At 61.1% G+C, this 57,121-nt stretch carries 51 protein-coding genes and 1 pseudogene (2 of these 52 cut by a window edge); 19 read left to right on the top strand and 33 right to left on the bottom strand.

From position 1 onward, the window contains the following. Positions 1-1,071, top strand: the 3' portion of a protein-coding gene (locus tag JOH52_RS20465; protein WP_014530302.1) for an SfnB family sulfur acquisition oxidoreductase. The gene continues 141 nt to the left of window position 1, outside the view; the window shows 1,071 of its 1,212 coding nt (coding positions 142-1,212); the start codon falls outside the window, past its left edge; the stop codon is at positions 1,069-1,071. A 268-nt stretch (positions 1,072-1,339) separates the two neighbouring features. On the opposite strand, the gene JOH52_RS20470 is transcribed toward JOH52_RS20465, so the two are convergent. The 4 genes from JOH52_RS20470 to JOH52_RS20485 form a co-directional block, all read right to left on the bottom strand. Next, complete coding sequence (locus JOH52_RS20470) at positions 1,340-1,795, bottom strand: RrF2 family transcriptional regulator (RefSeq protein ID WP_015242948.1); 456 nt, start codon at positions 1,793-1,795, stop codon at positions 1,340-1,342. Positions 1,796-2,117: 322 nt separating this feature from the next. Further along, complete coding sequence (gene der / locus JOH52_RS20475) at positions 2,118-3,548, bottom strand: ribosome biogenesis GTPase Der (RefSeq protein WP_013850541.1); 1,431 nt, start codon at positions 3,546-3,548, stop codon at positions 2,118-2,120. 123 nt (positions 3,549-3,671) lie between these two features. Then, positions 3,672-4,340: a tetratricopeptide repeat protein gene (locus JOH52_RS20480; protein WP_013850540.1), complete on the bottom strand. Its 669-nt coding sequence runs from the start codon at positions 4,338-4,340 to the stop codon at positions 3,672-3,674. An 85-nt stretch (positions 4,341-4,425) separates the two neighbouring features. Further along, positions 4,426-5,010 carry an NnrU family protein gene (locus tag JOH52_RS20485; RefSeq protein WP_013850539.1) on the bottom strand — a complete coding sequence of 195 codons (585 nt, stop codon included), beginning with the start codon at positions 5,008-5,010 and terminating at the stop codon, positions 4,426-4,428. Positions 5,011-5,169: 159 nt separating this feature from the next. Here JOH52_RS20485 and JOH52_RS20490 point away from each other — a divergent pair, with 159 nt between their 5' ends. Continuing rightward, positions 5,170-6,174, top strand: a complete 1,005-nt coding sequence (locus JOH52_RS20490; protein ID WP_014530300.1) for a polysaccharide deacetylase family protein — start codon at positions 5,170-5,172, stop codon at positions 6,172-6,174. A gap of 8 nt (positions 6,175-6,182) precedes the next feature. Here JOH52_RS20490 and bacA read toward each other — a convergent pair whose 3' ends face one another. The 11 genes from bacA to glpK all read right to left on the bottom strand — a co-directional run bounded on the left by bacA (position 6,183) and on the right by glpK (position 16,040). After that, the gene (gene bacA, locus JOH52_RS20495) at positions 6,183-7,445 is read right to left on the bottom strand and encodes a bacteroid development protein BacA (RefSeq protein ID WP_010975957.1); all 1,263 of its coding nucleotides are present in this window, start codon (positions 7,443-7,445) and stop codon (positions 6,183-6,185) included. Positions 7,446-7,596: 151 nt separating this feature from the next. Next, positions 7,597-8,865: an MFS transporter gene (locus JOH52_RS20500; RefSeq protein WP_014530299.1), complete on the bottom strand. Its 1,269-nt coding sequence runs from the start codon at positions 8,863-8,865 to the stop codon at positions 7,597-7,599. Between the two features lie 148 nt (positions 8,866-9,013). After that, positions 9,014-10,090 carry an ISAs1-like element ISRm21 family transposase gene (locus JOH52_RS20505; RefSeq protein WP_014530298.1) on the bottom strand — a complete coding sequence of 359 codons (1,077 nt, stop codon included), beginning with the start codon at positions 10,088-10,090 and terminating at the stop codon, positions 9,014-9,016. Between the two features lie 260 nt (positions 10,091-10,350). Next, positions 10,351-11,100 carry a type I methionyl aminopeptidase gene (gene map / locus JOH52_RS20510; protein ID WP_013850534.1) on the bottom strand — a complete coding sequence of 250 codons (750 nt, stop codon included), beginning with the start codon at positions 11,098-11,100 and terminating at the stop codon, positions 10,351-10,353. A gap of 72 nt (positions 11,101-11,172) precedes the next feature. Next, positions 11,173-12,216: an LLM class flavin-dependent oxidoreductase gene (locus JOH52_RS20515; protein WP_014530296.1), complete on the bottom strand. Its 1,044-nt coding sequence runs from the start codon at positions 12,214-12,216 to the stop codon at positions 11,173-11,175. 108 nt (positions 12,217-12,324) lie between these two features. Next, a complete protein-coding gene (locus JOH52_RS20520; RefSeq protein ID WP_013850532.1) occupies positions 12,325-12,762 on the bottom strand; it encodes a DUF1801 domain-containing protein in 438 nt (145 codons plus the stop codon). Between the two features lie 30 nt (positions 12,763-12,792). Beyond that, on the bottom strand, positions 12,793-13,260 hold the full coding sequence (locus tag JOH52_RS20525) for a DUF1801 domain-containing protein (protein ID WP_013850531.1): 468 nt from the start codon (positions 13,258-13,260) through the stop codon (positions 12,793-12,795). 9 nt (positions 13,261-13,269) lie between these two features. Then, positions 13,270-13,491, bottom strand: a complete 222-nt coding sequence (locus tag JOH52_RS20530) for a hypothetical protein (RefSeq protein ID WP_014530294.1) — start codon at positions 13,489-13,491, stop codon at positions 13,270-13,272. Positions 13,492-13,549: 58 nt separating this feature from the next. Then, entirely contained in the window at positions 13,550-13,969 is a 420-nt protein-coding gene (locus JOH52_RS20535; RefSeq protein ID WP_013850529.1) for an SRPBCC family protein, read from the bottom strand. Next, positions 13,966-14,289 (bottom strand): ArsR/SmtB family transcription factor, encoded by a 324-nt coding sequence (locus tag JOH52_RS20540; protein ID WP_003528544.1) that lies wholly within the window; start codon positions 14,287-14,289, stop codon positions 13,966-13,968. The genes JOH52_RS20535 and JOH52_RS20540 overlap by 4 nt, the downstream gene beginning before the upstream one ends. A 257-nt stretch (positions 14,290-14,546) precedes the next feature. Beyond that, positions 14,547-16,040, bottom strand: coding sequence for a glycerol kinase GlpK (gene glpK / locus JOH52_RS20545; protein WP_013850528.1), 1,494 nt, complete (start codon positions 16,038-16,040; stop codon positions 14,547-14,549). Positions 16,041-16,339: 299 nt separating this feature from the next. Here glpK and JOH52_RS20550 point away from each other — a divergent pair, with 299 nt between their 5' ends. From JOH52_RS20550 to xdhB, 3 genes are all read left to right on the top strand, one after another. Next, positions 16,340-17,116, top strand: coding sequence for a 3-hydroxybutyrate dehydrogenase (locus tag JOH52_RS20550; RefSeq protein ID WP_014530292.1), 777 nt, complete (start codon positions 16,340-16,342; stop codon positions 17,114-17,116). A 43-nt stretch (positions 17,117-17,159) separates the two neighbouring features. Beyond that, a complete protein-coding gene (gene xdhA, locus JOH52_RS20555; protein WP_014530291.1) occupies positions 17,160-18,647 on the top strand; it encodes a xanthine dehydrogenase small subunit in 1,488 nt (495 codons plus the stop codon). 210 nt (positions 18,648-18,857) lie between these two features. Then, complete coding sequence (gene xdhB, locus JOH52_RS20560) at positions 18,858-21,191, top strand: xanthine dehydrogenase molybdopterin binding subunit (protein ID WP_014530290.1); 2,334 nt, start codon at positions 18,858-18,860, stop codon at positions 21,189-21,191. A gap of 266 nt (positions 21,192-21,457) precedes the next feature. Here xdhB and JOH52_RS20565 read toward each other — a convergent pair whose 3' ends face one another. Further along, positions 21,458-21,613 (bottom strand): hypothetical protein, encoded by a 156-nt coding sequence (locus tag JOH52_RS20565; protein ID WP_017264260.1) that lies wholly within the window; start codon positions 21,611-21,613, stop codon positions 21,458-21,460. Between the two features lie 150 nt (positions 21,614-21,763). Between JOH52_RS20565 and JOH52_RS20570 the strand changes: the two genes are divergently transcribed. The 4 genes from JOH52_RS20570 to JOH52_RS20585 all read left to right on the top strand — a co-directional run bounded on the left by JOH52_RS20570 (position 21,764) and on the right by JOH52_RS20585 (position 26,548). Next, on the top strand, positions 21,764-22,663 hold the full coding sequence (locus tag JOH52_RS20570; RefSeq protein WP_010975972.1) for a LysR substrate-binding domain-containing protein: 900 nt from the start codon (positions 21,764-21,766) through the stop codon (positions 22,661-22,663). 88 nt (positions 22,664-22,751) lie between these two features. Then, positions 22,752-23,984 carry a urate hydroxylase PuuD gene (locus tag JOH52_RS20575; RefSeq protein ID WP_013850523.1) on the top strand — a complete coding sequence of 411 codons (1,233 nt, stop codon included), beginning with the start codon at positions 22,752-22,754 and terminating at the stop codon, positions 23,982-23,984. After that, entirely contained in the window at positions 23,981-25,297 is a 1,317-nt protein-coding gene (guaD, locus tag JOH52_RS20580) for a guanine deaminase (protein ID WP_013850522.1), read from the top strand. Before JOH52_RS20575 ends, guaD begins: the two co-directional genes overlap by 4 nt. A 114-nt stretch (positions 25,298-25,411) precedes the next feature. Next, complete coding sequence (locus JOH52_RS20585; RefSeq protein ID WP_013850521.1) at positions 25,412-26,548, top strand: alpha-hydroxy acid oxidase; 1,137 nt, start codon at positions 25,412-25,414, stop codon at positions 26,546-26,548. A 245-nt stretch (positions 26,549-26,793) separates the two neighbouring features. Here JOH52_RS20585 and JOH52_RS20590 read toward each other — a convergent pair whose 3' ends face one another. The 6 genes from JOH52_RS20590 to JOH52_RS20615 form a co-directional block, all read right to left on the bottom strand. Beyond that, the gene (locus tag JOH52_RS20590) at positions 26,794-27,774 is read right to left on the bottom strand and encodes a sugar-binding transcriptional regulator (RefSeq protein ID WP_010975976.1); all 981 of its coding nucleotides are present in this window, start codon (positions 27,772-27,774) and stop codon (positions 26,794-26,796) included. Further along, positions 27,771-29,300 carry an FGGY-family carbohydrate kinase gene (locus JOH52_RS20595; RefSeq protein WP_014530287.1) on the bottom strand — a complete coding sequence of 510 codons (1,530 nt, stop codon included), beginning with the start codon at positions 29,298-29,300 and terminating at the stop codon, positions 27,771-27,773. Before JOH52_RS20595 ends, JOH52_RS20590 begins: the two co-directional genes overlap by 4 nt. Positions 29,301-29,342: 42 nt before the next feature. Beyond that, positions 29,343-30,362: a galactitol-1-phosphate 5-dehydrogenase gene (locus JOH52_RS20600; RefSeq protein ID WP_013850519.1), complete on the bottom strand. Its 1,020-nt coding sequence runs from the start codon at positions 30,360-30,362 to the stop codon at positions 29,343-29,345. A gap of 177 nt (positions 30,363-30,539) precedes the next feature. Then, positions 30,540-31,535 carry an ABC transporter permease gene (locus JOH52_RS20605; RefSeq protein ID WP_014530286.1) on the bottom strand — a complete coding sequence of 332 codons (996 nt, stop codon included), beginning with the start codon at positions 31,533-31,535 and terminating at the stop codon, positions 30,540-30,542. Further along, positions 31,532-33,046, bottom strand: coding sequence for a sugar ABC transporter ATP-binding protein (locus JOH52_RS20610; protein WP_107010491.1), 1,515 nt, complete (start codon positions 33,044-33,046; stop codon positions 31,532-31,534). The genes JOH52_RS20605 and JOH52_RS20610 overlap by 4 nt, the downstream gene beginning before the upstream one ends. A gap of 87 nt (positions 33,047-33,133) precedes the next feature. Beyond that, positions 33,134-34,102, bottom strand: a complete 969-nt coding sequence (locus JOH52_RS20615; RefSeq protein WP_014530284.1) for a sugar ABC transporter substrate-binding protein — start codon at positions 34,100-34,102, stop codon at positions 33,134-33,136. A gap of 246 nt (positions 34,103-34,348) precedes the next feature. Between JOH52_RS20615 and JOH52_RS20620 the strand changes: the two genes are divergently transcribed. From JOH52_RS20620 to JOH52_RS20640, 5 genes and pseudogenes are all read left to right on the top strand, one after another. Continuing rightward, positions 34,349-34,975, top strand: a complete 627-nt coding sequence (locus JOH52_RS20620; protein WP_041862639.1) for a glucose-6-phosphate isomerase — start codon at positions 34,349-34,351, stop codon at positions 34,973-34,975. Between the two features lie 217 nt (positions 34,976-35,192). After that, positions 35,193-35,592 (top strand): annotated as a pseudogene (locus JOH52_RS20625) (alpha-hydroxy-acid oxidizing protein); the annotation flags it as partial. Between the two features lie 414 nt (positions 35,593-36,006). Further along, positions 36,007-36,957: a helix-turn-helix domain-containing protein gene (locus JOH52_RS20630; protein WP_013850515.1), complete on the top strand. Its 951-nt coding sequence runs from the start codon at positions 36,007-36,009 to the stop codon at positions 36,955-36,957. A 439-nt stretch (positions 36,958-37,396) separates the two neighbouring features. Beyond that, entirely contained in the window at positions 37,397-38,227 is an 831-nt protein-coding gene (locus JOH52_RS20635; RefSeq protein WP_014530280.1) for an alpha/beta fold hydrolase, read from the top strand. A 101-nt stretch (positions 38,228-38,328) separates the two neighbouring features. Beyond that, positions 38,329-39,534 (top strand): NAD(P)/FAD-dependent oxidoreductase, encoded by a 1,206-nt coding sequence (locus JOH52_RS20640; RefSeq protein WP_014530279.1) that lies wholly within the window; start codon positions 38,329-38,331, stop codon positions 39,532-39,534. Between the two features lie 920 nt (positions 39,535-40,454). Here JOH52_RS20640 and JOH52_RS20645 read toward each other — a convergent pair. The 4 genes from JOH52_RS20645 to JOH52_RS20660 form a co-directional block, all read right to left on the bottom strand. Beyond that, a complete protein-coding gene (locus JOH52_RS20645; protein WP_013850512.1) occupies positions 40,455-41,483 on the bottom strand; it encodes a mechanosensitive ion channel family protein in 1,029 nt (342 codons plus the stop codon). Positions 41,484-41,555: 72 nt separating this feature from the next. Next, on the bottom strand, positions 41,556-41,981 hold the full coding sequence (locus tag JOH52_RS20650) for a cupin domain-containing protein (protein ID WP_010975990.1): 426 nt from the start codon (positions 41,979-41,981) through the stop codon (positions 41,556-41,558). A gap of 63 nt (positions 41,982-42,044) precedes the next feature. Continuing rightward, complete coding sequence (locus tag JOH52_RS20655) at positions 42,045-42,797, bottom strand: SDR family oxidoreductase (protein WP_013850511.1); 753 nt, start codon at positions 42,795-42,797, stop codon at positions 42,045-42,047. A 146-nt stretch (positions 42,798-42,943) separates the two neighbouring features. After that, complete coding sequence (locus JOH52_RS20660; protein ID WP_013850510.1) at positions 42,944-43,897, bottom strand: MBL fold metallo-hydrolase; 954 nt, start codon at positions 43,895-43,897, stop codon at positions 42,944-42,946. 565 nt (positions 43,898-44,462) lie between these two features. On the opposite strand from JOH52_RS20660, the gene JOH52_RS20665 reads away from it, so the two are divergent. From JOH52_RS20665 to JOH52_RS20675, 3 genes are all read left to right on the top strand, one after another. Beyond that, positions 44,463-48,152, top strand: a complete 3,690-nt coding sequence (locus tag JOH52_RS20665; RefSeq protein ID WP_014530276.1) for an MASE1 domain-containing protein — start codon at positions 44,463-44,465, stop codon at positions 48,150-48,152. Positions 48,153-48,246: 94 nt separating this feature from the next. Then, positions 48,247-48,624: a response regulator gene (locus tag JOH52_RS20670; protein WP_013850507.1), complete on the top strand. Its 378-nt coding sequence runs from the start codon at positions 48,247-48,249 to the stop codon at positions 48,622-48,624. Between the two features lies 1 nt (position 48,625). Further along, entirely contained in the window at positions 48,626-49,327 is a 702-nt protein-coding gene (locus tag JOH52_RS20675; RefSeq protein WP_041862637.1) for a response regulator transcription factor, read from the top strand. 18 nt (positions 49,328-49,345) lie between these two features. On the opposite strand, the gene JOH52_RS20680 is transcribed toward JOH52_RS20675, so the two are convergent. After that, positions 49,346-50,278, bottom strand: a complete 933-nt coding sequence (locus JOH52_RS20680) for a LysR family transcriptional regulator (RefSeq protein ID WP_013850505.1) — start codon at positions 50,276-50,278, stop codon at positions 49,346-49,348. 58 nt (positions 50,279-50,336) lie between these two features. Here JOH52_RS20680 and JOH52_RS20685 point away from each other — a divergent pair, with 58 nt between their 5' ends. Continuing rightward, positions 50,337-51,086 carry an SDR family NAD(P)-dependent oxidoreductase gene (locus JOH52_RS20685; protein ID WP_014530274.1) on the top strand — a complete coding sequence of 250 codons (750 nt, stop codon included), beginning with the start codon at positions 50,337-50,339 and terminating at the stop codon, positions 51,084-51,086. A gap of 138 nt (positions 51,087-51,224) precedes the next feature. Here JOH52_RS20685 and uraH read toward each other — a convergent pair whose 3' ends face one another. The 6 genes from uraH to JOH52_RS20715 all read right to left on the bottom strand — a co-directional run bounded on the left by uraH (position 51,225) and on the right by JOH52_RS20715 (position 56,583). Continuing rightward, complete coding sequence (uraH, locus tag JOH52_RS20690) at positions 51,225-51,587, bottom strand: hydroxyisourate hydrolase (protein WP_014530273.1); 363 nt, start codon at positions 51,585-51,587, stop codon at positions 51,225-51,227. 796 nt (positions 51,588-52,383) lie between these two features. Further along, on the bottom strand, positions 52,384-52,896 hold the full coding sequence (locus JOH52_RS20695; RefSeq protein ID WP_010975999.1) for an ureidoglycolate lyase: 513 nt from the start codon (positions 52,894-52,896) through the stop codon (positions 52,384-52,386). A gap of 96 nt (positions 52,897-52,992) precedes the next feature. Continuing rightward, positions 52,993-53,496 carry a 2-oxo-4-hydroxy-4-carboxy-5-ureidoimidazoline decarboxylase gene (uraD, locus tag JOH52_RS20700; protein ID WP_010976000.1) on the bottom strand — a complete coding sequence of 168 codons (504 nt, stop codon included), beginning with the start codon at positions 53,494-53,496 and terminating at the stop codon, positions 52,993-52,995. Further along, positions 53,496-54,425 carry an allantoinase PuuE gene (gene puuE, locus JOH52_RS20705; protein WP_013850503.1) on the bottom strand — a complete coding sequence of 310 codons (930 nt, stop codon included), beginning with the start codon at positions 54,423-54,425 and terminating at the stop codon, positions 53,496-53,498. Before puuE ends, uraD begins: the two co-directional genes overlap by 1 nt. Positions 54,426-54,503: 78 nt before the next feature. Further along, on the bottom strand, positions 54,504-55,301 hold the full coding sequence (locus JOH52_RS20710; RefSeq protein ID WP_014530272.1) for a DUF1045 domain-containing protein: 798 nt from the start codon (positions 55,299-55,301) through the stop codon (positions 54,504-54,506). A 151-nt stretch (positions 55,302-55,452) separates the two neighbouring features. Then, positions 55,453-56,583: an NAD(P)/FAD-dependent oxidoreductase gene (locus tag JOH52_RS20715; protein WP_014530271.1), complete on the bottom strand. Its 1,131-nt coding sequence runs from the start codon at positions 56,581-56,583 to the stop codon at positions 55,453-55,455. 39 nt (positions 56,584-56,622) lie between these two features. Between JOH52_RS20715 and mnmC2 the strand changes: the two genes are divergently transcribed. Further along, positions 56,623-57,121 carry the 5' portion of a tRNA (5-methylaminomethyl-2-thiouridine)(34)-methyltransferase MnmC2 gene (gene mnmC2, locus JOH52_RS20720; protein WP_013850500.1) on the top strand. It continues 218 nt past the right edge of the window, so only the first 499 of its 717 coding nucleotides appear in the window; the start codon lies at positions 56,623-56,625; its stop codon lies beyond the right edge, outside the window.

A 57,121-nucleotide genomic window follows, 5' to 3' on the forward strand; every position in this document is an offset into this window, starting at 1 on the left:
CTTCCTCACGACGAACTCGACCAGTTGGCCCAATCGGGGCTGCTGGCGATCAGCATTCCATCGGAATACGAGGGCATCGACGTCTCCAACGTCGTGCTTGCCGAGATCACGGCGATCCTGTCGGAGGCCGACAGCTCCATTGGTCAGATCCCGCAAGGCCACTTTTACGTCCTCGAGGCGCTGCGTCAGCATGCCACCGAAGAGCAGAAACAGTTCTTCTTCGGTCGCGCCATGGCAGGGGACCGCTTCGGCAGCGCACTTTCGGAAAGCGGCGACAAGATCATCGGCGACGAGAAAACCCGGATCACCGGGAATGGCGCGGGCTACCGCATCAACGGCCGGAAGCAATATTGTACGGGCGTTCTCTTCGCCGACTGGCTCGCGATCTCCGCGCTCGACGCCGCCGACCGCATGACCATGTCATTCGTTCCGCGCGCAGCGGACGGCGTCCGGATCATCGACGACTGGGACAGTTTCGGACAGCGCGTCACCGGCAGCGGCACCGCGGTCCTTGAGAAAGTTCATGTGGATCTCGGTTCTGTCGTGCCGCATCACCGCGGCTTCGAGCGACCGAACACGGTCGGTTCCGTCGGCCAGATCATCCATGCCGGCGTCGATCTCGGAATCGCGCGGGCGGCCTTCCGGGAGACCCTCGATCTCGTCCGAGACGCGGCAGTTGCCAAGGGCAACGGCATGGAGCGGGCATCGGAGGATGCTTTGACGACCGCCAGGGTCGGCGAAGTCGCAATACGCCTCGAGGCGGCCACCGCGCTCATCGAGCATGCCGGTCGCAAGGTCGATACCGCTCAGGTCGATCCGACCGAGGAACACGCGGTCGAAGCCAGCCTCTCGGTTACCGCCGCCAAGGTCCTTGCCGCCGAGGCCGCACTGGAGGCAGCCAATGCGCTTTTCGATCTCGTCGGCTCCGCCTCTGCCAAAGTCGCGCTCAATCTCGACCGCTATTGGCGCAACGCCCGCGCCCACGCACTGCAGGACCCGGTGCGCTGGAAACATCACCTCGTCGGCAACTACCACCTCAAGGGCGTAAAGCCGCGCGGCGGGCTGCTGTGAGGACGAACGTTCGCGTTGATGACTTCAAGGTGTGGACGTTAACCAATGTCTGCCGCGGGGGGACCGCATCCTCCGCCCTCATCCCTGTGCTGTCACAGGGATGAGAGCGCCGCGTCTGCGGTGCGGAAGAGTGTTTTTTCAGCCCAAGGACTTGGGCTGGCTGGATACCTGTGACAGGCACAGGCATGAGGCGTTGGGGAGGAGTGGCGTTACACCGATGTAGCGGGTATGCAAGCCCGGCTTATAAGAGGTATCGAAGGGGCCGCGCTCAGCCCGCTTCGCTGAGAAGCGGGGCTACGGCGGCCTCTCTCTCGCTTGCTGCAAATTGCGCGAGCGTCATGTTGTCGAGGATGTCGGCCACGGCATCGCGCACGACGATCATCGAACGGCGCACGTGACAGGTTTCCGGGTCCGAACAGTCGTCGCAGACTTCATAGGCCGTGCGGCTCGCACAGCGGATCGGCGCCAGCGGCCCGTCGAGCGTCCGGATCACCTGACCGACGCGGATCTCGGATGCGGGCCGCGCCAGCGCGTAGCCGCCGCCCGGGCCTTTCTTCGAGCGAAGAAAGCCGGCATTCCTGAGTTCGAGCATGATCGTGTCGAGAAACTTCTTCGGCAAGTTGTTGCGAAGGGCGATTTCCGTGATGAAAGCCGTTTCGCCCGGCTGAAGCTGGGCAAGATCGACCATCGCCTTCAAACCGTACTTTCCTTTTTTTGTCAGCATGAGAACATCGCTTTCGAGAAGGATCGCGGCAAACGAGAAAAGCACGCGATCTTTATCGCGACCGCGACCCAGACACATCGATCCCGATCACGCGGATCGTCCAATTCTCGAGAGCCAAGTGCCGTTTCCCAGCCTGCCGAGCCAATCTGCCACGGCTCGCTTACTTCGGCATCCTAGGATTCAGTTATAGATCAAGCCTAAAGTGGCGGCAAGGAAATCAATTCACCTGCTACATAGATTTACTCTAATTAGCGCCGCATATCGCATCAAAAAACGGCGCAGTGCGAAACGAATTGTGAGTTCTTCTGCTGCCGCCGGGCTCTCAGCGCCTTTTGCGCGCCTTCGACTCGAAGGGATTCTCCGACGCTCGGAAATGCACGCGGATCGGCACGCCCGGCAGGTCGAAGTCGTTTCGCAATCCGTTGATGAGGTATCGGGTGTAGGACTCCGGCACCGCCTCGGGGCGTGTGCAGGAAATCATGAAACCCGGTGGCCGCGCCTTGACCTGCGTCATGTATTTGAGCTTGAGGCGGCGGCCCGAGACGGCCGGCGGGGGATGCTGCACCTGCTGCGATTCCAGCCACCGGTTGAGGCGCGCCGTGGAAATGCGCCGGTTCCAGACCTTGTCCGTTTCGATGATGGCCTGCATGAGCCGGTCGAGGCCATAACCGGTGTGCCCGGAAATCGGCACTGCACGGATGCCGCGCGCCTGCGGCAACAGCCGCTCGGTCTTTTCGCGCAAGTCTACAAGCAGTGCCTGCCAGTTCTCGACGAGATCCCATTTGTTGAAGGCAAGCACGGCTGCACGCCCCTCGCGCAGCACCAGATCGACGATCTGCAGGTCTTGCTTCTCGAAAGGGACCGTGGCGTCGAAGACGATGACGACGGTCTCGGCGAAGCGGATCGCCCGCAACGCATCCGCAACAGAGAGCTTTTCGAGCTTCTCCTGAACCTTCGCCTTGCGGCGCATGCCGGCCGTATCGAACATCTTTATCGTGCGGCCGCGCCAGTCCCATTCGACGGAGATGGAGTCGCGGGTAATGCCCGCCTCCGGCCCCGTCAGCAGCCGGTCTTCGCCAAGGAACCGGTTGATCAGGGTCGACTTTCCGGCATTCGGCCGGCCGACGATCGCCACCCGGAGCGGCTTGGTTTCGTCATAGGCGGGCTCGACCTCTTCGTCCTCGGTACCTTCACCGGCAGCGGGGCGGATATCCACATTCGTCTCGGCAACGTCTTCCGCTGGCGGGAACGCCCTCTCCTCGCCGAGTGCGGCGACGATCGCGTCGCGCAGATCGAGCATGCCCTGGCCGTGTTCGGCCGAGATCGGGCAGGGTTCACCGAGGCCGAGCGTGAAGGCGTCGTAAAAGCCGCCCTCGGAGCCGCGGGCCTCGGATTTGTTGGCGACGACGACGACGGGCTTGCCCCGGCGGCGCAGCATCTCGGCGAGCGTCTGATCTGCCGGCGTCAGGCCCGCCTTGGCATCGACGACGAAGAGCGACAGATCCGCCTCATCGATGGCCGCCTCGGTCTGCGCCCACATCCGCCCCTGCAGGCTGTCAGGTGACGATTCCTCGAGACCGGCCGTATCGATGATGCGGAACTTGAGGTCGACCAGCTTCGCGTCGCCCGGACGCCGGTCGCGGGTAACCCCCGGCGTATCGTCGACGAGCGCCAGCTTCTTGCCAACCAGGCGGTTGAACAAGGTGGACTTGCCGACATTTGGGCGCCCGATAATGGCGACGGTGAAGCTCATCTTTACATCCGTGCTAAAGCGCCTCGCGTTCAGTGGAATTCACGCGACGCGCTTTAAGTTTCTGTTTTTGTGCATGCCGCTATCCGAAAACCGCTAGGCACTTCGGGCGACATGCTTCTAGCGTCAGGCCTTGCCCGTCGACGCGATCACATCCAGCAGCATCTGCGCCCGATTCATGATGCCGCGCGGGCTTTGCGCGTCGTCGACGATCTGCTGGAACCAGCTCTTCGCCTTGGCATAGTCACCGGCCTTGTAGGCCGAAAGGCCAAGCGCCTCGCGCGCCGAATGACGCATGGCATTCTGCGGAACGGCCAGTTGCTCGACCTCGGATGACACCTGCTCGTAGGTTCCCGCATCGATAAGCAGATAAGCCGCTCGCAGCCGAGCCGCATCGCGGAGCGCGGCCGGAATACGCGTATCCCTGCCGATCCCGGAGAACGCGGCGACTGCCGCATCCGTTTCACCCTTTTGCGCCTGCAGCGTCGCAACGCGCAGCTGCGCCAGAACCGGATAGGATCCGTAACCGTCCTTCTCGAGCTCCGTCAGAGCGGCGAGCGCCTCGTCCGACTTGTTCTCCCGGGCAAGGTTGAGCGCCGCGAGGAAGGTGTCGCCCGATTGCGACGAGGAGGCCTCCTGCCAGTAATCGTATCCGACCTTGCCGACGGTGCCGAGCACGATCAGAACGGCAATCCCGATGATGATGCCGCCGAAGCGCGTCCAGACGGCCTTCATCTGGTCCGAGCGGAGTTCGTCATTGACCTCGCGGATAAAGCTGTCGTCCTGGTTTACCATGTCCCGTCCCGGCCGCCCGGCCTGATCTGAAGAAGTTGGCGCGTTCTACCCGATTTTACGCCTGATGTAAGGGGGAGATCGACATTTAGAGGACGACCGGCTGAACGCCTATCAGAAGTTCATGCAGCTTCCAGACGAAGAGCACAAAGGCGACGAGGCCGATAACGACCGCCAGGACGTCGTTGCGCGCCGATTTGAACACGGGAAGCACCTTCTCGCCCGCGCGCTCGCGCCGTTTCAACGAGATGCGCAGGATCACCGCCCAGGCGAGAAAGGAACCGAAGAGCAGGACCGAGGACGTCTCGCCATTCGCAAGGAGGTGCGCCAGCGCCCATATCTTGATCGAGAGGACCTGCGGATGCTTCAGTGCGACGGCGATGCGGCCCGCCGGCAGGAAGCCGGCGGCAAGCACGATGAAGGCGACGAGCATCAGCAGAAGGGCGATATGGCGCAGGAATATCGGCGGATCGTAGAGCATGCCCGTTTCGCCACGCGCCTGACCGAAGCCGTAGATGATCAGACAGAGGCCGACGAGGCTGACGATCGTATAGAGCCCCATCCATGTGCCCTTGCCACGGCTGTCGATGATGCCGGCACGAAAGCCGGGCGCAACCACGCGGACGAGGTGCATGCTGAGAAATATGATGATGCCGAGAACGAGTATGGCCATGGGTCACCGCTTGTTTGAGATGTCGGGCCGCTACAGCGCCGCGCTTTGCCGATCCACCTCACTACGCACTACCTTCGATAGCGCCTATTTTCCAGCCCAATCAAAGGATTGCCGCAATTTCCGGACAACTGCGACGAAACCAAACGTCACAGTTGAAACATGATTCGTATTTTCCTGGCTTTATCACTCGCTCTTTTTCCCGCTCTCGCCCTAGCCGATCCGCCGCCGGCACCCCCGTCGCCGAATGGCAAACAGCTTGTAGTCATCTCCTTCGACGGCGCGCACGACAACGCGCTTTGGGAGAAAAGCCTTGCCATGGCAAGGCGAACGGGCGCGCATTTCACCTATTTCCTCTCCTGCACCTTCCTGATGACGAAGGCCGACGGGAAGCAGACCTACCGGGCGCCCGGACAGAAGCAAGGACGTTCGAATGTCGGCTTCGCACAAAGCCGCGAAGAGCTCGCTGTCCGCGTCGGCCACATCTGGCAGGCGCATCGCGAAGGTCACGACCTCGGCAGCCACGCCTGCGGCCATTTCGACGGCAAAGGCTGGAGCAAGGCCGATTGGGAGCGGGAGTTTTCCGCCTTCCGCGTGGCGCTCGCCGAAGCCTGGAAGAAAGCCGGCAAGCCGGAGGCCGAGCCGGAAGGCTGGGCCGATTTCGCGAAGAACGACATCAAGGGCTTTCGCGCACCCTACCTGTCACTCAGCGACGGCCTGGTGCCTGCACTCGAGGCGTTCGGTTTCAGCTATGATGCGAGCCTCGTGACCAAAGGGCCCGGCTGGCCCAGCTTCGTCGGCGGTCTGCCGCGCTTCGGCCTGCCGCTCATTCCCGAAGGTCCTTCCCACCGGCCGGTTATCGGCATGGACTACAATCTCTTCGTCCGCCATTCGATGGGTGTCGAGAACAAACGCGACAGCGCCCGCTTCGAGGAGCGGACGCTTGCGGCTTTCCGCAATGCCTTCCGGAAGGAATATGAAGGCAAGCGGATCCCTCTTCAGCTCGGCTTCCACTTCGTGGAAATGAACGGCGGCGCCTATTGGCGGGCGCTCGATCGCTTTCTCTCGGAAACCTGCAGCAAGCCGGAGGTCGCCTGCGTCAGCTATGCCGAGGCGTTGCCGATTATCGAGGCTGCGAGAAGGAAGGCGGATCGCTCCGCCTTCTGATGCCGCCGTTACAGAGCCAGCTCTTCCTTACCGCCAGCGTCGATGAACTGCCGGTCGATTTCCGGCAGCGGCTCGTCGACCAATACCGACTCAAAGGCTTTAAGGCGTTTGTAGATCGACAGGAGCTCGACGATCGTCGTCCAGGAATTGACGAGATACTGGAAGGACTCCCGCACCTGCCCGAACACATTCAGGACCTGGTTCATGACGCCGAGTGTGAGCTTTCCCGCCACGATTGCCGGGACCAGCACGAAAGTGCCGAAGAGATTGTCGGCCTGCAGGTAGAAAATGCGGGCAATATTGAAGTACATGTAATGGAAATACAGGCGAAAATAGTTGCGCCTGACATTGTCGAAGAGCTGTGCGAGCGTTATCGGATCGGCACGGTCTTCGTGGTCCTCGCCATAGACCAGTTCCTTCCGGTATGCGGCTTCGACGCGCTGATTGCGAAATTCCAGTCCCGGAAGCTTGATGCCGACTGCGGCCAGGAAAACCGTACCAAAGACCGACCAGAATACGGCCGCCCAGACAAGGGCGTGCGGTATCTCGCCGACAATGGGCAGGACGTTCACCTGTTCGGAAAACTTGAAGAGTACCGGGAGAAAGGCGATCAGCGTCATGATAGAGCTGACGAGACCAACACCCAGCCTCTCGACTGTGCTGGAGAAACGCATCGTGTCCTCTTGCACACGCTGCGATGCGCCTTCGACGTGGCGCAGTCTGGGCCAATGCGCGACATAAAATTCGTTCATCGCCGTGCGCCAGCGAAAGATGTAATGGCTGACGAAAAAGAGGTTGAGCACACCGACCGTCACCGCCACGAAGGCTATTCCCGAAAATCCGATCATTCCCGAATAGAGCTGCCCTGCTGTGACCGGCGCCGTACGCGCCAGCGCCTGCTGGATCAAATCATAGAAAGGGCCGTACCACGCGTTGATCGCGACGCTGACCTGAACCGAAAAATAGGTATTGAAAATGATCAGAGCCGTGCCGAGTACCGACCAATACTGCCACCGATGCGGGCTGTAGGCGAACCAGAACGCTGCGAATAGCCCTGCGACCACCGCATAATAGATGTAAAACCAAAGAAAAGGGGTGGACCAGAAAACGGACACGCCGATGACGGGTTCCTGTCCTGGAGGAAGCGGCGGCAAGCCCAGGTAGGCGCCAATGTCCCGCCCCCCGGCATACCAGGCAAGGACGGCGAGCAGGCTCCAGACGGCGGAAGATATGAAAAACAGCTTCGGCTTGGGGAAGAAGGATTGGAACAAGGGACGGCACTCTCGTTTCGGGGGGTCAAGGACTTGCGTCCTGATGCGCCGAAACTAGGGCAATTCACATTCCGCAACAATTACGGAATGCGAATGTTACTGTTATTTCATGCGGCTGCCGACGCTGCCTGCCCGGCTTAGTGAGCACCCGTCATCGTGCCAAAGCTTCATTTATCCTGCGCAATTCGGCGAGAACGACGATCCCGCAGATCATGAGAACGACGGCCGCGACCAAGGTCGGCAAAGCGTAGCTTCCGGTCCGCTCCGCGAGCCAGCCGGCGACCAGCGGCCCAAGGATCTGGCCGATCCCGAAGGCGGCGGTCATGAAGGCGAGTGCCCGGCGCGGGCTTTCGGGGGCGAGTTGCCGGCCGATCTGCAGGCCATAGGCCGTGACCATCATGAAGGTGGCGCCCAGCATCAGCCCGCCGACGAGCGGCGCATAAGGCGAGGGCAAGGAGACCGTCAGCACGAGGCCGACCGCCTCGACCAGCAGGCCGATCGCATAGACGCCGGCCAGCTCGAAGCGCGGCACGGCGAAGCGCCAGAGATAGACCGACAGGGCGCCGCTGACTCCGGTGATCAGCCAGGCAAGGAACTCGACGCTGTGGCCGCCGCTTGCGTCGCGCGCCATGGCGACGAGGAAGGTGGCGGTGATCACGTAGCCGAAACCGAAAAACCCATAGGTGAGCGTCATCGCCATGAGCGGCCGCGAACGGACGAGCGGCACCTCCGGTCGGCCGCCATTGGCGGCATGACGGCTCGCCGGCAGCAGCGCGGCGACCAGGACAGTGCCCGCCAGCGCAACCAGCGCGCCCACGAACCAGTCGGCCTGCGACATCGAAAGGCCCGCGACACCTGCGAGCGGCGCAACCCAGACGGCGATAGAGGAAAGCGCGATGCCGAAACCGACGCCGCCGAAATGCACCGACGGCACGTGCTCGGACCTGGCGGCGAGCCCCTGCCCCAGCACTATCCCCGAGATGAAGACCATCGCAAAGGCGCTCGCCAGACCCGCAAGAAAGCGGATGATGGAATAGGCGAGCACCGAGGATGTAAGTCCCATAGCGGCCAGCAGCAGGGTCGTCGCGACGAGCGCCGCGAGACCGACCCCGCGTTCGCGGCCGTGGGCCCAGCCATAGCCGGCAAGCACCGCGCCTGCGAGATATCCGATGAAATTCGCCGAGGCGACGAGACCTGCATCACCAGGCGAAAGGCCGGTGTCGGTCATCATCGCCGGCAGGATGGGCGTATAGGAGAACCGGCCGAAGCCCATGGCCACCGCCATGGCGACCGCACCGGCGATCGCGATCGCTGCGAGACTTCCGCTCGAACCGCTGCCGGCGGTCTCGAAGCCGCTCGGCTCTGTCGAGTGCCTCGACCCTGGTTCGCTACGGTCCTGCCGTCTCTGGAGAGTGCTCATGCCCTCTTATTGCATCGCAGCAAGAGAGCGGCAAATCATTATAATTGAACGGTTCATTGATGGAATCGAACGATGCGCGCTGAGAAAAGCGGGAGCGGGTGTGATACCCCCCTCTGCCCTGCCGGGCATCTCCCCCTCAAGGGCAGGGCTATCGCATATGAGCGATAAGAGAAGTGAGGAATTGGTCATCCCAGCCCGCCTTTTTGATTTTCCGGCGGATAGAAGCCTTGTCGGGGTGAGATCGCAAGAGGTTGAGAGCGATCTTGCGCAAGAAGGCAATGTTCTGAGGGCCGTTGTCCTTGCGGTTTCTGGCGGCGTCCTCGCGGAAGTGGACATCCAGAACCCAATGCAGTTTGTTTTCGATTTGCCAATGGGTTCTTACAACCTCGATCAGCGCGCTCGGCGACATGGTGGTGGAGAGCAGGAAGTAGCGGACATGGCTGGTCAAATGGCCGTTGGTATGACGGCTTGTGGTCTCGACGCAGCCGATGGCCTGCAGGCCCGGAAAGTTGATATCGTCGACAGCCACAACGCTGGCGCGGCGTGTCTCGGTGCGGTCATGGGCAGTCTCGGCTGCAATCTGGATGCTCTCGACGTGGTCGGCGTCCTCGATGCGGGCGAGCGCCTGGGCCAAGAGGCCGGGCTGGTTGGCCTTCAGTGCCAGAGCATAATCGCCGCCGGCAGCGAGGATGGCGCGGGCGGTGTCGGGCCGGCAATGCAGGGCATCGGCGGTGACGATAGAGCCCTCCAGTGCCAGCAGCGCGAGCGCATCGAGAGCCCCTTGCACCTCATTGCGGCCCGGCGCGAGCTTTTGGCCGATGACCAGACCGGGACCGGCAGCCCAGACATTGACGAAGTGGAGTGGCGTGGCCTTGGCGGCGCGCCGGTAGGCACCGCGCACCGCCTTGCCATCGATCGCTACCACCCCTTCGAGACCCTGCGCAAAGCTCGCCGTGAGACGGCGAAAGGACGCATCAAAGGCATCCGGATCGAGATGGCGGAAGACGGTGGAGAAGGTGTCATGGCTGGGAATGCCATAGGGCAGCGGCACGATTGTCTTCAGCCATTTCTTCTTGGCAACGCCGAAATCGGCCATATCGGTACAGCTTTCCGCACCGCAGACAATCGCCGCAACGGCAATGAACAGGATCGACGTCAACGGATGGCGCGCATTGCGACCGCGCGGATCGGGCAAATCTTCAAAGCAAGCGGCAAATCTACTCATCGAGACCTCCAAGTCAGCGGAGAACTCCAAGAATCGATTTGCCGCAACAAAACAACCGCTTATTTGCTAAATGCGATTCCCCTGCCCTCAAGGGGGAGATCGGCAAGAGGCGATCTCCCTGCCTCTAAAATAAGCTTAAACTTGTTGCGAGACTGACGTTGACGCAGAGCGCTCCACCATCGGATCTCCCCCTTGCGGGGGAGATCCCCGGCAGGGCAGAGGGGGGTGAGACTTCCGTCGCACACTTCTCCTAAGTCGCCCTAACCCGGCAGCGTCACGACCAGCGGCCCGCTGCGGGTGACGACCACCGTGTGCTCATATTGGACAGTCGGTGCGCGCGGTTCGCTGTAGAGGGTCCAATCGTCGTCGCCGCCTTCGGCCCATTGCGCCCCCATCGACAGGAAGGGTTCGACCGTGAAAACCATGCCCTCGGTCATCCGCCGCCGCTCGGATGGGTCCGGCCAGGTTGCAATTTCGCTCGGTTCCTCGTGCAGCGACCGGCCGATGCCGTGGCTCGCCAGATTGGCGACGAGGGAATAGCGGTTCTTGCGCGCGAACTCGCCGATCGAATTGCCGATCGCGGCAAGCGACTGGCCCGGCTTGACCTGTTTCAGGCCCACCCACATCGCCCGCTTGCCGTCGCGGCAGAGCCGGTCGATCTCGGTCTTGACCGGCGGCACGGGAAAGGACGCCCCGGTATCGGCGAAGAGCCCGCCTTTTTCGGCGGAAACGTCGATATTGACGAGATCGCCCGGCTGGATCACCCGGCGGCCGGGTATGCCGTGGGCGATTTCCTCGTTGACGCTGATGCAGGTCGCGCCGGGAAAATCATAGCAAAGCTCGGGTGCCGAACGGGCGCCGGCCTCCGCCAGCACCTTGCGGCCGATCGCGTCGAGCTCGGCCGTGGTGATGCCGGGTTCCAGCGCCTCGCCCATCGCCTGGAGCGCATTGGCGCAAATGCGGCCGATTTCCTTCAGCCTTTCGAGGTCTTCGTCGTTGTTGAGGGTCATGGATGTCTCGCTTTCGCGGCCACATTTAGCGCTACGACGCCGCATATGCCAGTGGAGACGGAGGCGGCCGGCTTAAGAAGCGCGCTCCTCCGCCAGCATCTCGCGTACCAGAGGCGCGACCTTGGTGCCGTAAAGTTCGATGCCGTGCAGGATCCGGTCATGCGGCATCGGACCGATCGCCATCTGCAGCAGGAAGCGGTCGTTTCCGAAGAGCTTCCGATGCGCAACGATCTTCCTGGCAACCGTTTCCGGATCGCCAAGGAAGAGATTGCCCGTCGGGCTGATCGCCTGATCGAAGTGGGCGCGGTTGGTCGGCCCCCAGCCGCGTTCGCGTCCGATGCGGTTCATCACCTCGGCTTGCGGCCCATAGAATTGGTCTGCAGCTTCTTGCGTAGTATCGGCGATGAAGCCGTGGACGTTGATGCTCGTCTTCAGCTTCGACGGATCCTGCCCCGAGCGGCGCGCAGCTTCGCGGTAGAGCTGGAAGAGCGGCGCAAAGCGTGCCGGCTCGCCGCCGATGATAGCCAGCGCCATCGGCACACCGAGCGCACCGGCACGCGCAACCGACTGCGGCGTGCCGCCGAGCGTGATCCAGAGCGGCAGCGGGTCCTGCAGCGGGCGCGGATAAACGCCGCGATCGTTGATCGGAGATCTCAGCGCACCCGACCAGGTGACCCTTTCACTATCGCGCAGCGCCAAAAGCAGACCGAGCTTTTCGGAGAAAAGCTGGTCGTAATCGTCCAGCGACTGGCCGAAGAGCGGGAATGATTCGATGAAGGAGCCACGTCCCGCCATGATCTCGGCGCGTCCGTTCGACAGGAGGTCGAGGGTAGCGAATTGCTGGAAGACGCGGACGGGATCGTCGGAGCTCAACACCGTCACCGCGCTCGTCAGCCGGATGCGGCTGGTGCGCGCGGCAGCCGCCGCGAGGATCACCGCCGGTGCCGACGCCGCATAGTCCGGCCGGTGATGCTCGCCGAGGCCGAAAACGTCGAGGCCCACCTGATCGGCAAGCTCGATCTCCTCCAGGAGATCGGCGAGACGCCGGCGCCCCTCGGCTCCCTTGTCGGCTGCATTCGGATCGACGTCGGCGAATGTATAGAGTCCGAGTTCCATGGCTGGCTTCCTGCGAGATCTAACGTTGCGCTAGAGATAATCGGCGCAGGATCAGGCCGCAAATGCGCCTTTGGGAAACGCACTGTTTCCAGCCGACGTCCATCGGAGTCAGGCGCTCTTCGGCTTCCCTCGCGAACGAGTGCTTGTGCGTGCTGACGTATTCAGCGCCACCGCGGCACGAATGAGCGCGATGAACGCCTCTTCGTCGATCTCCTCGCCCTCATGAAAATCGATGGCACGCCGCGTATTGCCTTCCAGGCTGGAGTTGAAAAGGCCTGAAGGGTCTTCAAGCGAGGCGCCTTTGGCGAAGGTCGTCTTCACGGCCGCCTTATAGACTTCGCCGGTGCAGATTATCCCAGCGTGTTCCCACACGGGGACCCCTCTCCACTTCACTTCCTCGATCACTTCCGGGTCGGCCTGCCGGATGAGTTTCCGGATCCGGGCGAGCGTCTCGCCGCGCCAATCGTCAAGCGCATCGATTTTCGCATCGATCAGTTTGGAGGGAGACGCTCCTTCTCCGTTCGAACCGCTCGTCCTGTTGTCCATGGCCGTCACTTTCCTGATGGTTGTTGTCGCTCACATACGTTCGCCGGGCAATCGGCTGGCCTGCCTTACCCAGGCGGAGAATTGAGCTTCGTCGAGCTGGCCCTCGTAAATGTCGAGGTAACGTACTTCCGGATATTTGGACTTGCCGGCCGGGACAGGATCGAGTGCAGCGCCGCGGAAGAACGTCACCTTGATGTACTTGGTGAAGCAATGAAAGCTGAGGAACCAGGCATCGTCTTCGACGCCGTAGAAAGGCGAGTTCCACTTGACCGCCTTGTGCACGCCGGGAACGGCCTCCACAATCAGAGCATCTAGGCGGCGCCCGACATCGCTCTTCCAGCCCGGCATGGCCGTGATGTAGGCCTGCACGGGGCCATCGCCATAGCCCTTCGCGATCTGCGGGTTGCCGCCCGAGAGCAGGGTCGGCTGTCCCGAGGCCGGCTTGGCGGCGGCCTTCTTTGCAACATTCTCGCTCTTCACCGGGGTCTTGCTGGCCATCTCTTCACCTCATTGCGCCGCAGGCCTGCCGCTGCGCCACCTCGCGGCATAGGGTAGCACGAACATATAGATGCCGGTGAAAAGCAGCAGGAAGAGCGGGAGCAGCGGGGAATAGACCACCCATGCAGGAGGTTCTTCCAATCCCATGGCGGCGAAATTGGCGATGACGGTTACCGTGAAGACTACGGATAACCACCGGTGGATCTGACGTATCCAGGCGTTCCAATCCATTGAATGATCTCCCATTGACATGAAGCGAGCCAGCCCCGACCGGCCCGGCAGGCGGGTTTCAGCTCAAACCCGCGAGAACGCGCTCCAGATTTTCGAAGAACTGCTGCCATCCGGCCTTGGCGCCGCCATAGGCCTGCCGCTGATCCGGTCGGAATCCGACCTGCTCCATGCGCAACTGGGTTCCCGTGCTTGTCGGGACGAGGGTGAAGGTCACCACGCTCTTCAAGTCGTAGGCCGGATCCTCATGGGCGAAATTCCAGGCGTAGCTCAGTCTTTTGTTCGGCTCGACGACGAGGACCTCGCAGTCCAACACCCCACCCCACTCACCGCGCAGGTTGAAACGGTGCCCGACGACAGGACTGAAGTCGTTCTTCATCAGCCACTCCTCCATCAGGTGTGGTTGGGTGAGCGCGCGCCAGATCTTCTCCGGCGGATGAGCGATCTCCCGCTCGACGACGACGGAACGTGTTTCGTTCATTGGTCCATCCTTTTCAGTAGATCTTCGAGATCGTCGAAGCGGCTCTGCCAGAACCCGGCCATCTCACGCGTCCAGTCGACCAGCGGCGCGAGCGCACCGAGTTGCGCGCTATAATACGTGTGGCGGCCTTCGTGGCGGTCGCGCACCAATCCAGCCTGCTTCAGGACGCCGAGATGCTTGGAGACGACCGGCTGTGAGACACCGGCGCGAGCCGTCAGAGCCCCGACCGTCCTCTCCCCTTCGCGGCACAGCCGCTCGAAGAGAGCCCGCCGAGTCGGATCGGCAAGCGTTCTGAAGAGCATGTCGTGCGCGTCGGACATTTGGGACATATACCCGGTTGACTATGGGTTGATGTATAGCCAATCAGCTATGAATGAGTCAAGGGGGAACTCGAGCGACGTGACGGCGCACAAAGGTCGCGGACGGCAGCACGCGCAGAGCGCGGGCTCCATATATTTCCATGGATATGGGTCAGGGCGTGTGTTTTCTTCCCTCACTCCTGCGCTTGTCACAGGAATGAGGATCGTTGGGAAGGCTTCTGCCGCAGCGCTGAAGCGCAACGTGGAAGGTTCAACACTCAGGCAGCAATCAACGTCCGCTTGACTGCGCTGCGCCAGCCCTTGAGCTTCACCTTGCGCGTGGCCTCGTCCATATGCGGCTCGAAGCGGCGGTCGCGGGCCCAGGACTTGGCGAACGCCTCCTGGTTTGGCCAGACGCCGGCGCGGCTGCCTGCAAGCCACGCGACGCCGAGCGCGGTGGTTTCGAGAATGACCGGTCGGTCGACCGGAGCGTCGAGCAGGTCCGACAGGCGCTGCATCGTCCAGTCGGAGGCGACCATGCCGCCATCGACGCGCAGGACCGTATCATTGCCGTTACGGCGCCAATCCTTGTGCATGGCCTCCAGCAGGTCGCGGGTCTGGTAGCAGACGGCCTCGAGTGCCGCCCGTGCGAACTCTGCCGGGCCGGTATTGCGCGTCATGCCGAAGATCGCGCCCCGCGCATCCGGATCCCAATGGGGCGCTCCGAGGCCGGTGAAGGCCGGCACCAGATAGACCTCCTGCGAGGGATCGGCGCTCTCGGCAAGCGAGCCCGTATCGGGCGCCGCCTTGATCACCTTGAGCCCGTCGCGCAGCCATTGCACGGCAGCACCGGCTACGAAGATCGAGCCTTCGAGCGCATAGGTCGTTTCACCGTCGAGGCGGTAGGCGATGGTGGTCAGAAGGCGGTTCTTCGAGCGGACCATGTCCTTGCCGGTGTTGAGCAAAGCGAAGCAGCCCGTACCGTAGGTCGATTTCAGCATGCCCGGCTTGAAACAGGCCTGACCGATCGTTGCCGCCTGCTGGTCGCCGGCAACGCCGAGGATCGGGATCGCCGCGCCGAAGAGAGACGGATCCGTGACGCCGAAGTCGGCCGCGCAGTCCTTCACTTCCGGCAGCATCTCCTTCGGCACGCGCAGGATCTCGGTGAGCTCGTCGTCCCAGGCATTCTCGGCGATATTGTATAGGAGGGTACGCGAGGCATTCGTCGCGTCGGTGCAGAAGCACTTGCCGCCCGTCAGCCGCCAGATTAGGAAGGTGTCGATGGTGCCGAAGCAGAGTTCCCCTTTGGCTGCGCGCGCCTGCGCGCCCTTCACATTGGAAAGCAGCCATGTGAGCTTCGTTCCCGAAAAATAGGGATCGAGCAGCAGACCGGTCTTCTTCACGAAGGTCTTTTCCAGTCCCTTCTTCTTGAGCTTGTCGCAGAAGGCGGCAGTGCGGCGGTCCTGCCAGACGATGGCATTGTGGATCGGCTTGCCGGTCTCGCGATCCCAGACGACAACCGTCTCCCGCTGGTTGGTGATGCCGATCGCGGCAATATCGTTCGCGGTGATGCCGGACTTCTCGATCGCTTCCTTGACCGTGCTGACGACCGTCTGCCAGATCTCCTCCGGATCGTGCTCCACCCAGCCTGACTTCGGAAAGTGCTGCTTGAACTCTTTCTGCCCGACGCCCGCGATTTTCTGGTTGCCGTCGAAAACGATCGCGCGCGTGGACGTCGTGCCCTGATCGATCGCGAGAATATATCCGCCCATATGCCCCTCCTCGGCACGCGATTGAAAGGACCGACCGGAATGCGAGCGGAAGCCCGCATACGCTTTCCTCACTCCGCCCCTCTCGCCCTTCCTCGAGGGCGACATTCGAACGACTTCAATACGATAGAAAAACGAATGTCAAACGAAAACAAAACGCAACTTTTGCCAAGTGCTCCCGCGGACACGGACTCTGCTTTGCCGGGCGGAAAAACACAATTGTCACTGGCGCGCATTTGCGCGTAGGCTGACGCTGTTGCGTCGCAAAAGACCTGTGCGGCATCAGGACGGAGAGAGCGGGAATGACCAAGACTGCGGTGATAACGGGTTCCACAAGCGGCATCGGATTGGCGATCTCCCGGACCCTGGCGAAGACCGGTGCCAATATCGTCCTGAACGGCTTCGGTGCGCCGGACGAGATCAGGACCGTCACGGACGAAGTCGCAGGCCTGAGCTCCGGTACGGTGCTTCATCACCCGGCCGACATGACCAAGCCCTCCGAAATCGCCGACATGATGGCGATGGTTGCCGATCGCTTCGGCGGCGCCGATATCCTCGTCAACAATGCCGGCGTGCAGTTCGTTGAAAAGATCGAGGATTTTCCGGTCGAGCAATGGGACCGGATCATCGCCGTCAATCTCTCCTCCTCCTTTCACACCATTCGTGGCGCCATTCCGCCGATGAAGAAGAAGGGCTGGGGCCGGATCATCAATATCGCGTCCGCTCATGGCCTCGTGGCCTCCCCCTTCAAGTCCGCCTATGTCGCCGCCAAGCATGGTATCATGGGGTTGACGAAGACCGTGGCGCTGGAGGTGGCGGAGAGCGGTGTCACCGTGAACTCGATCTGCCCCGGCTACGTTCTGACGCCGCTCGTCGAAAAGCAGATACCGGATCAGGCGAGAACGCGCGGCATCACCGAGGAACAGGTGATCAACGAGGTGATGCTCAAGGGACAGCCGACGAAAAAGTTCATCACCGTCGAACAGGTTGCCTCCCTGGCGCTCTATCTTGCAGGCGACGATGCCGCCCAGATCACCGGGACGCATGTCTCGATGGATGGCGGCTGGACGGCGCAGTAGCCGACGACTGAGGGAAAAGCCGGTTGAGGGACAAGGAAGTGGCATGGCACAGGCATCCGACAGCATCCGCTTCATCCTGAACGACTCCGAGATCGTCCTTTCCGACGTCGCGCCGACGTCGACGCTGCTCGATTTCCTGAGGCTGGAGCGCCGCCTCACCGGCACCAAGGAAGGCTGCGCGGAAGGCGACTGCGGCGCCTGCACGGTGCTCGTGGGCCGGCTCGCCGAGGATGCCAGCGGAGCGAAAAAACTCGTCTATGAAAGCGTCAACGCCTGCATCCGCTTCACAGGCTCGCTGAATGCCACGCATGTGGTGACGGTCGAGCACCTGGCTGCAGCAGACGGCACATTGCATCCGGTGCAGCAGGCACTGGTGGATTTTCACGGCTCCCAATGCGGCTTCTGCACTCCGGGGATCGTGATGTCGCTTTACGGGCTCTGGCTTGCCGATGAAAAACCGAGCCGCGCGGCGATAGAAAAGGCGCTGCAGGGCAATCTCTGTCGCTGCACCGGCTACGAACCGATCGTGCGCGCGGCGGAGGCTGCGGCCGCGGAGCGCCCGGCCGCTCTCTTCGACCCGGTCACCCGCACGCGGGAAGCGGTTACGGCGCGCCTTCATGCGATGGGGCAGACGGAGACGATCGTTGTCTGCAGCGGCGCTGACTGTCTGATCGTACCCGTCGACGCTGCGGACCTGGCGGGTGTTCTCGCTGATCATCCAGGCGCGACGATCGTCGCCGGCTGCACCGATGTCGGGCTCTGGGTGACGAAGCAGATGCGCTCGCTCAATCCGGTGGTCTTCATCAATGGCATTGCCGAACTGCAGCGGATCGAAAGCTCGACAGCCGGCCTGACGATCGGTGCAGGCGTGAGCTATACGGCGGCGCACGAGGCCCTGTCTTCAGCCTATCCGTCATTCGGCCGGCTGCTCGACCGCATCGGCGGCGACCAGGTGCGCAACATGGGCACGATCGGCGGCAATATCGCCAATGGCTCTCCGATCGGCGACAGCCCGCCGCCCCTGATCGTTCTCGGCGCGACGGTTACCCTGCGCTCGAAGGACGGCCAGCGGACGCTGCCGCTCGAGGACTTCTTCATCGCCTATGGCAAGCAGGATCGCAGGCCCGGTGAATTCGTCGAGAGCCTCTTCGTCCCGGCTCTGCCCGCGGACGAGCGCTTTGCCGCCTACAAGATCTCGAAGCGCCGCGACGAGGACATTTCCGCCCTGCTTGGCGCCTTCCGCATCTCGCTCGACGGCGACCGGGTGAAAACCGCACGGATAGCCTTCGGCGGTATGGCGGCAACTCCGAGGCGGGCGAAGACCGTTGAAGCAGCGCTGATCGGTCAGCCCTGGACGGAGGAGACGGTCCGTACTGCGCAGACCGCCTTCGAGACCGACTATCAGCCGATCACCGACTGGCGGGCCACCGGTGCCTATCGCATGCTTGCGGCAAAAAACCTGCTGATGCGCTTCTTCCTCGAGAGCATCGGAGAGACGGTCCGGTTGCAGCGGTTCGAGGAAGTGGCATGAGCGCCTGTCGCGATATTGGCGGATGGGAATTGCCCCTGACCGGTTGGATTGCGGGGAGAGGGGACGAGTACGCCGCTTCCTTCCTCCCAGTCGACGAACGGGCTCGCAGAGAGGACGAGCGCGCACCGCTTATCCCTTCGCCCCGCCTGCAGGGAAAAGGTGCCGGCAGGCGGATGAGGGGCTCCTCATCCTTCGTCAGGAGGCCCCGGCATGGATAAATCCACCCTCGAAGTCAGCACCATCACCGGACCGATGCACGCACCGCTCCGTCACGACAGCGCCCACAAGCATGTGGCGGGTACCGCCGATTATATCGATGACATGCCGGAACCCGCCGGCACCCTGCATGGCGCGCTCGGCCTCACGAACCGGGCGCATGCGGAAATCCTGGAGATGGACCTCGCCGCCGTCGCCGCAGTGCCCGGCGTCGTCTGCGTGCTCACGGCAAGGGACATGCCGCATTCCAACGACATCAGCCCCACCCATCTGCACGACGAGCCGGTGCTTGCCGACGGGCGCGTGGAGTTCCATGGCCAGCCGGCCTTCGCGGTCATCGCCGAAACGCGCGACGTCGCCCGCCGCGCCGCGCGGCTCGCCAGGATAACCTATCGTGACTTCCTGCCGGCGATCGATGTCGTCGATGCTGTGGCAACCGGCGGCGAGCTGGTGACCCCGCCGCTGACACTCGAGCGCGGCGACGCCGAAGGCGAGCTCGAGCGGGCGCCCCGCCGCATCCAGGGGCACATGCGAATCGGTGGCCAGGAGCACTTCTATCTGGAAGGCCATATCGCGCTCGCGATTCCCGGCGAGGATGACGAAATGACCGTCTGGGTATCGACGCAGCATCCGAGCGAAGTCCAGCGTATGGTCGCGCAGGTGCTCGGCGTTCCCTCCAACGCCATCACGGTGAATGTCCGCCGCATGGGCGGCGGCTTCGGCGGCAAGGAAACGCAGGGCAACCAGTTTGCGGCACTCGCCGCCGTCGCCGCGCGCAAGCTTCGCCGCGCCGTCAAGTTCCGCCCGGACCGGGACGACGACATGATCGCCACCGGCAAGCGGCACGATTTCCTGGTAAATTACGATGTCGGCTTCGACGAGGAGGGACGCATCCGGGCGGTCCAGGCGAATTATGCCGCGCGATGCGGTTTCTCCGCCGATCTCTCCGGCCCGGTCACCGACCGCGCCCTTTTCCATGCGGACAATGCCTACTTCTATCCGCATGTGAAGCTCACCTCGCAACCGCTTAAGACCAATACGGTTTCCAACACCGCCTTTCGCGGCTTCGGCGGGCCGCAGGGCATGCTCGGCGGCGAGCGGATCATCGAGGAGATCGCTTACGCGCTCGGGAAGGACCCGCTCGAAATCCGCAAGCTGAACTTCTATGGCGACCCGCATTCCGGCCGCAACGTCACGCCCTATCACCAGAAGATCGAAGACAACATCATCCGCCGGATCGTCGATGAGCTGGAAGCGAGCGCCGATTATCAGGCGCGCCGGGCGGCGATTATCGAATTCAACAGATCGAGCCGGGTTATCCGCAAGGGGATTGCATTGACGCCGGTGAAATTCGGCATCTCCTTCACCCTCACACATCTGAACCAGGCCGGCGCCCTCGTCCACATCTACACGGACGGCTCGGTTCACCTCAACCACGGCGGCACCGAGATGGGCCAGGGCGTCTATACGAAAGTGGCGCAGGTCCTTGCAGACAGTTTCCAGATCGACATCGACCGGGTGAAAATAACCGCGACGACGACCGGCAAGGTGCCGAATACGTCTGCGACAGCCGCCTCCTCCGGCTCCGACCTCAACGGCATGGCCGCCTTCGATGCCGCGCGTCAGATCAAGGAGCGGCTCGTCGCCTTTGCGGCCGAGCGTTGGCAGACGACGGCCGAAAACGTCACCTTCGTGGCCAATCATGTCCGTATCGGCGACGAGCTCGTTCCCTTTGCGCAGTTCGTGCAGGAGGCCTACGGTGCACGTGTCCAGCTCTCCGCCGCCGGCTTCTATGCAACGCCTGGCATCCACTGGGACCGGGCGGCCGGCCGCGGCACGCCCTTCTACTACTTTGCCTATGGCGCGGCCGTTTCCGAGGTCTCGATCGATACGCTGACAGGCGAATACCTGGTCGATCGCGTCGACGTGCTGCACGACGTCGGCCGTTCCCTCAACCCGGCGATCGATCTCGGCCAGATCGAGGGCGGCTTCGTTCAGGGCATGGGCTGGCTCACGACGGAAGAGCTCTGGTGGGATGAGAAGGGGCGCCTGAGGACGCATGCGCCCTCGACCTACAAGATACCCCTTGCCTCGGATCGGCCGAAGATCTTCAACGTGCGCCTGGCCGAATGGTCGGAAAACGCCGAAGAGACGATCGGCAGATCGAAGGCCGTGGGAGAGCCGCCCCTCATGCTGCCGATTTCGGTGGTCGAGGCCCTGTCGATGGCCGTCGCCAGCGTCGCCGGCTATCGCGAGTGCCCCCGGCTCGATACCCCGGCAACGCCCGAACGTGTCCTGATGGCGGTGGAACGGCTTAGAGCTGGATGAGGAAAAGTGTGAGCGGTTTTCCGCCCGCATCCGGGCAAGAGCCCGTTGAGGACGGCAATCTCTCCTCACTCTCATCTCTGTGCTCGTCACGAAGATGAGAGCAGCGCTGCGTCTGCGGCGCGGGAGGAGTTCTTTTAGCCCAAGGACTTGGTCTGGCTGGATCCCTGTGACGAGCACAGGGATGAGGAGATCAAACAAGCCACGGCGGGTATCCCGAATCTCAATAGGCCTTGAACTGTAGCGAACGGCTCGAATGAACAGCCTCTCTACCGCAGCATGTCGTCGTCCTGCCGGGCCATGCGGCCGTCGAGTAACCCCAAGTCCTTTTTCATGTATTCGGATGTGGATTCAAGGTCGAGGCTTAAGCTCCGGCCTCTTATGCGGCGCAGCGCCGAAGCGGCAAACCGGATGATCCCGTTCACTGGGAGAATCGGTTTTCTTTCAGTATATTCCAATGTATCGCAAGACATCTGAGCACCCTTGGCAAGCGGTGAAGTTGACTTGCAGCATGCCCCGATAGATGCTCGGATTCCAATCGAACATCCGTCTGTATGCATCAAGAGAACTTATCCATGAAGATGTCGAAGCAGTTCCCGCTGAATGCGCTGAGGGTCTTCGAAGCCGCAGCCCGGCTCGGCAGCTTCACCAAGGCCGGCAACGAGCTCGGCATGACCCAGACGGCCGTCAGCTACCAGATCAAACTCATCGAAGAGAGCGTCGGCGAGCCGCTGTTCCTGAGGCGTCCCCGCCAGATTGCACTGACCGAAGTCGGCCAACGTCTGGCGCCGAAGGTGACGGAAGCCTTCGAACTGATGCAGGAGGCGGTCGCCTCCGCGCGCGGCGATGCAGCGTCCACCCTGCTCATCAGTTCGACCGCGACCTTCGCCTCGCAATGGCTCGCCCGCCATATCGGCACGTTCCAACTCGCTCAGCCCAACATGGCCGTCCGGCTGTCGGCGAATGATGCAATGATCGATTTCAGCATAGAGGCAGTGGACGTGGCAATCCGGTCCGGGTTGGGCGTTTGGCCGGGTCTCGTCAGCCATCGACTGATGAAAGTAGAATTTACGCCAATGCTCAGTCCCGCGCTCGCCTCGACGATCGGCGGCGTGAATGAACCGCGGGACCTCCTGAAGCTCCGCATCATCGACCCTCAAGACCGCTGGTGGCCGCTGTGGTTTCGCGCTGCCGGCGTCCGCGACGCGGACCTCGACGGCCGGGTTCCGACACGGCTCGGCGCCCAGTCCTTCGAGGCAGGCGCCGCAATCGCCGGGCAAGGCGTTGCGATCCTCACTCCTCAATTCTATACCGATGACGTCGCGCTCGGTCGGCTTTATCAACCCTTCGATTTGCGCGGCAGCGATGGCCACGACTATTGGCTGGTCTATCCGCATGCTCGACGCAACGTCCCGAAGATCCGCAATTTTCGCGACTGGATTCTTTCAGAGTTCAATCAGGATTGCGGCGCCTAAGCCTGTAGCGTGGATTGCCGAGAACGCCCCTTTCCCGTTTCGGCTTTTTCTCGCAAGCTGCGTCAACGGAGAGAAAGAGGGGACCCGAATGTATGAATTCGCCATTGCCTGGGAATGGCTGGCCTTCGCCGTACGCTGGCTGCATGTCGTCACCGCCATCGCCTGGATCGGCTCGTCCTTCTATTTCATCGCGCTCGATCTCGGTCTCGTAAAGCGCGACCAGCTGCCCCCGGGCACCTATGGCGAGGAATGGCAGGTCCATGGCGGGGGTTTCTATCACATCCAGAAATATCTGGTGGCGCCAGCCGCCATGCCGGAGCACCTCACCTGGTTCAAGTGGGAGTCCTACGCGACCTGGCTCTCGGGCTTCGCCATGCTCTGCATCGTCTATTATGGCGGCGCCGACCTCTTTCTCATAGACCGGCATGTCCTGGACATTTCGGCGACGACCGCGATCCTGATCTCGCTTGCCTCGCTCGGTCTCGGCTGGGTCCTCTATGACCTTCTCTGCAAGTCACCGATCGGGAAAAGCGCCTGGGGACTGATGGCACTGCTCTATCTGGTACTGGTCGCCATGGCCTGGGGTTATACCCAGGTCTTCACCGGCCGCGCCGCCTTCCTGCATCTCGGCGCCTTCACCGCCACGATCATGTCGGCCAACGTCTTCCTGATCATCATCCCCAACCAGAAGATCGTCGTCGCCGACCTGATCGCCGGCCGCATGCCGGATCCAAGACTCGGCGCCCAGGCGAAGCAGCGCTCGCTGCACAACAACTACCTGACGCTGCCCGTCATCTTCTTCATGCTCTCAAACCATTATCCGCTCGCCTTCGCGACGGCTTTCAACTGGATCATCGCAGCGCTCGTCTTCCTGATGGGCGTTACGATCCGTCATTGGTTCAACACCACGCATGCGCGCAAGGGCAGGCCCACCTGGACCTGGCTTGTCACCACGCTTCTGTTCATCCTGATCATGTGGCTCTCGACCGCGCCGAAAATACTGACGGGAGAAGAACGGGCCGACACGGCACCGGCCTTCCGGCGCTTTGCCGAAAACGCGCATTTTCCCGCAATCAAGGAGACGATCTCGACCCGCTGCAGCATGTGCCACGCGGCCGAGCCGGCCTATGAAGGAATTGTGCGGGCTCCGAACGGCGTCACGCTCGAAAGCGACGCCGAGATTGCTGCCCGCGCGCGGGAAATCTATATCCAGGCGGGGCGCAGCCATGCCATGCCGCCCGGCAACATAAGCGACATGACGGCGGAAGAGCGCAGGCTGGTGACGGCCTGGTTCGAAAGCGCCGTCGGGGAGACACGATGACATCCACCCTCATTCGCGGCCGCCTGCTGAGCTTCCATCGCGAACCTCAAGGTATCGACGACAGTGCTGCCTATGCCTACGAAAGCGACGGCGCGCTTCTCGTCGAGAACGGGGTGATCAAGGCATCCGGCTCCTATGCAGCGGTCAAGGCGGCAGCGCCTGAGGAGGTCCCCGAGATCGACCACCGCCCGCACCTGATCGTGCCGGGCCTCATCGACACGCATCTGCATTTTCCGCAGATGCAGGTGATGGCCTCCTACGCGGCCGATCTGCTCGAATGGCTGAACACCTACACCTTTCCCGAGGAATGCCGTTTCGTCGAGACGGCGCATGCGGAGCGGATCGCCCGCCATTTCTTCGACGAGATGATCCGCCACGGCACGACGACGGCGACGGCCTACTGTTCGGTGCACAAGACCTCCGCCGACGCCTTCTTCGCCGAGAGCCTGAAGCGCGGCATGTGCATGGTCGCAGGCAAGGTGATGATGGACCGCAATGCGCCGCAGGGCCTGCTCGACACGCCGGAGATGAGCTATGACGAGACCCGCGCCCTCATCGCCGACTGGCACGGCAAAGGCCGCAACCATGTGGCTATCACCCCCCGTTTCGCCATCACTTCCACGCCGGAGCAGATGGAGGTCGCGAAATCTCTCGTCGGCGAATTTCCCGACCTGCATGTGCAGACGCATCTCTCCGAGAACCGTGACGAAATCGCCTACACCTCGGAACTCTATCCGGAGGCGACCGACTATACCGACGTCTACGCCCGCTACGGGCTGCTGGGGCCGAAAAGCCTGTTCGGACATTGCATCCACCTCTCCGAGCGCGAGGCGGATGCGATGAGCGAGACCGGCTCGGTCGCCGTCTTCTGCCCGACGTCCAATCTCTTCCTCGGCTCCGGCCTTTTTCCCCTGCGGGCGCTCAAGCGCCGGCAAAAACCGGTGCGCGTTTCCGTCGCCTCGGACATCGGCGGCGGCACCAGCTACTCGATGCTGAAGACGCTCGACGAGGCCTACAAGATCCTGCAGTTGCAGGGCGAAAGGCTGAACCCCTTCGACAGCTTCTACATGATGACCCGCGGCAATGCCGAGGCGCTATCTCTCGCCGACCGTATCGGCACGCTGGAGCCCGGCACCGATGCGGACATTGCGGTACTCGACATGGCGGCAACGCCTGCAATGGCGCTCAGAGCCGAAGTGGTCAATTCGCTGGCCGACGAACTCTTTCTCCTGCAGACGATGGGCGACGACCGCGCCGTCGTCGAGACCTACGTCGCCGGCAAGCCCTGCAAATCAACCCTTGGCGCAACCTGAGCAGAGATGAAAACGAGAGGTAAGATTTTTTGACCTCTCGCTTTCTGCAACTATTACAAGCCCTCCGAAATCATGATAAGGGCTCGGCTGTCATTCACTCGATGAGGCCGATCCATGACGCAGATTCTCGAAATACGGGACCTGAAGGCCCTGGCCAGACGGCGCGTGCCGAAGCTTTTCTTCGATTATGCGGACAGCGGCGCATGGACGGAGGGAACCTACCGCGCCAACGAGGAGGATTTCGCCGGGATCAAGCTGCGCCAGCGGGTGCTGGTCGACATGTCCGACCGGTCGCTCGAAACGACGATGATCGGACAGAAGGTCTCGATGCCGGTCGCGCTCGCCCCCACCGGCCTGACGGGCATGCAGCATGCCGACGGCGAGATGCTGGCGGCTCAGGCGGCCGAGGCGTTCGGCGTCCCGTTCACGCTCTCGACCATGAGCATCTGCTCGATCGAGGACGTCGCCTCGGTGACGACGAAGCCGTTTTGGTTCCAGCTCTATGTCATGCGCGAGCGCCAGTTCGTGCTCGATCTGATCGACCGGGCCAAGGCCGCGAAGTGTTCCGCGCTCGTCCTGACGCTCGACCTGCAGATCCTCGGCCAGCGCCATAAGGACCTTCGCAACGGCCTGTCCGCGCCGCCGCGACTGACGCCGAAACACCTCTGGATGATGGCGACGCGGCCCGGCTGGTGCATGAAGATGCTCGGCACCAACCGCCGCACCTTCCGCAACATCGTCGGCCACGCCAAGAGCGTCGCCGACCTCTCCTCGCTTCAGGCCTGGACGAACGAGCAGTTCGACCCGCAGCTTTCCTGGAAGGACGTCGAGTGGATCAAGGAGCGCTGGGGCGGTCCGCTGATCCTCAAGGGCATTCTCGATCCGGAAGACGCAAAAATGGCGGCGAAGACCGGCGCCGACGCAATCATCGTCTCGAACCACGGCGGCCGCCAGCTCGACGGCGCGCATTCCTCGATCAGCATGCTGCCGCGCATCGTTGAGGCCGTCGGCGACCAGATCGAGGTACACCTCGACGGCGGCATTCGTTCCGGCCAGGACGTCCTGAAGGCGATCGCGCTCGGTGCGAAAGGCACCTATATCGGCCGCCCCTTCCTCTACGGCCTCGGCGCGCTCGGCAAGGAAGGCGTGACACTCGCGCTCGACATCATCCGCAAGGAGATGGACACGACCATGGCGCTCTGCGGCAAACGCCGCATCACCGAGGTCGGCCGCGACATCATCGCCGAGTAGCAGGCAGGAAGCGTGTAGCGGTTTTCCATCGGAAGTGCGTAGCTTCAAAGACTTAGAGCAGAACCGCACGTTCAGCAAACGGGCAACATCATCAGAGAGCCTATGTCACCTGCCTTGACCTCGGCGAAGCCGGAGCCCCCTTCACCCGGGGCCGGTCGATGGCGTGACCCTCGAAAATCTCGGGTCCGAGCGCGGTAGCCGGTTACGGGCGATATTGGGCAGAGAGCCTTGAGAATGGTCGACACTCATGCGTGCTCCAATGCGAATGTCGCTGTTGCCTCGTCGGTGACGAGGACATTGACCAGGCCGGCGCGAAGCACGCCAAGGACGACGTTGAATTTTTCGCTACCGGCCGCGATGCCGATAGCCTTTCCACTCGTCTTCAGATCGGAAAGCGAAAGGCCGATCGTGCGGGCATCCAATTCCGCGTCGACGATCTCGCCATTGACATCGATGAAACGGCCAAGGACATCGCCCACCGCACCTTTTGAAAGAAGCGTCGCCAGTTCGTCCCTCAAAATGTTGCCCGAGCGGACAAGGACCGATTCTTCGCTCAGGCTTCCGCAAGAAAAAATGAGAATTTGTGCCGAGCGCGCCTTGGTCAGAACATCGGCGACGATCCGGTCGCGTTCGAGCACCTCACGGGTGACGCGCTGGCCGACAATTGCCGGCACTGGCAGCGGCACAAGGCGGGCACCTGCCTTGCGTGCGAAGATCCCGGCGACATCGTTATGATACGTGACGCCGGAAATGGGTGCGACCGTTCCATTGATCTGTACGACCTCGCCGCCATCGCTCCATTGAAGCGGAAGCCAATGGGCAACGGCGCCCATCGTACGCCCCCAGGAAACGCCCACGGTTGCGCCATTGGATTTGATAGAAGCAATGTACTGGCCGGCGGCTTGAGCGACGGTGTCCAAACTCTGCGCCTGTTCGCCGTCGCTGGAAACCACGACGGAATCGTTCAGGTTGAAGGTTTGTTGCAAGGCGGTTTCCAGGTCGGGGCGGCGCGGCGAGCGTGGAATGATTTCGATGCGCACGATGCCGAGGTCGCGCGCCTCCTGCAGGAGACGGCTAACCTGCCAGCGGTTCAACCCGGTCTCAGCAGCGATTTCCGACTGATTCAGTTCCTGTTGGTAGGTCATGCGCGCAACCTTGACCATCAGGTGCTCGCGGCTTTCGTCCATCGGCAGGCGATTGCTGACGCGTTCGCTTTCGTCTTTCATACTCTCTCCGTCCGTGTGCTTTCGACGTTACCGGAAAGCCTATGGAAGACGGGCGTCAGGACATCCGTTGCTTCGCGGTAGTCGGCAAACATAGCGAGATATTGTCTGTGACGATTGAAATCAGGCGTTCTTTTCACGACAGGCGCGCGCAACGCATGCGCCGCGGTCGTCAGGTCTGGAAACAGTCCAAGCGCCACCGTACAGGCGACGGCGCCGCCATGCAGCGAAAGGTTGTCATCGAGCGCAAGCTCCACGGGCTTACCTATTGCATCGATGGTTGCTTCGAGCCAGAGACGGTTTTTCATGATGCCGCCAGACATGACGATCCGGTCGATCGCCACCCCTTGCTTTTCCAGATCGAAGACGACATTCGCCGCCCCGAGTGCGACCGCAGTCACAGTAGCACGGTAGATGCTGGCCCGGTCGTGAGACAGCGACAAACCCAAAAAGGCGCCCCGCAGCCGTGCATCCCGGTAGGGTGTACGGTTGCCCATCCAATAATCCAGCGCCAGGAGCCCGGTGGAATCCGGCTCGATTGCGTCAGCGGCCGCGCAAAGTGATCGGAAGCCGGCATCATCAAGCCCGAAGATGGTGTTGCTCAGCCACTGAAGAATGGAACCAGCCGAGACCTGGCCGCCCTCGATCATTCGCAAGCCGGGCGTCAAGGCGTTGGGGTAAGGACCCCAGACCCCGCGGATATTACGCCCGTCATCCGGTACCTGCGTGAGGTGGACATTCGATGTCCCGCCGATGAACAGCATGGAGCCTGGCGTCACCGCGTCGGCACCGAATGTTCCCATATGCGCGTCTATGCCACCCTGCACCACGACAGGATTACCCGGAATGCCAAGCGTACGTGCCATCTCGGGAAGCATGGGAGCGACGACGTCCCCGATGTCCACAATTCGCTGCGGAAGCTTGGCACCAAGGTCCGGCACGCCGAGCAGAGCATAGAGATCCTCGCAGAATTTGCGGTTCCGGCTATCGTAGTTCCACTTGCATGTGGCATTCATCAGAGAGCCGGCCCATACACCGGTTAACCTGTGATTGACGAAATCCAGAGCCTCGCAAATGACTTCCGTGCGCGCCCAGAGGTCCGGCTTTCGGCGCGCGAACCACATGGCTTTCGGGACCAGCCACTCGACCGCATCCGAACCACCGCTGTCTGCGAGAATGGGGTGGTCCACGGTTTCAGTGAACGCGGCTTCGTCGGCCGCGCGTGCGTCCATCCAGAGGACGGCAGGGGCAATCGGCTTGCCAGACCGGTCGCAGAGTACAACCGTCGAGGCGAAGGTCGCTACACAAACCGCAGCGATATCGGGCGAACCGGCCTTTGCAACGACATCGGGGACGAGCGAGACGAGCGCGGTCATCCAGTCTTCAGGATTCTGCTCGGCGCGGTTGGGCGGAAGATGCTGCGTTCTGTAAGTCGCCTCGCCACGCGCAACGATGTGGTTCGTCTGCGTGTCGAAGATCGCTGCCCTCGCGCCGCCGGTTCCAAAATCCAGACTGAGAACTGCGACCATCCCTAACTTGCCTCCCTGTTTGCCCCACCGTCTCCCGAACGATCAGGGGCGGAACAGCACTTTTGAGAAGTGCAGGTCCTTCGCCGCGAAGCGCTGAAAGATACCAGGCAGTTCGGCAAGGTCGAGATCATGCGAGATCATGAATTCCCACTTCAGTTCCCCGGTCGCGAATTTTTGGACGGTTGTCGTCCACTGCGGGCCGGGAAAAGGCGCACCGAAACTGTTCCACGAGCCGTGCAGTGAAACTTCCTGACGCAGGAATCTCTGGAACGTCGCGTTCGACAGCTTCACATCGGGGACAGGTATCCCGATAAACGTGACATGTCCGCCCGGCGCAGCCAGCATGACGGCAGCGTTGATCGTCGAATCGATACCGACGGCCTCGATCACAAGATCGGCTCGTTCCTTGTTGTCGGCAAAATCGGCAGACAGGATGCATAGATCGGCGCCCGCCTGACGCGCCAAGGCGAGTTTCTCTTCCGTGACATCGACGGCGATCACTCTCGAGGCCCCCATGATGCGCATCCACTGGATCGCGAACAGACCGATCGGGCCGCACCCGACGACGGCCCCGGTCTGGCCGGCCGTTATACCGCCGGCCTTCCAGATGGCATGGAGAGCGATCGAGGCAGGGTCGGTCATGGCGATAGCCCTGGGATCGACGTGCTGCGGTGTCTTGATGAGATTTTCGACGGGGACGGCGACAAATTCCGCATAAGCGCCGTCGCGGCGGCTACCGAAGTAATCATAGTCGCGGCATCGGGAAAAATTGCCTGTCTTGCATTCTATGCATTGATTGCACGGCATCAGCGGCGCAATAGCGGTCAGCTCGCCGATTTCCCAGCCTTCGACGTTTTCACCGAGCGCATGGATATGGCCGGAAAACTCGTGGCCTGTGATGAGAGGCATCTTCCATGCGCCCTTGACCAGCATGCGGGGCAGATCCGACCCACACACGCCGACGGATGCGACGCGCAGCAGGACCTCTCCGGGGCCGGCCACCGGCTTTGGCCGCTTTTCAAGCCGTATATCGCCCGGGGCGTGGAGCACGATGGCTCGCATGGCGTCTCCTGTTAGCATCTGCGTCATTTGGTTACCTTTGCTAGGACAGCTGTCGTGACAATTAATCACATGCGGGAATTTTCGCGACGTGGACCGGTCGAAGGGCGGCCTTCATGCCGCCCGTCTCATTAAGCTGGGCTCTGTAACTGTTACGTCGTTATCTGCCGGAGAATGATTTCATCGCTTCAGAGAGCCGGTGCTGTACTGCAACAGCATGGCAACGACGATGATCGCTCCCATATAAACCTGCTGGTGATAGCCGGGCACGCCTGCAAGGTTCATGATGTTGGTGATAATTCCCATGACCAAAGCGCCAAGCAGCGTGTTGATGACGCCGCCCTTCCCGCCCATCAGGCTCGCCCCACCGATGACGACGGCGGCGATCACATTGAGTTCGGCCCCGATGCCGACCTGAGCAGAGCCGACGCCTGTGCGGCTCGCGGCGATGATACCTGCCAAACCGGCGAGCAAACCGGAGATCACATAGACGGCGACGATATAGCGCGGGACGGCGATACCGGAGAGTCGGACAGCCTCCTCGTTGGAACCGATTGCCGTAATGACGCGTCCGAACCGGGTGAAGTTGAGGACGACACCGCCGGCGATATAGATTGCGAACATCAAAATGACTGGTTGGGGAATGCCCAGCACGAAGCCGGAACCGAAACTGCTGAAAGCTGCGCCCGCATCGCTGAGCGGAATTGGTCGCCCCTCGGAAATGATGAGGGAAAGGCCGCGCGCGACTGCCATCATGGCAAGCGACATGACAAAGGACGGCAGCCTGAGATACGCGATGAAACCGCCCGTTACCAGGCCGCAGGCAGCGCCGCACAACAAGACAAGAAAAATGGTCGCCCCGGTGCCATAGCCTAACATCGCGCAGAAGTAGCCCGTGAGTACGGAACCCAGGGCCATGACCGATCCAACCGAAAGGTCAATGCCGCGCGTCAGGATGACGAACAGCATGCCGACGGCCATGATGCCGGCTGTCGAGGCAACCTGCCGCAATACGTTGAGGAGGTTGCCGCGAGTGAGAAAACTGTCCGACCACCAGGTCGCTACGGCGACGAGCACGAGAAAGATGGCCAGGGTCCCGAAACGCTGAACGATGGAGTGATAGTCGACAAAACCCTTCTGTTCCGGCGGCGTCACTGTGTCTGTTGTGTGGGTCATACCTGGCTGCCTTGGTTGCTCGCTCTGGCTCCGCCCATCATCGACAGGCCAAGCAGATTTTCTTCCGAGTAGTTGCTGGGTGTCAGTTCGCCTCGGATCTGCCCCTGGCCCATTGCCAGAACGCGATCGCAAAGACCAAAGAGTTCCTGATGTTCTGAGGAAATCACCAGAACTGCCTTGCCGTCTTCGGCGAGCTTGTTGATCAGAGCATAGATCTCGGCCTTCGCGCCGACATCGACGCCGCGTGTGGGTTCGTCCAGAATGATAACGTCGCCACCGGCGTGAAACCATTTCGCCAGCACGACCTTCTGCTGATTGCCGCCCGACAGACTGGAAACCGGTGCATCGATACTGGAAGCCTTGAGCCGCAAGCTCTTGCCAAGTGCGGTGACGTCGGTGCGCTCCAAGGCTGGCTTGAGGAAGCCCAAGGCATTCACGACCGACGACATCCTGGCCATCGTTGCATTGACGCGGATCGGCTTGTCGATGACGACGCCGTGCTCCTTGCGGTCTTCCGGGACGAGCCCGATACCGGCCTTCACCGCGTCTCTGGGCGATTTGAGTTTGAGGGCCTTCCCTTTGAGGCTGATCGTGCCGCTGTCCAGCGGATCAGCGCCGAAAATCGCGCGTGCGACTTCCGTGCGGCCTGATCCGATCAGGCCTCCAAGCCCGACGATCTCGCCGGCGCGGACAGAAAAGCTGACATCGCGAACCATCCGGTCCGCATTGAGTTTTTTCACGTTGAGCAGTTCGGCGCCGATGGTGCGCTGCGAGCGCTCCGGGAACATGTTGGCGATTGGCCGGCCGACCATCATGCGAATGATATCGTCGATCTTGACGTCCGTCGTCGCGACTGTTCCGACCGTCTCCCCATCCTTCATTACTGTCATTCGATCCGCGATATCGAACACTTCATCGAGGCGATGCGAAATATAGACGATGCCGACTCCACGATCGCGCAGGCCCCGGATGATCTGGTGCAGTTTCATCGCATCCTGAGCACCGAGCACTGCGGTCGGTTCGTCGAAGACGATGATCTTGATGTCCTGCGAAAGCGCCTTGGCGATCTCGACCACCTGCTGGTGGGCGACGGACAGGGTGCCGACAAGGCGCCCGGGATCGATATCGAAACCCAGACGGTCGATCAGCTGTTTTGCACGTCTTCGCAGGCTGAATCGGGAAATAAGGGTCGGTAGCTCTCCAAGAAAAATGTTTTCTGCCACGCTGAGATCAGGGGCAAGGGCAAGCTCCTGGTGGATCACGACGATGCCAAGTGCGCGTGCGTCTCGAGGATCGCGAAGCTCGGTCCGCTTTCCATTAATGACGACCTCTCCCTGGCTGGGGATAATCTCGCCGCCCAGAACGCGCATAAGGGTGGATTTTCCAGCACCGTTCTCGCCGAGAAGGGCATGAACCTCCCCCGGCCACACGTCGAAATTCACGGACCGAAGCGCGTGAATGCCCCCGAAGGACTTGGAGATTGATTTCAGATTGGCAAGTTCGGTCACCATGGCCCTCCTAACAATGGCTGCAGACAACGAGGCAGGAGCCCCGTTGTCCAGTCCGCGGCGGCTTTGCAGCCTCCTGGGAGGAGCAGATCAGAAAACGGCGTCGGCGCGATAATATTTGTCGACGTTTTCTTTGGTGATGACGGCCGGTGTCGTCAGATTGAGCTTCGGGAAGTCGGCTGGCAGTTCGCCGTTGACTGCTTTGAGCCCGATATCGACCGCGGTACGCGCGACCAGGTCCGGGTCGTTAAGCCCGGTTGCCCCGTATTTGCCTTCTTTGATCAGTGCCAATGCTTCCTTCTGGCCGTCCGCAGCGGCAAGCGCGAGAACATCTGTCTTGCCTTGTGCCTCGAGAGCCTTCATGGCGCCAAGCACCATCGAGTCGTTTTCGCCAAGAACGACATTGGCGTCCGGATGCGCGGTCAGGAGGTCTTCCATCGCGGCGAGGCCACCTTCATGGGCCCAGCCACCCCAGCCCTGGCCCACGACTTCGAAACTGACCTTGCCGTCGTTGACCAATTGGCCTTCGACAAGGCCCTTGAAAACGCCGAGGCGCCGATCGCGGCCCACTTCGTTACCCTTGTCGCCCGATAGAAGGATGATCTTCATCGGCTTGCCCTTCATGGCATTGGCAAGCCATTGGCCGACAAGCACACCGTTCTGGTCATTGGAAGAGCGAACCTGGGTGACGACGTTGGCCTTCGTGTTGATAGAGGAGTCCATGACGACGACCTTCACGCCAGCGGCCGTTGCAGCGTCTGCGGCCGCGACAAGGCCTTCCGGATCGCGCGGGTTGAGGATCAGCAGATTAACGCCGCGCGCCACCATGTCTTCCACGTCCGCGATCTGTTTGGTCATGTCGTTCTGGCCGTCGGCGCTGGTAACTTCACAACCGGCCTTTTTGGCCTGATCTTCCGCTGCCGCCACCTGAGCGGCGAAATAAGGTGCGCCAAGCGTGTACATAGCGATGCCAACCTTGCAGTCGGCGGCGTTTGCGATGCCAGCGGAAGCGACGCTCGCCATGAGGGCCAACATGCATCCTGCGATTGATTTCTTCATGGGTAACTCCTCCGATTTCCATGAGACAGGAAGCGGTTTCGGCTTCCATTCCGTAGTTTAATTACAAGCTTCGAGATTGGTCAAGCAAAATTAACCCCATTTTTGATACTATACCACATAAGTGACAAATCGTGCGCTGCAACAAGGCGATAATGCCCCACGTTTCGCCTGCGGCAGGCGCTGGGATTTGCGCTCGCAATTTTATTTGGTAGTTTTGCTACGAAATTAGAGAACAGGAGAAAAGTGTTGATATTGTTTGAGCCGGGAGTCTGTCAGGTCGATGTTGCAACAGGCCAGTTGAAGGGTGCGACGAACCGCTATGTCAAAACCTTCCGGGATCTTGCAGGGCTGTATCAGGACGAGAGCGCATATCAAGCGCTTATCGCAACCCGCGGTGATGATGTCGCCTATGAGGTTACGGACTACAAGCCATCGGCCAATGGGGGTGACATCATCATCGGCGTCACGCGCATGGAGCCTGGGAAGATCGGTGACGAGTATTTCATGACGCGGGGCCACATCCATGCGAGGCCCAATCGGCCGGAAATGTATTATGGCGAGGCTGGCGTAGGCGTGATGCTGCTGGAATCGCCCTATGGCGAGATTCGCACGATCGAGATACGCGCGAGGACTATGTGCTATGTGCCACCCTTTTGGATCCATCGTTCTGTCAACGTCGGCCTGGAACCACTTGTAATGACATTTTCCTATCCCGCGGATGCCGGTCAGGACTACGACGTCATTGCGAAGGCGGGGGGAATGCGGAGCCGTATTGTCGATGACGGGAACGGTGGATGGACCACAGTCGATAACGCCGGTTATTCAGGGAGACACCCATCGCTTGTAGAAGACATCATGTCGAGAGTTGACTGAAGACTGTCGGGGATCCTGTCTGGTGTTCCCCGTCACCGCTGGTTTGACCGCCTCATCCCTGTGCTCGTTGTCTAGCCCGGACACATAACTGACAGGTGTTCGGGGAGATGGCTGACACGTTCATACTGGCATGGATTGGCTTCGAGAGGAGGTTGTCCATGCCGTGGAAAGAGGTGCCGGTTATGGGAGAGAGGCAGGAATTTGTGCGGCTGGCGCTGGTCCGCTGATCCTCAAGGGCATTCTCGATCCGGAAGACGCAAAAATGGCGGCGAAGAGCGGCGCCGACGCAATCATCGTCTCGAACCACGGCGGCCGCCAGCTCGACGGGCGCGCATTCCTCGATCAGCATGCTGCCGCGCATCGTCGGGGCCGTCGGCGACCAGATCGAGGTACACCTCGACGGCGGCATTCGTTCCGGCCAGGACGTCCTGAAGGCGATCGCGCTCGGTGCGAAAGGCACCTATATCGGCCGCCCCTTCCTCTACGGCCTCGGCGCGCTCGGCAACTAAGGCGTGACACTCGCGCTCGACATCATCCGCAAGGAGATGGACACGACCATGGCGCTCTGCGGCAAACGCCGCATCACCGAGGTCGGCCGCGACATCATTGCGGATTAGAGCACTCAAGGAAAGCGTGTAGCGGTTTTCCGTCGGAAGTGCGTAGGTTCAAAGACTTAGAGCAGAACGGCACGTTCGGCAATTTGGCGAGAGGGTGAACATCCCTCGCAATAGGCCGTCTAGTGCTTGCCGCGAGTGCCGCATCGCGGGACGCTGAAGCCCGCGTGATCGAGAACGAGGTCCAATCGCTAAGGCAACCTATCCTGGAGAATAGATTTCCCCCCTCCGGGAGTTCTTATATTTTCCCTGCGTCACAACGCGCGAAAAACCAAAGCACCGCGACATTGCTCGCGACATTGGGGATCTCATGGGTAGCAGGACTGACAGTGTCGGCCATCACACGCGCATCCCCAATGATCCTGCGATTGTTGGCGGGGTCATATGTGAGCAGCGTCAGTCAACGAGCGCGCAATTATGAGCGCGCCTTGCTCCTGCAATTCCCGCGAGAGCGAGGCAGATGATTCAGCCGACGTGAGCGTAGACGGCGTGCGGCTTGCCGATCACACACCTGCAACCGAGATGTCGCGCGTTCTGCGGACAGCACCTATTCATCTCGCGGCGGATCCCTCCGGCGGTGCAATTGCTCATTGGAACCATGGCCCCCTGCATGACGTCGTCGAGCCCATGACCGACCACGTCGTCATGGCTTACAACGGCACGATACAGCGCATGGAACGACGGTCCGGAAGGTCGGTCGAGAGTGGCACGTTTCGTCGTGGGGTTGTGATAATAATCCCGGCTGGATCGAGCTCCCGCTGGGATATTCCGAAGCCGGTTGATGTCGTTCAGCTCTATCTCCCTCACACGACACTGACACGCATTGCCGAGGCAACCGATACTTTCACGCCGACCGATCTTCTGGAGCGAACGGCGCATCCGGACCCCATTACATCTCGGTTGCTCCTGAGCGCAGCCGATGTCCTGGAAGGCAATAGGGCACTGGATACACTTTTCAGGCAACAGCTGACTGATCTTCTGGCCACGCGCCTGCTGGCTGCACATACGGGCAAGGCGCCGAGCTATCAACCGGCGGTCGGCGGCCTGGCACCGAATGTGCTGCGCCGGGCCATCGAACGATTGCGGTCCGACGCCGATGCGGACGTCTCCCTCGCCGCCCTCGCAGCTGATTCCGGGCTGTCACGTTTTCATTTCTGTCGCGCTTTCAAGGAAAGCACGGGGCTCTCACCGCACAACTGGCTGCGTCAATATCGGCTTGAGCAAGCCATAAACATGCTGCGCAATCCTGCAAATTCGGTCGCCTCGGTCGCAGCCTCTCTCGGTTATAACTCGCAAACAGCATTTGCAGCTGCGTTCCGCAAATTGACCGGCGAAACACCGACCGAGTGGCGGCGCAGCCACGGCTGACGGTTAAGTTCCTCTCGTCCTCGTTTCACATTTCGAAACAGCGCGTTTTTCTACGATTCAATCGGCTCGACCGCGTGACGACTATGCCCGCACGCCCGCGGGTATGGCTCGGCCGCATTCCCGTTTTTCCTGCGCCTCCAGTCTCGGCCACTCTTTCGAAAGCAGACCGATAGCGACCGGCCTATGTGCGTCGGCGCAATCGCTTAACCGCAATTGCGCTTTAATGGCGCCAATCCCTCTGGCGCAGCCGCAGTTCTGCTCCGCTAAACCATCATTGCGCCCATGCCACTTGATCCTGGCGAAACACGGGATGGTCTGGGCTCGGACTGCGGGTCGATTGCGGTGCGGCGACCTGGAGTGGCCAGCATGGCCGATTTTAGCCACTGCCCCTTCACTTCGATGGGCGGCGTAAAACAAACATGTGCAAAGGATCAATGCAATGACCTCCATTACAACCAGCGACGGCGTTCAGATTTTCTACAAGGACTGGGGACCGAAGTCCGCGCAACCCATCGTCTTTCACCATGGCTGGCCGCTCAGCTCTGATGATTGGGATAATCAAATGCTCTTCTTCCTCGGCAGAGGCTTTCGCGTGATCGCTCACGATCGCCGCGGTCATGGCCGATCAAGCCAGGCGAGCGAGGGTCACGACATGGATCACTACGTATCCGACGTCGCCGCACTGATCGACCACCTCGATCTTCGTAACGCGATCCATGTCGGTCACTCGACCGGCGGCGGTGAAGCCGCGCGGTATGTCGCGCGCTTTGGCAAGAACCGCGTTGCCAAACTCATTATGATTGCGGCAGTGCCGCCTTTGATGCTGAAGACCGCCACAAATCCCGGCGGTCTACCGCCCGAAGTATTCGACGGACTACGCAGCCAACTGGCCGCCAATCGTTCGCAGTTCTATCGCGATTTTCCGAGTGGTCCATTCTACGGCTACAACCGCCCGGGTGCCGAACCTTCGCAAGCGGTCATCTCAAATTGGTGGCGTCAGGGCATGATGGGCGGCGCCAAAGCGCATTACGAAGGTATCAAGGCATTCTCGGAGACTGATTTCACCGAAGACCTGAAGAGCATCTCCGTGCCGACGTTGGTGTTGCATGGCGATGACGACCAGATCGTTCCGATCGGCACCTCCTCTCCGTTATCGGCGAAGCTGATTAAGGCCGCGACACTGAAGATCTACGAGAAGCTGCCGCATGGGCTGTGCACGACCCATGCAGATATCGTCAACGCCGACATACTGGCCTTCGTCACGGCCTGAGCAACCTCACTTCACCAACCCGCGCGCCATCGATCGTCTCCCATCCGGAGCGGCAACGGCGGCGCGCGCCCTTCGAAACCACAGGACACGGAGTAAACATTATGAGACTTGTGATTGTAGGCGCCGGTTTCGCCGGCATGTACGCCGCACTTTCCGCAGCCCGTCTGCGCGATATCGAAGGCGTCTCGCCCGAAGAGCTTGAAATCGCGCTGGTATCCCCGGAACCGACGCTTGTCATCCGCCCACGGCTTTACGAGCCGAACCCCGAGACCCTGACGGCGCCTTTGCAGAATGTATTTGACGCCGTCGATATCGCCTACGTGCAGGGTAGTGTTGACGCGATTGATACGAAGGCCTGCACCGTAGAGGTCGTCAATGCCGAGGGTGAACGAAAGACTCTTCAGTATCATCGCCTTGTGCTCGCCACCGGCAGCCGGTTGTTCCGTCCGAATATTCCGGGCCTCGCCGAATACGCCTTCAGCATCGACAATGTCGATGACGCCATTGCCCTCGATCGCCATCTCCACGAGCTTGCGAAGATGCCGGCCTCGGCCGCGCGTGACACCATCGTCGTTGCCGGCGCCGGCTTCACAGGTATCGAGGCGGCGACCGAGATGCCTTCGCGGCTGCGGACCCTATTCGACAAAACCGCCAATCCGCGCGTCATCATCATCGACCGCAGCAGCGCGGTCGCCCCTGACATGGGTGAAGGCGCTCGCCCGATCATTGAGGACGCGCTGCGCAGGCTCGGCGTAGAGACGCGGCTCAACGCCGGAGTTTCATCGCTCGACAAGTCCGGAGTCACGCTGAGTACTGGCGAGCATATCGAAACCATGACGGTGATCTGGGCGGCAGGCATGCGGGCCAATCCGGTTACCACTAAAATTCCCGGCGAACGTGACAAGTTCGACCGGCTGCTGGTCGACGGCTGCCTGCGTGTACCGTCCGTGCCAGGCGTCTTCGCCACCGGGGATGCCGCGCGCGCTGCTTGCGACGACTGCGGCAACTACGCACTGATGTCGTGCCAGCACGCCACACGCATGGGCGCCTTCGCGGGCAACAATGCCGCTGCCGAACTGTTAGGCGTACCGCCACGGCAATATCATCAGAAAGCCTATGTCACCTGCCTTGACCTCGGCGATGCCGGAGCCCTTTTTACCCGGGGCTGGGATCGCGAGGTGGAGATGGTCGGCGAAAAAGCGAAGGCGACGAAGCAGGAGATCAACACTGTCTGGATCTATCCGCCGGAGCCCGAGCGTGCCGCGGCACTGGCTTCCGCCGATCCGGAGCGTGTGACGGACCTCTGATCGCTTCAAGGCACGAACTGCGCTCTGAGCAAGAGCGCAGTTTGCAACATTCCGGCCTGCTCATGAGGCACCCCGTCAATTCACATCTGTCCCGGACCTTTGCGTGCACCACTGGCATCTCGATCCGTGGCATGCACGTACGACATCGCAGACAGGCCGGGGTTGGCGAAGAGACCGTCACGAAGTTACCCGCTCGAACCAGTCAAGATTGGCGCGTTAGAGAGCCCGACAATCACCAGACCGCTTTTTGCAGGTTGCACCGATGCTCACCAAACAGGCCATCCGCAGTGCATTTGCCGCGACGGCCTCCGAACATCGGTTACCTGCGTAGTTCGGCTGGACTTCCTGCACTAAGGTCAGTTGAGATTCATCTGGAGTCTAAGACGGTTGCTGCGAGATGGATGATGGCGCTTCTCCTCGCCCTCATCTCTGTGCTTGTCACAGAGATCCAGCGGCGCCGCGTGGGCGGCGCGGAGAACGTTCTTTCAGCCCAAGGACTTGGTCTGGCTGGATCCCTGTGACGAGCACAGGGATGAGGAGATCAAACAAGCCGCGGCAGGAAATCCAAATCTCAACAGGCCTTAGAGCGGGATGAGGAAAGGTGTGTGCGGTCTTCCGCCCGCATCCCGCGCCTCAACTTCTTGGAACGATCACGTTCAATGTTTTTGGGTCGACCCGACCTAAAAACATCGTGATCTAGGGAAGGATGGCGCTTTCCACATGGTTAATATCCCGCCGAAATCTGCCTTGAATCCGATCTGCTCCCATTCGGGTATCAGCTTTCGGTTTCCGGGATAACGCGACGTTGATGCACGATATGCCACTGCATCCAGATAGACAGCTGAGTCGCACGCGAGATAGCTATTTCAACGATCCCTCACGTCCATCCAGTGCGCCTGAATCCACAGCTGGCTACGATCTTATGAGGCGGTGACCCGGACCGGCCGGGAGGAGAGCGTCGCCAGATATTGGCTGTCGATCGGTGGCATGAAAGCAAGGCTTTCAGCCGGTATAGCGAGCGAAAGCCCGTTTGCTTCGCATCGGTCATGAAGGAGGTCGACGATCTCATTCTTGGCAGGAGTTCGAATTGCGACGTTGTCTACGCGGAATTGAAGCTCGACTTCGATGGCGATGGCGTCGATTGCTTTCAGGGCGGCGACCGGCGGCGGGCTCTTATTGATCAGGACACTGGATTGAAGCGCAGACCGCATGATTTCCTCGACGACGCGCGGCCTTTGCGTTGCCGCGACGCGCACACGTAACGTGATCAGGTGCGTCTCGTCGGGGCGGCTGAGATTTGTCATGCCCTGCTTTGCCAAGACGCTGTTCGGCAGCACGACGACATTGTGCGTAGCGCTCAACAGGTTGGTGGAGCGCCAATTGGTTTCGATGACGCGGCCCTCGGTTCCGTCGGTCAACTCAATCCAGTCCCCTATCGCATAGGCTCTGCCGAGTGTCAGCGCGATGCCGGAGAAGACGTCGCCGAGCGTATTTTGTAACGCAAGGCCGAAGATAACGGCGATGACACCCGACGTCGTGACCAAGGTGCCGACCGGCATGCCGAAGACGAAACCTACAACGGAAAGCGCCACACCAAGATAGATGGCGGCAATGGCCATATCCTGGATGAGGTGTGCTTCCCGCGGCCTTCGGTTCAACCTGACGTAGATCTGGATGAAACCGATGACAGCCCAGGCGAGATGGGCCCACCACAGGATTCTGGCCGATTTTGAAAGCAGCGCTCCAATGCCCTGCAAATGGACGCCATCAGGCCGATACGGAGCGATACCCCCAAGGTAAAGCACCACGCTCATGACGCTGAAGAACAGAATCTGGGCGATCAGACGGCCCGTCGGTCGGGTGCCGCCCTGGATGTGCCAGACGACGATCCCGGCAACCCCCAGAACGTTGACCAGGACAAGCGGTACCGAGTTGTCATCACCAAACATGGCACAAATCCTCGATTGTGGTTGAATCAAAGACGCGGCCGGGCGCCAACACTGGAGGCCCGGCCTGATAGTCTATTCCTTGATCGGGAAGGTCAGTTCCGTTTCAGCGGTATCGACCACAAAGACGGCGAGCAGCTTTGCCGGCTTGGTAGTGCTGGTGTTTTCGCTGACTCCGTGGCGATCGCCTGGCAATTCCGAAAAGCTTTCACCAGCGCTGTAAACCGTAACGGGACCGTCATTGACCTGGCTGCGGATGGCGCCCTCGAGAACGGTAGCGTAAATGAAGGCGGATACTGGATGTGTATGGCCCTCCGAAAAGCCGCCCGGAGCGTACTCGACGAGAACGCCCTTCACGCTCTTGCCAGGAACGTTCGGCAGTTCATGCTCATAGACGAGCGTAACCTTCGCGCCCTCATCGCCACCTGACGAATCATGTGCGAGCGCCGTCCCTGATAGGAGAGCCGCCAACACGACGGCAAAATGCAATGTCTTGATCATGTCTTCTATCCTTTCGTGACTGGGGGCACCGGGCTGCCCAATAGACCGCCCGTGCGCCGATCGTTACTTTCTGGGCGTCGTCGCAAACCACTCATCGAAACCGATACGGCCGACGCGAGGGTGCTTGTCCGAGACGAGTGAACCCTCTTCCAGTTTTGTCCCAAAATACCGGGCATCCGGATCTGCGATGACGGTGCGGGAATCTCCGATCGCCTTGAGATAGCGCGCGGCAAAATCGCAAAGACGAGCGCGCTCGGGCCCGCAGATTTCGATGATGTCGTTAGCCGGCGCGGCAAGGGCCGCGTCCGTCACGAAATCGGCGACGTCTTCGGACGCTATCGGCTGTAACAAACCCGTCGACAGGCGAGCAGTGCCATTGACCGTGCCCGCCTCGGCGATACCGCCGAGAAACTCCATGAACTGTGTGGAGCGCACGATCGTATAGGGTATGCCGGCTGCCCAGATGATCTTTTCCTGAGCAATCTTGGCTCGAAGATAGCCGCTATCCGGCAAACGATCTGCGCCGACGATGGAGAGGGCGACATGGTGCTTTACGCCGGCTTTCATTTCCGCCGCCATCAGATTCCTGCCCGCTTTCTGAAAGAATTCGAGCACGGCGTTGTCCTCGAAGGAGGGCGAGTTCGCGAGGTCGATAACCACCTCGGTATTCTTCAGTGCGTCCGCCAAGCCCTCGCCGGTGAGGGTGTTGACGCCGGTTTTCGGGGCAGCGGCAATGACCTCATGCCCTTTCTTGCGCAAGCGCTCTGCAGTCTTCGAACCGATCAGGCCGGTTCCGCCGATGATCACGATTTTCATGAGAGGCTCCATTTTCGAGGGCCCATACGGTGCGCGTCGCTCGATAGGTGAATTTGAGAAAGCCCGTTGACGCCAGGGATTGAAGGCCGTCCTGAACACGGCCTTCAAAGTTGCACGTTCTGGTTCGACCTCAATTCCACAAGCGGTCAGTAGTCCCAGAAGACCGGCACCCAACGAAAGGTGTCGCCATCGACCGCGACATGGCCGACGGAAGGAAACGGCATATGCGTTGCCACCAGCAGTTCACCGGTCGCCGCCAGCTCCTGCAAAAGCCGGACGCGGACGCGAGCTGCCTCCTCGGGGTCGTGTTCGAAACCGTTGTGCCAGTCGGGGTGGTCGAATCCGACCGCGAACACGGCGTCGCCGGCAAACATCAGACGGTCGTTGCCCGAAGCCACGCGGACCACGCTGTGTCCCGGGGTATGCCCGCCGGTACGAGACACGACCACGCCCGGCGCCACCTCACGCTCATCCTCGAACAGCCGCAGGTGGTTCTGATAATCTTTGGCGAACCGCTTGGCGGCCGCCCGAAGCGCGTCCGGGAACCCCTCCGGCATGACCGCGTGGGTGAAATCGGGCGACTCCCAGAATTTGACCTCGGCAGCGGCAACGTGGATCCGCAGGTCCGGATTCAGCTGCTCCTTCACCCCGTCGACCAGCAGTCCGCCAACGTGATCCATGTGCATGTGGGTCAGTACCACGTCGGTCACGGATGCGAGGTCGATGCCGGCGGCCGCCAGCCGCTTCATCAGCTGCCCAGCACGGGGCAAGTTCAAGTCGGGGTCGAGTCCCAGGCCAGCGTCGATGAGAATGGTCTGCTCGCCGCTACGGACCACGACGACGTTCAGCGCCCAGTCGAACGCGTCCTGCGGCAGAAACATGTCGCCCAACCACGCGGCACGGGCGGCCGGGTCGGCGTTATGGCCCAGCATCGCGGTTGGAAGCGGTAGCACCCCATCGCTGATCACCAGGACTTCAATCTCGCCGATTTGCACCGCGTAGCGTGACGGCACCAGCTCCTCGGGTGCGGGTCTACCGACATATGAGGCGTTTTCCCGTTTCATGCTTGCCTCCTGAGTATTGCTGCTCATCTGGTTCATCTTTGAACGCTCCTCTGTTCTATGTCGTGGATGGCTTGCGCTTCCTGGGTGGAAGCGGGGTGAAAGTCGATCGCGACACACTCAATGCCGGTGTGTCCTCTAATGATCTATCGAAAGCGATCTGCGGCTGCGCCAGAACGATTGCTGCCGCTGTAGAGCTATTGCTGCTGACGCATCCGCATGCGGCGATCGCCCGGTGTCGCCGCTCGGTCGAATTCTCGTGCGCGATAAATGTCCGGCGATGATCATTGGGATCGTCATTTGCGCAGCGCTCTGCTGCTTCGCCGGCATTCGATTTCGACCATCGCTGAAAATCATCGCCCTGAGGAGGCATCACTCGTCTGGCGAACTGGTGCTTGGCCTTTCCCATAGCCTTCGTGATCAACGTCGCGGGCCCATTGAGGCTCGGCGCTATTTCTCAAGGAGCGCCCAAACATGGATTGCCGCAAGTTGCGGCCGCACAGCCGCCAGACTAGGGTGCGCGCGCAACCGCCAGCACCCTCTCAAAGCTAATTCGCTCGAACGCTGGTGATCTTATGTTTCATTTGTTTTGTCGGAGCAGCCGATGATGCTCATCTGGCCGTATCGTCCCCACCCCCGGCATCTGGCTCTCTTTATCGTAGCCTACGTCCTGGGCTGCGGTTTTGCGCACGCCCTGGCAATTGTCCCTGGGACCGGGATCTCCTTTTGGGCTCCTAGCGGGCTCTTCATTGCCACGCTCGCTATTGTCCAAAGGCAGAGCTGGCCGTGGTGGCTTCTGGCGGGATGTTTCGCCGAGGTGCTAAGCAATTTCCTGTGGTTCCACAGCCCGTTCCCTGCCGCCATGCTGATATATGTCGGCAATGCCCTAGAGGCAGTGATCGGTGCCTCGCTGGTCAATTGGGCCTTAAAGCGATCGATTCGATTGGAAACCTTGCGGGAGGTTCTCGCTTTCGTCGTTCTGGGTGCTGGAGTTGCACCGGTGGTGAGCGCCACCGTCGGAAGTGCGACACTCGCCTGGTTCCGCATATTATCGCAAACCTTCACCGGCGCCTGGCCGCTCTGGTGGATTGGAGACGCCACTGGTGTCTTGATCGTTGCACCGCTGGCATTTATCGTAATCCAGAACTGGCGCGACAAGACCGAGCTTTCGGCGGCCCGATTGGCAGAAGCCTGCGTTCTTGGGCTGATTTTTCTTGGAGTCGCCGCCCTTTCGCTCAGCGGCTACTTACCCTTTGCATACATCATCATGCCACCACTTCTTTGGGCCGCGGTGCGCTTCGAGGTCAAGGGTGCGGTCGTCGTCCTGGTCCTCCTCACACTGATCACGGCGATATTCACGATATCCGGAACCAGTCCGTTTGCCGGCGACGACGAGACCCAGCGCCACAAGCAGTTCATGCTACAACTTTTCTTGGCAATTTCGGCATTTTCAGCGCTCATCGTCGCCGCCATATCCCGCCAGTATCAACTGGCATTGTCGAACCTGCAACAAAGCGTGGCTACTTTGCGGGAGAGAGAGCGGGAACTCTCTCAGATCGTGAACATGGTCCCAGTTCATATCCGGCGGCTGACCCCCGAAGGCGAGCCGACGTTCTTCAACAAGCGTCTTACTGATTTCTTCGGGCTTGACCTGCAACAGTTGGAAAAGCCGAATGCAAGCCGGCTGGTGACGGCCGTGCAGACCCTCGTCCATCCCGATGATGCCGATAGCTTGCTGCAAGCCGTTCGCCGGTCCCTGGCTACGGGCGAACCGTACTCCATAAAATATCGCATGCGGCGTGCGGACGGCGCCTATCGGTGGGTCGATGGCAGGGCCGAGCCTTTGCGGGATGACAGCGGAACCATCTTGCAATGGTTTGCAATCTCCATCGACATCGATGATGAGGTCCGAATGCAAGAGGCGCTCAAGCAGAGCGAGCGTCGCTACCGCGAACTCTTCCACTATATGCCGATCGGTCTTGCCCAGATAGATGCAGGCAAGCTTATCCCAATGTTCAAAGAAATGCGGGCACAGGGCGTCGTCAGTCTCGAAACTTACATTGACGAGAACCCCGAATTCCTCAGCCACGCGCTGGAAGCGCTGGAGGTCGAAGAGGTCAACCAGCATGTCATTGACATGTTCCGCGCAAATAGCCGGGAAGAAATGGGCGGCTCGATCACCCGCTACTGGCAGCCGGCCCTTGCCACCATCCGCCGCTCCATCGAAGCACGCTATCGCGGCGAAGAGGTCTTCCAGGAAGAAACCAGAGTGGCGCGGATGGACGGCAGCGTCATGGACGTCGTTTTCGCTACTGCCCAGCCCGGCGCCATTGCCGACAAGAGCCTCGTCGGCTTTATCGATATCACAGAGCGGAAGCGGGCCGAAGAGGCTCTGCGCGCACGCGAGCGGGAATTCTCGCAGCTCGTGAACATGGTTCCCAGCTATCTCTGGCGGTTGACGCCCGACGGTGTCCCGAACTTTCTAAATCAGCGACTGATCGATTTTCTGGGCCCGGACGTCGTTAACGCGAATGTTGAAGGCGTTCATCCTCTGGCTGCTATCATTGGCGCTGTCGTGCATCCGGACGACAAAACGCGCATGAGCAACGCGTTGTTTCACAGCGTTGCGACCGGCGAACGATTCTCCATGAAGTATCGACTGCGACGCGCCGACGGCGTCTATCGCTGGGTGGAGGGTAGCGCTGAGCCGATGCGCGATGAGGAGGGACGTATCCTCCAGTGGTACGGCCTCTCGCACGACATCGACGACATTATGCACGTGGAAGAAGCGCTGCGGAACAGCAAGCAGCAGCTGGAGCAGATGATTGAGGCCGTGCCCTTCAGCACCCTAAGCTTCGCGCCGACGGGCGAACTGACCTATGTCAGCAAGCGATATCAGGATCAGGCTGGCGCGCCGGGGGCGGAGATCAAGGATTTCGATGCACTGGCCCGGGAAGTGGCTCACCCCGACGACTTTCCAACAATGTTTGCACGGGCAACGCAAGGCTTTGCGACCGGCCAACCCTTCGTCAATCGGTTTCGCCGGCGCCTGAAGGACGGCAACTATCGCTGGATTGAGGCGCGCGCTCAGCCTTTGCGGCGCGCGGACGGCCCAATCGTACAGTGGTACTTTGCTTCAATCGACATCGAAGAGGAGATGCGCGCACAGGAGGCATTGCGCGAGAGGGAACGCTTCCTCTGGCAACTGGTGGAAACCCTGCCGGCCATGATCGATTGCGCTGCGCCAAACGGCGAGCCGGTCTATCGGAGCCAGCAGCTCCGTGATTTCCTTGGTTATGAGCTTGAAGAACTCGACGGCGGGGCGAAATCCCGACTGGATGCAACGCTCGATGCCGGCGTCCATCCGGATGACCTTGCGGGCGTCAAGGAGCAGTATGCGCGTTCGTTGGAAAGCGGAGAACCTTATCGCAGAAAACATCGTCTGCGGCGTTTCGATGGCGAATATCGCTGGATCGAGACGCGCGCGGCGCCGATGCGCGACGAGAAAGGCGCCATCGTGCAATGGAATGTTATTTGTCTGGATGTCGACCGAGAGGTTCGGATGCAGGAAGAATTGCGACTGGCACAGGATCGGCTTGCGCGCGCCGGCCAGGCAGCGAGCCTTGCCGAGCTGTCGGCTTCCATCGCACATGAAGTAAACCAACCCTTGGCGGCGATCGTCGCCAATTCGCACGCATGCTACCGATGGCTTTCGGCAGACCCCGTCAACATCGAACGCGCCAAGATCACGACCGAACGTGTCATCCGCGACGCCAAGTCAGCGGCGGACGTCGTCAGCCGGATTCGAGCCCTCTTCAAGCAGTCGGTGGAGAATAGAGGCATTCTGGTTCTTTCGGACGTTATCTCGGAAGCGTGTAGTCTGGTCGCCGCCGAAGCCTTGCGCCGTCGCATCCGGCTCAACATCGACGTGGAAACTAACCTTGCGCCGGTTACAGTCGACCGGATCCAGGTACAGCAGGTCCTCGTCAATCTCATTCGCAACGGCATGGAGGCAATGGATGCCGTTGACGACAACAAAACTGTCGATGTGCGCATGCATCAGGTGGACGACGAAGTGCGGATCGAGATAGGCGACAACGGAAACGGGGTCGCGTTTCCCGAGCGCATTTTCGAGCCCTTCTTCACGACAAAGGAAAATGGAATGGGCATGGGTCTCGCCATCAGTCGCTCGATCGTCGAAGCACACGGCGGACGTTTATGGGCGGAAAAAAACGAACCGCGCGGCGCGAGGTTCGTTTTCACCTTACCAAATGTAGCGAAGGGGGCGACATGACAAGGGGGTATGTGCTTTCATTGCGACGACGCGGCAGCATCAAGGGGGCGCTCGGCGAACTCCTGGAGCGTACGATGCAGGAGGCATTCCCGACATGCACAAAACAAGACCGATGATCGCGGTTGTCGACGACGATCCAAGGCTGCTTGACTCGCTGGAAGAGCTTCTGGAATCCGCTGGATATACCGCCTGTTGCTTTGGTTCGGCCAGCGGCCTGCTCGATCACGGACTATCGAATCTGGACCTGCTCATAACCGACATCGGGATGCCCGGCATAAATGGCTTCGAACTTCGTGACCGGGTGAAGAGTGCGTGTCCGGAGTTGCCGGTATTCCTGACTACAGGACGCCACGAAATCGCTGACCAGGGTGGCGCCCAGGGCGTTAACGGCTTTTTCCGCAAACCCTTCGACGCTCCTGACCTGCTGGTCGCTGTTTGCAAGGCGTTGCGAAAATCGAGAGATAGAGGGTGACATGAGACTTAGCCAGTCGGCTGGAACATCAGCCCCCCTGTTATCACAACGCAAAAAAAGTTCAGCCGAACCAATTGTCGTCGTCGTCGATGACGACGCAGCCGTGCGCGAGGGTTTGTCCGAGTTGATCCTCTCGGCGGGCTTCCAGCCCGTCAGCTTCGCCTCGGCGCAGGAACTGCTCAACGCCGTTGACATATTGGATGGCCCGGGCTGCCTGATTCTTGACGTCCACATGCCAGGAGAAAGCGGGCTCGATCTCCAGCACCATCTGGCCGAGCGCGGCATTGGCAAGCCCATCATTTTCCTGACCGGTCGCGGCGATATCCCGATGACGGTTCAAGCGATGAAGGATGGCGCGGTGGATTTCCTCACCAAGCCCGTGTCGGACCGGACGTTGCTCGATGCGGTCATAGCCGCTATCGCGTTGGATCAAACCCAGCGAGCGGAAGCGATCGTGGTCAAGCGCAATGTTGAACGTTTGAAGACACTGACGCGGCGCGAACGGGAAGTCCTACGCGAGGTGGTGACGCGCGGACGCCTCAACAAGCAAATCGCCTTCGACCTTGGCATCAGCGAGGTCACGGTCAAGCTGCACCGTGCCAACGTAATGCGTAAGATGGAGGTCCGTTCCATCGGCGAACTGATCAGGGTATGGGAAACCTTGCCCCCGACGGTGCGCGAGAGGGCGGAAGCACGATTTTGACAACCCGACATCGGCTGCTCAGATAAAGGCGATGGCTTTTGCCTCTCGGGCGATAAAATCGCAGACGAGTTTTACACGCAACGGCACCGTGCCCCCAAAGGCGTGCAGGGCACTAAATGGAGCGCTGGGGAACGAAAAACCTGTCGCGAGTGCAACAAGCCTGCCTCCTTCCAGGTCTTTCGCTACCAGACACCGCAAAAGATAGGCCGCTCCGAGCCCACTGAGCGCAGCCTGAATGAGTGCGGTTCCTGAGTCGCAATCGACGCGCCCCGAGGGTATGAAACTCCTCCCGTCCGGCAGACGCATTGGCTGAGTGATGCCGCCCAGCGCATAGCGGGCGAAGGGCAGAGTTGCCAGCGCTTCGGCGGTCGCAGGATTTCCCCAGGTTTTCAGAAAGGCCGGAGACCCGACAATCGTCATCGGTAGGTCAGCCAGGTGACGAACCATATAATCCCCCGGAGCGGAATTCCCGACGCGCAACGCGACATCATAGTCCTCCCTGATCAGATCGACAAACCGGTCTGTCAGTCCGACTTCAATATGCAGGTTCGGATAGTCGGCCGCGAAACTTCCGAAGAGACGAGGCAGCAATAGGGGGGCCATTTCGTTCGGCATGCTGATGCGCAAGCGGCCGGAGGGTGCAATGTCTGATCTGATCGCCTCTTCACTTGCCCCCAAGTCCCGCAACAGCGGCGCAACGCGGTCGAAGAACAACTGACCATCCTGGGTAAGCATCAGGGCGCGCGTGGATCGCAGGAAGAGCCGGGTACCGATTTTCTTTTCCAGGCGTGCAACACCTTTCGACACCGCCGACGGTGTTGTTCCCAGGTCGCGGGCCGCAGCGCTGAACGATCCGGCCTCTACCGTCCGCACAAAAGCCATCAACCCGGGAATTTCGTTGAGAAGGTTCGGCAATTGCGCCTCCGCGGCACAGCTCATGTGCCCGCCCATGATCTAATTATCCCGGGCGGCGCCGTTTATCTAGTTTCTAGTCGAAAGGAGATAAACAATGCACCACCTCAAAGACAAGGTCGCCGTCATCACCGGCGGTAATAGCGGGATCGGCAAGGCGACTGCTCGTCTGTTCGCGGAAGAAGGGGCGAAGGTTATCATTACCGGACGGCGACGGGATGTTGTCGATCGCGCCGTGCAAGAAATCGGTCCGTCGGCCATCGGCTTCGTGGGCGACGCGGCCGACCTTGGCGACCATCGCAGGCTGGCGGACGCCGTGAACAGCCGCTTCGGCGGGCTCGACATCTACATGGCCAATGCTGCGGTCATCAATCTCACTCCCTCCGCGGAGGTGACCCCGGAAGACTATGACCGGCATTTCGCAACCAATACGCGCGGCGTGTTTTTCGGCGTGCAGACGATCGCCCCTCTGATCCGCGACGGCGGAAGCATCATCGTTACAAGCTCGCTCGCGGCCACTAAAATTCTTCCGGATCACACCGTCTATGCCGGTTCAAAGGCAGCAACCGCCGCCTTTGCTAAAAACTGGGCACTCGAATTCAAGTCGCGCAGGATTCGCGTAAACATCCTGAGCCCGGGACCGGTCGAGACCGAAATCCTCGCCAAGTTGGGCGTATCGGAGGCCGAGCGGCCGGCTTTCGAAGACCGCATGGCTTCCTTGATCCCTGCGGGCCGGCTTGGCCGGCCGGAAGAGTTGGCGCGCGCCGCACTTTTCCTCGCCTCCGATGCGGGAAGCTTTGTCAATGGGGTCGAGCTTCATGTCGATGGCGGCATGACCCTGACTTGAGATGCAGCGCATGGAGCCTGCTCGCAGGAGCGATGCGTAGTCATGAGTTGCCTACAGACTCTAAGTACTTGCAGAGGCTTCGGGGGTCCTAGTCTTCATCCGTCATGTCTGCCAGCGTGCTTTTCCGCCGACGCGTTTTCAACTGCCGCGATAAGTGGAATAGCCGTAAGGCGAGAGCAGCAGCGGCACATGGTAGTGGCTGTCGGCATCTGCAATGCCGAAGCGCAGGGGAACGAGCTCGAGAAAGGCGGGATCCGGAAGCTTCACGCCCGCGGACCTAAAATAGTCACCGGCGTGGAAGACCAGTTCGTAGGTCCCGGTCGCGAACCCGGCCCCCTCCATGAGCGGTCCATCGACACGGCCGTCGCTATTGGTATGGACCGTACGGATGAGGTGCCGCGCATCGCCTTCGAGCCGGTAGAGATCGATCTTCAGCCCGTGGGCGGGTCTGCCGAGCGCGGTGTCGAGAATGTGGGTCGTCAGGCGGCCTGACTTGCTCATGTATCTCCCTCTCGCAAGTCCTGTCATTGTGGAGGAAGCTAGCCTTCTCTTCCTTCGAGAAGCAACCCCTGTCCTGCATCGCGGGCCGCGCTGTCCGCAGAAAGCGGCGCTCGTTTCCGCCGGGTTCCTGCGCGAGGCTGACAGGAACACCATAGTCGAACGCGGAAAAGCGATATTACCGGCACGGTGACGACATTTGCCCTGACTCGGCTGGAACACCGTGCGCCCGGACCGGCGCCGGCGCTCCGGAACTTCTTCCGCTGGCGCCTAGCCACCTTTTTCGCGGCTGCGGCCTCCGGGTGCGCGCCATGGAAAGCTGAACGCTTTGACTAGAATTGGATTTCAGAGCTGGCGGCCGACATGCCTCTTTACGATTTACGACCCGCGCATATAGCGCACTTCCAGGAAAAGCCTTGTAACGGCTTTCCGTCCGGAAGTGCGCAGTTTTTAAATTCTTAGAGCGCTCAGTGTTTCCATGAAACTTTGAAAACCCTCTATTGAAAGGTTGACACAACTACTAAAAAAATAGATATAATTTGACAACCTACAGATGCAGAGCGATCAATGTGGCAGCTTCGCGACTTGCCGTTACCGGGAGCTAGATGAGCCGATTACCTGGTATCCCTTGCTTTCTGCTTTACTGGTTATTATATCTTTGACGTTATTATACTACATTATATAGACTATACAGGTTATCAATTCCGAACTGAGCTAGGCTGCTTATACATGCTCCAATAACTTATGTCGTTTTCTTTGGCGTCCTGGATTTCTTTACAAATCCGTGAGTAGGTCTTGCTCAACGCAATTCCTCGCTTGATGGATCGGGAATGACGAAAGCCTCGTCGTAGTGGAACTCTTCCAGGTTGTTGCCCGGCCCCTCGCGGTCGACAACGATGAACTCGCTGACGGCGCCCACTGACATCAGCGGATGATGCCAGACATTGCGGCCGTAGTTGACGCCCTGCCTGCCATCCGCAATGAAGACCCTCGGCCGGCCCGGCCGGTCGCCTTGATCCTCGGCGACTACAACCAGCCACGGCCGGTCCCGGAGCGGCGAAAAGCTCTGGCTGCCGAGCGGATGGCGCTCCATCATCGTCACGGAATAGGGAAATACCCGGGGCTGCCCGCGAAAGATGTTGATGATGACGCCGGCACCCTCTCCCGCCGCATCGACGCGTGCGAGCGCGTGAAACCGTTCGGTATTGCCGCCATTGATGAAGCGCATCGAGGCCGGGTCGGCCTCGATGACGCTGCCGAACGGCGCGAAAGCCTCCCTGGTCAGAGGCTCGATCGAAAGCATATGCGACATCAGCCTGCCGTTCCGGCTCTCTGCGCGTTGGCACGCGAAGGCCCGGACGCGAAACGTGGCGTCTCGGCCGCACAGACGGACAGATCAGGAATGGTGTCAGGCATTGTCGTCTCCCGGAAGCATGGATCGGAGCCGCAGGCGGGCGATCCGCTCCACCTCGGCACAGGCCGTTTCAAATTCCTCTTCCTTGGAATTGTCAATGCGCCTCTCGAAAGCGGCGAGGATGTCTTCCTTCGTCAGCCCCTTCACCGCGATGATGAAGGGAAAGCCGAATTTCTTGGTGTAGGTCGTGTTCAGCCCGGTGAAGCGCGAATGCTCTTCGGGGGAGAGCCGGTCGAGACCGGCAGACGCCTGCTCGGCTTTCGAATCGGCCGTGAGCTCGCCCGCCACCGCCAGCTTGCCTGCAAGATCAGGATGAGCCCGCAATACCCGAAGCCGTTCGGCCGGGGAAGCCGCGCGGAACGCGTTGCAGAGCGCCGAATGGACGTTGCCAGCGGTCAATCCGGAAGAAGCCGCGCGATCATAGGCGCGTTCCGCGACCCAGGGCGAGTGCTCGAAGATGCCGCCGAAGCGCCGGATGAAATCATCGCGCTCCGACATCAGCGGGTACCGTTGGGCTTGTGGTGTTCGTACCAGTGGCGCGCGATGTCGATGCGGCGCGGCACCCAGACCTTGTCGTGGGACATCACATAGTCGATGAACCGCGCAAGCGCCGCGGCGCGACCGGGCCGCCCGACCAGACGGCAGTGCAGGCCGATATTCATCATCTTCGGGCTGCCTTCCCTGCCCTCCGCATAGAGCACGTCGAACGTGTCCTTGAGATAGGTGAAGAACTGGTCGCCGGAATTGAAGCCCTGATTGGTCGCAAAGCGCATGTCGTTGGCGTCGAGCGTATAGGGAATGATAAGATGCGGATTGCTGGGCGTCGGTCCGGGGACCCAATAGGGAAGCTCGTCCGCGTAGGAATCGCAGGAATAGAGGAAACCGCCCTCCTCCAACACGAGCTTGAGCGTATTTGCCGAGGGCTTGCCCTGGTAGATGCCGAGCGGGCGCTCGCCGGTCAGTTCGGTGTGCAGCCGCACGACCTCGCGGATGTGCTGGCGCTCGATATCTTCCGGAACGTCCTTGTATTCGAGCCAGCGCAGGCCGTGGCTGGCGATCTCCCAACCGGCCTCCTTCATGGCGGCGACGGCTTCCGGATTGCGTGCCATGGCGAGCGTCACGCCATAGACCGTCAGCGTCACGCCCCGGCTCGTGAACATCCGCCACAACCGCCAGAAGCCGGCGCGGGCGCCATACTCGTAGATCGACTCCATATTGAGGTTGCGCTGTCCAGCCCATGGCTGAGCGCCGACGATCTCCGACAGCAAACACTCGGACGCTGGATCGCCGTCGAGAATGCAGCTTTCGCCGCCCTCCTCATAGTTCAGCACGAACTGCACGGCGATATCGGCGTCGCCCGGCCAACGCACCTCAGGCGGCCTGCGCCCGTAGCCGACGAGGTCGCGCGGATAGGAATTCTCGGACATAATTTCACCCTTCGACTTTTCCGGAACGGTAGCATCCCGCACCGGATTGTCGAGATGAGAAAAATGGCGATTCCGAGGTTACGGCCTGCCGGGGAGCGAGGCGGTCACCGCGACCGGCGGCGTGGCAAGAGTGTCCGTGCCGGGGCGCTGCCCGACCGAAAGTCCTGCCTTAGCCCGCGGGCGCGCGGAAATCTTTCCAAGCGGATGCTGCGAATGCACGCGCATCGGCGCTCCGGGCTCGTGCTCGATGAACAGGGCGAGGCTGCCGATCAGGAGCGGCTCGGTCAGCAGCGGTTCGAACAATCCGCGCAAAGGGGCCTCAACCCGCCGCCCCACATCGACGTTCAGAGGGCCGGTCAGCGGCATGTGGAAACGATATTCGTCCATCACATGGGGATCGCCCCAGCGATGCAGGTTGGTGAATTGCGGAGCCGTGAGCCTGTCCGGGTCCGCCCGTTCGATATCGTCCTCACTCAGCGGAGCGCGAAAGCGGTCGAGCGCCTGCAGGACTCGGGCGGCGAGCAGATGCATCGACTGGCTGGGCACCTCTGGCATCAGCCCACAGCACTGGCTGAGGCGCGCAACCTCCAGCCGCTCGATCTGGAACGGCGTCTCCCCGCTCGTGAAAAGCATCATGGCCTTGAGCAATTGCGCTTCGTCCATATCCGGCCTCAGGCGGAAGGGCGCCATGATCATTGCATGAAAGCCGAAGCGGCGTGGAACGGCCGTGTAAAAGGCCATCTCCGAAACCGCAAGGCCGGCAATCGACGGCAGTTCCACGGCCTCCCCGGAATAGACGCTGCGGCCGAGCCAGCTGGCAGCTGCCGCAGAAAGCGGGTCTCCCATCGGCGGGGTGAAACAGATCGCATAGCGCATGGCGCAAGCTCCGGAAGTCCGTGAAAGCGGAATAAGGAAACGTGCGCTCCGCCCGCATCCCGTTCGAGATCCAATGGCGGCGTGTTAAGTGATTTGCGTGACAGATTGACGAATTACGCAGGCCATAACGGGGTCGTGAAGCCAGCCTCGCCTATCGCAATGCCGCGATATGGTGCGCACATTGGAAAGCTTGGGGGAGCGCGCTGGCTGGACGGCCGGCAATCTCGTCGACCGCGGATCGCGCCAGAGCATGCGCCAGTCCAAAGCTCACCTTGAATCCGCCCGTCAACACGAAGACCCTTTCGTGATCGGGGTGACGGCCGACCATGGGTTCGCGCCCCGTAGATCTGGGGCGCAGGCCCGCCCAGCGCTCGACCACCGGGGCGCCGCGCAGAGCGGGCGCAAGAGCCGTTGCGCGGGCAAGCAGGGCATCGAGCTGGCCATCGGTGGAATAGGGTTCCTCGAACCGGTTCTCGCTCGTGCTGCCGACCGCCACCTGGCCGCTTTCATGCGGGACGACATAGAGCCCGTCGGCAAAGATGATGGGCAAAGCCGGATCGATATCGGCGCGAAGCAGCGCCGCCTGGCCTTTGACCGCACCGCCGCTCGGTGCCCGCAGCGGCTCGGTCAAACCGTCGATGAAGGAGAAGCTTTCGACGCCCGCGGCGAGGATCAGGCGATCGCAGGTCAAATCGCGCCCGTCCGCGAGTGAAATCCGGCCGCGCGCCGGATCAAGCGAGACGACTTCCGCCCCTTCCTCGAGCCGGACATGCGGAAATTGCTCCAATGCGGCCCGCAGCATCTCAAGCAGGCTGCGCGGCGCCAGCCGGGCGGCCAGCGTGTCATGGACGACACCGAAGGGCGCCGCATCGGCGGCCGGCCAACCGCCTGCATCGGCGTCGCGGACATGCCAATGGAACCGGCGTGCCGGAGTATGCCAATTCTGCGCCGCATCCTGCTCGCGACCAAGAGCGATCTCCCGCAGATGCGGCTTGCCAAGGGGCATGACACGGCCGGAGCGACGATAGCCTGCCGAGAGGCCGGTGGCTGTTTCAAGGGCGGCGATCTCGCCTTCGAGCGACACCAGGGCATCGAACTGGAACTGCTTCTTGTCGTTCCAGCGGTCGGGCATATGCGGCATGAGCGCGCCGAGGAGACCGCCGCTCGCGCCGGAACCGATCAGTCTGCGCTCGAGAAGCCGCGTCGTGAGGCCGGCGCGGGCAGCCATCACGGCGGCCCAGAGCCCCATGACGCCGCCGCCCACGATCAAAACTTCGCACATCGATTGACCTTCCCGGGCCGGAGAATTATCGGGTTCACCATGACAGGAACCGATCCCGGCCAGAGCCCTTCATCCTCGCGGCAAAACCTCGAATGGCACGAGGGCGATATGCCCTATTCGAAGGAATTTGGCGATCACTTTTATTGCCGCACCGACGGACGGCTCGAATGCGGCCACGTCTTTCTTGCCGGCAACCGGCTGCCGGAACGCTGGGAAGCGGGCGGCACATTCACGATCGGCGAACTCGGCTTCGGCACGGGGCTCAATTTCTGCGAAACCTGGCGCCAATGGAAACAGTCGCCGGCGGCGGGGAGCCTCCATTTCGTTTCCTTCGAGCGCTTTCCCATGCAAGCCGACGAGATCGACCGCGCGCTGGCGCATTGGCCGGAAATCGACGAGGAGCGGCAGGCGCTCGTTGCCAATTGGCCCACGAACCCGGCCGGCCAGGTAGACATCGCCTTTACCGGGCAGGTACGGCTCACCGTCGTGATCGGCGCGGCGCTCGACGGCGTTTCAGCGTCCCCTCCGGACTTCGACG

Source organism: Sinorhizobium meliloti (assembly GCF_017876815.1).
GTDB lineage: Bacteria > Pseudomonadota > Alphaproteobacteria > Rhizobiales > Rhizobiaceae > Sinorhizobium > Sinorhizobium meliloti.

What these genes read in the sequence shown, in the direction of transcription:
- JOH52_RS20650 (WP_010975990.1), bottom strand. Translation starts at nt 41,981, where the DNA reads ATGATCAAGACATTGCATTTTGCCGTCGTGTTGGCGGCTCTCCTATCA.
- JOH52_RS20715 (WP_014530271.1), bottom strand. Translation starts at nt 56,583, where the DNA reads ATGTGCGAAGTTTTGATCGTGGGCGGCGGCGTCATGGGGCTCTGGGCC.
- JOH52_RS20590 (WP_010975976.1), bottom strand. Translation starts at nt 27,774, where the DNA reads ATGAAAGACGAAAGCGAACGCGTCAGCAATCGCCTGCCGATGGACGAA.
- JOH52_RS20645 (WP_013850512.1), bottom strand. Translation starts at nt 41,483, where the DNA reads ATGTTTGGTGATGACAACTCGGTACCGCTTGTCCTGGTCAACGTTCTG.
- uraH (WP_014530273.1), bottom strand. Translation starts at nt 51,587, where the DNA reads ATGAGCAAGTCAGGCCGCCTGACGACCCACATTCTCGACACCGCGCTC.
- JOH52_RS20605 (WP_014530286.1), bottom strand. Translation starts at nt 31,535, where the DNA reads ATGACCCACACAACAGACACAGTGACGCCGCCGGAACAGAAGGGTTTT.
- puuE (WP_013850503.1), bottom strand. Translation starts at nt 54,425, where the DNA reads ATGTCCGAGAATTCCTATCCGCGCGACCTCGTCGGCTACGGGCGCAGG.
- JOH52_RS20570 (WP_010975972.1), top strand. Translation starts at nt 21,764, where the DNA reads ATGAAGATGTCGAAGCAGTTCCCGCTGAATGCGCTGAGGGTCTTCGAA.
- JOH52_RS20595 (WP_014530287.1), bottom strand. Translation starts at nt 29,300, where the DNA reads ATGGTCGCAGTTCTCAGTCTGGATTTTGGAACCGGCGGCGCGAGGGCA.
- JOH52_RS20675 (WP_041862637.1), top strand. Translation starts at nt 48,626, where the DNA reads ATGAGACTTAGCCAGTCGGCTGGAACATCAGCCCCCCTGTTATCACAA.
- glpK (WP_013850528.1), bottom strand. Translation starts at nt 16,040, where the DNA reads ATGGGCGGATATATTCTCGCGATCGATCAGGGCACGACGTCCACGCGC.
- JOH52_RS20540 (WP_003528544.1), bottom strand. Translation starts at nt 14,289, where the DNA reads ATGTCCGACGCGCACGACATGCTCTTCAGAACGCTTGCCGATCCGACT.
- JOH52_RS20615 (WP_014530284.1), bottom strand. Translation starts at nt 34,102, where the DNA reads ATGAAGAAATCAATCGCAGGATGCATGTTGGCCCTCATGGCGAGCGTC.
- JOH52_RS20685 (WP_014530274.1), top strand. Translation starts at nt 50,337, where the DNA reads ATGCACCACCTCAAAGACAAGGTCGCCGTCATCACCGGCGGTAATAGC.
- JOH52_RS20600 (WP_013850519.1), bottom strand. Translation starts at nt 30,362, where the DNA reads ATGCGAGCCATCGTGCTCCACGCCCCGGGCGATATACGGCTTGAAAAG.
- JOH52_RS20610 (WP_107010491.1), bottom strand. Translation starts at nt 33,046, where the DNA reads ATGGTGACCGAACTTGCCAATCTGAAATCAATCTCCAAGTCCTTCGGG.
- JOH52_RS20635 (WP_014530280.1), top strand. Translation starts at nt 37,397, where the DNA reads ATGACCTCCATTACAACCAGCGACGGCGTTCAGATTTTCTACAAGGAC.
- JOH52_RS20695 (WP_010975999.1), bottom strand. Translation starts at nt 52,896, where the DNA reads ATGTCGCATATGCTTTCGATCGAGCCTCTGACCAGGGAGGCTTTCGCG.
- JOH52_RS20640 (WP_014530279.1), top strand. Translation starts at nt 38,329, where the DNA reads ATGAGACTTGTGATTGTAGGCGCCGGTTTCGCCGGCATGTACGCCGCA.
- xdhA (WP_014530291.1), top strand. Translation starts at nt 17,160, where the DNA reads ATGGCACAGGCATCCGACAGCATCCGCTTCATCCTGAACGACTCCGAG.
- JOH52_RS20585 (WP_013850521.1), top strand. Translation starts at nt 25,412, where the DNA reads ATGACGCAGATTCTCGAAATACGGGACCTGAAGGCCCTGGCCAGACGG.
- JOH52_RS20535 (WP_013850529.1), bottom strand. Translation starts at nt 13,969, where the DNA reads ATGAACGAAACACGTTCCGTCGTCGTCGAGCGGGAGATCGCTCATCCG.
- JOH52_RS20525 (WP_013850531.1), bottom strand. Translation starts at nt 13,260, where the DNA reads ATGGCCAGCAAGACCCCGGTGAAGAGCGAGAATGTTGCAAAGAAGGCC.
- der (WP_013850541.1), bottom strand. Translation starts at nt 3,548, where the DNA reads ATGAGCTTCACCGTCGCCATTATCGGGCGCCCAAATGTCGGCAAGTCC.
- JOH52_RS20470 (WP_015242948.1), bottom strand. Translation starts at nt 1,795, where the DNA reads ATGCTGACAAAAAAAGGAAAGTACGGTTTGAAGGCGATGGTCGATCTT.
- JOH52_RS20485 (WP_013850539.1), bottom strand. Translation starts at nt 5,010, where the DNA reads ATGGCCATACTCGTTCTCGGCATCATCATATTTCTCAGCATGCACCTC.
- JOH52_RS20490 (WP_014530300.1), top strand. Translation starts at nt 5,170, where the DNA reads ATGATTCGTATTTTCCTGGCTTTATCACTCGCTCTTTTTCCCGCTCTC.
- JOH52_RS20575 (WP_013850523.1), top strand. Translation starts at nt 22,752, where the DNA reads ATGTATGAATTCGCCATTGCCTGGGAATGGCTGGCCTTCGCCGTACGC.
- JOH52_RS20630 (WP_013850515.1), top strand. Translation starts at nt 36,007, where the DNA reads ATGAGCGCGCCTTGCTCCTGCAATTCCCGCGAGAGCGAGGCAGATGAT.
- JOH52_RS20480 (WP_013850540.1), bottom strand. Translation starts at nt 4,340, where the DNA reads ATGGTAAACCAGGACGACAGCTTTATCCGCGAGGTCAATGACGAACTC.
- JOH52_RS20505 (WP_014530298.1), bottom strand. Translation starts at nt 10,090, where the DNA reads ATGAGTAGATTTGCCGCTTGCTTTGAAGATTTGCCCGATCCGCGCGGT.
- JOH52_RS20680 (WP_013850505.1), bottom strand. Translation starts at nt 50,278, where the DNA reads ATGGGCGGGCACATGAGCTGTGCCGCGGAGGCGCAATTGCCGAACCTT.
- JOH52_RS20665 (WP_014530276.1), top strand. Translation starts at nt 44,463, where the DNA reads ATGATGCTCATCTGGCCGTATCGTCCCCACCCCCGGCATCTGGCTCTC.
- JOH52_RS20670 (WP_013850507.1), top strand. Translation starts at nt 48,247, where the DNA reads ATGCACAAAACAAGACCGATGATCGCGGTTGTCGACGACGATCCAAGG.
- JOH52_RS20550 (WP_014530292.1), top strand. Translation starts at nt 16,340, where the DNA reads ATGACCAAGACTGCGGTGATAACGGGTTCCACAAGCGGCATCGGATTG.
- JOH52_RS20500 (WP_014530299.1), bottom strand. Translation starts at nt 8,865, where the DNA reads ATGAGCACTCTCCAGAGACGGCAGGACCGTAGCGAACCAGGGTCGAGG.
- map (WP_013850534.1), bottom strand. Translation starts at nt 11,100, where the DNA reads ATGACCCTCAACAACGACGAAGACCTCGAAAGGCTGAAGGAAATCGGC.
- JOH52_RS20655 (WP_013850511.1), bottom strand. Translation starts at nt 42,797, where the DNA reads ATGAAAATCGTGATCATCGGCGGAACCGGCCTGATCGGTTCGAAGACT.
- uraD (WP_010976000.1), bottom strand. Translation starts at nt 53,496, where the DNA reads ATGTCGGAGCGCGATGATTTCATCCGGCGCTTCGGCGGCATCTTCGAG.
- xdhB (WP_014530290.1), top strand. Translation starts at nt 18,858, where the DNA reads ATGGATAAATCCACCCTCGAAGTCAGCACCATCACCGGACCGATGCAC.
- guaD (WP_013850522.1), top strand. Translation starts at nt 23,981, where the DNA reads ATGACATCCACCCTCATTCGCGGCCGCCTGCTGAGCTTCCATCGCGAA.
- JOH52_RS20710 (WP_014530272.1), bottom strand. Translation starts at nt 55,301, where the DNA reads ATGCGCTATGCGATCTGTTTCACCCCGCCGATGGGAGACCCGCTTTCT.
- JOH52_RS20530 (WP_014530294.1), bottom strand. Translation starts at nt 13,491, where the DNA reads ATGGATTGGAACGCCTGGATACGTCAGATCCACCGGTGGTTATCCGTA.
- JOH52_RS20660 (WP_013850510.1), bottom strand. Translation starts at nt 43,897, where the DNA reads ATGAACCAGATGAGCAGCAATACTCAGGAGGCAAGCATGAAACGGGAA.
- JOH52_RS20520 (WP_013850532.1), bottom strand. Translation starts at nt 12,762, where the DNA reads ATGGACAACAGGACGAGCGGTTCGAACGGAGAAGGAGCGTCTCCCTCC.
- JOH52_RS20515 (WP_014530296.1), bottom strand. Translation starts at nt 12,216, where the DNA reads ATGGAACTCGGACTCTATACATTCGCCGACGTCGATCCGAATGCAGCC.